This is a genomic window from Amycolatopsis sp. NPDC004368 (assembly GCF_053602515.1).
The window spans coordinates 1-50,843 of sequence record NZ_JBSGDT010000051.1; the positions used below are offsets into that span (position 1 = coordinate 1).

At 68.9% G+C, this 50,843-nt stretch carries 47 protein-coding genes and 2 pseudogenes; 34 read left to right on the forward strand and 15 right to left on the reverse strand.

Annotated elements, in window-relative coordinates; translation table 11 throughout:
• Window positions 1–229: 229 nt before the first annotated feature.
• Window positions 230–1,093: a LysR family transcriptional regulator gene (locus ACWEOE_RS39000; protein WP_452018347.1), complete on the forward strand. Its 864-nt coding sequence runs from the start codon at window positions 230–232 to the stop codon at window positions 1,091–1,093.
• Between the two features lie 113 nt (window positions 1,094–1,206).
• Here ACWEOE_RS39000 and ACWEOE_RS39005 read toward each other — a convergent pair whose 3' ends face one another.
• On the reverse strand, window positions 1,207–1,686 hold the full coding sequence (locus ACWEOE_RS39005) for a hypothetical protein (protein WP_452018349.1): 480 nt from the start codon (window positions 1,684–1,686) through the stop codon (window positions 1,207–1,209).
• 37 nt (window positions 1,687–1,723) lie between these two features.
• On the opposite strand from ACWEOE_RS39005, the pseudogene ACWEOE_RS39010 reads away from it, so the two are divergent.
• Window positions 1,724–1,837, forward strand: a pseudogene (locus ACWEOE_RS39010) (IS5/IS1182 family transposase); the annotation flags it as partial.
• Window positions 1,821–1,961, forward strand: a pseudogene (locus ACWEOE_RS39015) (IS5/IS1182 family transposase); the annotation flags it as partial. The pseudogenes ACWEOE_RS39010 and ACWEOE_RS39015, both read left to right, overlap by 17 nt.
• Before the next feature lie 140 nt (window positions 1,962–2,101).
• Here the strand turns inward: ACWEOE_RS39015 and ACWEOE_RS39020 are convergent.
• Window positions 2,102–2,917: a class I SAM-dependent methyltransferase gene (locus ACWEOE_RS39020; RefSeq protein ID WP_452018351.1), complete on the reverse strand. Its 816-nt coding sequence runs from the start codon at window positions 2,915–2,917 to the stop codon at window positions 2,102–2,104.
• A gap of 1,313 nt (window positions 2,918–4,230) precedes the next feature.
• Here ACWEOE_RS39020 and ACWEOE_RS39025 point away from each other — a divergent pair.
• The 7 genes from ACWEOE_RS39025 (at window position 4,231) to allB (ending at window position 10,520) form a co-directional block, all read left to right on the forward strand.
• Window positions 4,231–4,914, forward strand: coding sequence for a GntR family transcriptional regulator (locus tag ACWEOE_RS39025; protein ID WP_452018353.1), 684 nt, complete (start codon window positions 4,231–4,233; stop codon window positions 4,912–4,914).
• Window positions 4,915–5,097: 183 nt separating this feature from the next.
• The gene (locus tag ACWEOE_RS39030; protein ID WP_452018355.1) at window positions 5,098–5,898 is read left to right on the forward strand and encodes a substrate-binding periplasmic protein; all 801 of its coding nucleotides are present in this window, start codon (window positions 5,098–5,100) and stop codon (window positions 5,896–5,898) included.
• 22 nt (window positions 5,899–5,920) lie between these two features.
• Window positions 5,921–6,580 carry an amino acid ABC transporter permease gene (locus ACWEOE_RS39035; protein WP_360596428.1) on the forward strand — a complete coding sequence of 220 codons (660 nt, stop codon included), beginning with the start codon at window positions 5,921–5,923 and terminating at the stop codon, window positions 6,578–6,580.
• A 17-nt stretch (window positions 6,581–6,597) separates the two neighbouring features.
• Window positions 6,598–7,392 (forward strand): amino acid ABC transporter ATP-binding protein, encoded by a 795-nt coding sequence (locus tag ACWEOE_RS39040; protein ID WP_452018358.1) that lies wholly within the window; start codon window positions 6,598–6,600, stop codon window positions 7,390–7,392.
• Between the two features lie 2 nt (window positions 7,393–7,394).
• Window positions 7,395–8,294, forward strand: a complete 900-nt coding sequence (locus tag ACWEOE_RS39045; protein WP_452018360.1) for an NAD-dependent epimerase/dehydratase family protein — start codon at window positions 7,395–7,397, stop codon at window positions 8,292–8,294.
• Complete coding sequence (locus ACWEOE_RS39050) at window positions 8,284–9,060, forward strand: SDR family NAD(P)-dependent oxidoreductase (protein ID WP_452018436.1); 777 nt, start codon at window positions 8,284–8,286, stop codon at window positions 9,058–9,060. The genes ACWEOE_RS39045 and ACWEOE_RS39050 overlap by 11 nt, the downstream gene beginning before the upstream one ends.
• 50 nt (window positions 9,061–9,110) lie before the next feature.
• Window positions 9,111–10,520: an allantoinase AllB gene (allB, locus tag ACWEOE_RS39055; protein ID WP_452018362.1), complete on the forward strand. Its 1,410-nt coding sequence runs from the start codon at window positions 9,111–9,113 to the stop codon at window positions 10,518–10,520.
• 257 nt (window positions 10,521–10,777) lie between these two features.
• Here the strand turns inward: allB and ACWEOE_RS39060 are convergent, their stop codons facing one another.
• The 3 genes from ACWEOE_RS39060 to ACWEOE_RS39070 are packed head-to-tail and all read right to left on the reverse strand — an operon-like array spanning window position 10,778 to window position 14,687.
• The gene (locus ACWEOE_RS39060; RefSeq protein ID WP_452018364.1) at window positions 10,778–12,796 is read right to left on the reverse strand and encodes a dipeptide ABC transporter ATP-binding protein; all 2,019 of its coding nucleotides are present in this window, start codon (window positions 12,794–12,796) and stop codon (window positions 10,778–10,780) included.
• A 21-nt stretch (window positions 12,797–12,817) separates the two neighbouring features.
• A complete protein-coding gene (locus ACWEOE_RS39065) occupies window positions 12,818–13,714 on the reverse strand; it encodes an ABC transporter permease (RefSeq protein ID WP_452018366.1) in 897 nt (298 codons plus the stop codon).
• Between the two features lie 25 nt (window positions 13,715–13,739).
• Window positions 13,740–14,687, reverse strand: coding sequence for an ABC transporter permease (locus ACWEOE_RS39070; protein ID WP_452018368.1), 948 nt, complete (start codon window positions 14,685–14,687; stop codon window positions 13,740–13,742).
• A 344-nt stretch (window positions 14,688–15,031) separates the two neighbouring features.
• On the opposite strand from ACWEOE_RS39070, the gene ACWEOE_RS39075 reads away from it, so the two are divergent.
• Genes ACWEOE_RS39075 through ACWEOE_RS39100 form a run of 6 tightly spaced genes read left to right on the forward strand, consistent with a single transcriptional unit; the run spans window position 15,032 to window position 20,888 of the window.
• Window positions 15,032–16,669, forward strand: a complete 1,638-nt coding sequence (locus ACWEOE_RS39075) for an ABC transporter substrate-binding protein (RefSeq protein ID WP_452018370.1) — start codon at window positions 15,032–15,034, stop codon at window positions 16,667–16,669.
• Entirely contained in the window at window positions 16,666–17,646 is a 981-nt protein-coding gene (locus ACWEOE_RS39080) for a Gfo/Idh/MocA family protein (RefSeq protein WP_452018372.1), read from the forward strand. The genes ACWEOE_RS39075 and ACWEOE_RS39080 overlap by 4 nt, the downstream gene beginning before the upstream one ends.
• Window positions 17,643–18,380, forward strand: coding sequence for an SDR family NAD(P)-dependent oxidoreductase (locus tag ACWEOE_RS39085; RefSeq protein WP_452018374.1), 738 nt, complete (start codon window positions 17,643–17,645; stop codon window positions 18,378–18,380). The genes ACWEOE_RS39080 and ACWEOE_RS39085 overlap by 4 nt, the downstream gene beginning before the upstream one ends.
• 20 nt (window positions 18,381–18,400) lie before the next feature.
• Window positions 18,401–19,327, forward strand: a complete 927-nt coding sequence (locus ACWEOE_RS39090; protein WP_452018376.1) for a polysaccharide deacetylase family protein — start codon at window positions 18,401–18,403, stop codon at window positions 19,325–19,327.
• Window positions 19,324–20,130, forward strand: coding sequence for a sugar phosphate isomerase/epimerase family protein (locus ACWEOE_RS39095; protein WP_452018378.1), 807 nt, complete (start codon window positions 19,324–19,326; stop codon window positions 20,128–20,130). Before ACWEOE_RS39090 ends, ACWEOE_RS39095 begins: the two co-directional genes overlap by 4 nt.
• Window positions 20,127–20,888: an SDR family NAD(P)-dependent oxidoreductase gene (locus ACWEOE_RS39100; RefSeq protein ID WP_452018380.1), complete on the forward strand. Its 762-nt coding sequence runs from the start codon at window positions 20,127–20,129 to the stop codon at window positions 20,886–20,888. The genes ACWEOE_RS39095 and ACWEOE_RS39100 overlap by 4 nt, the downstream gene beginning before the upstream one ends.
• Window positions 20,889–20,949: 61 nt before the next feature.
• On the opposite strand, the gene ACWEOE_RS39105 is transcribed toward ACWEOE_RS39100, so the two are convergent.
• A complete protein-coding gene (locus tag ACWEOE_RS39105) occupies window positions 20,950–21,672 on the reverse strand; it encodes a GntR family transcriptional regulator (protein WP_452018382.1) in 723 nt (240 codons plus the stop codon).
• Window positions 21,669–23,027 carry a dihydroorotase gene (locus ACWEOE_RS39110; protein ID WP_452018384.1) on the reverse strand — a complete coding sequence of 453 codons (1,359 nt, stop codon included), beginning with the start codon at window positions 23,025–23,027 and terminating at the stop codon, window positions 21,669–21,671. The genes ACWEOE_RS39105 and ACWEOE_RS39110 overlap by 4 nt, the downstream gene beginning before the upstream one ends.
• 43 nt (window positions 23,028–23,070) lie before the next feature.
• On the opposite strand from ACWEOE_RS39110, the gene ACWEOE_RS39115 reads away from it, so the two are divergent.
• The 3 genes from ACWEOE_RS39115 (at window position 23,071) to ACWEOE_RS39125 (ending at window position 24,892) form a co-directional block, all read left to right on the forward strand.
• Window positions 23,071–23,865 (forward strand): SDR family oxidoreductase, encoded by a 795-nt coding sequence (locus ACWEOE_RS39115; RefSeq protein ID WP_452018386.1) that lies wholly within the window; start codon window positions 23,071–23,073, stop codon window positions 23,863–23,865.
• A 474-nt stretch (window positions 23,866–24,339) separates the two neighbouring features.
• Window positions 24,340–24,558, forward strand: coding sequence for an IS3 family transposase (locus tag ACWEOE_RS39120; protein ID WP_452018388.1), 219 nt, complete (start codon window positions 24,340–24,342; stop codon window positions 24,556–24,558).
• A 115-nt stretch (window positions 24,559–24,673) separates the two neighbouring features.
• Window positions 24,674–24,892, forward strand: coding sequence for a cupin domain-containing protein (locus ACWEOE_RS39125; protein WP_452018390.1), 219 nt, complete (start codon window positions 24,674–24,676; stop codon window positions 24,890–24,892).
• Window positions 24,893–25,183: 291 nt separating this feature from the next.
• Here ACWEOE_RS39125 and ACWEOE_RS39130 read toward each other — a convergent pair whose 3' ends face one another.
• From ACWEOE_RS39130 to ACWEOE_RS39140, 3 genes are all read right to left on the reverse strand, one after another.
• Complete coding sequence (locus ACWEOE_RS39130; RefSeq protein WP_452018392.1) at window positions 25,184–26,509, reverse strand: MFS transporter; 1,326 nt, start codon at window positions 26,507–26,509, stop codon at window positions 25,184–25,186.
• A gap of 41 nt (window positions 26,510–26,550) precedes the next feature.
• Window positions 26,551–27,921 (reverse strand): MmgE/PrpD family protein, encoded by a 1,371-nt coding sequence (locus tag ACWEOE_RS39135; protein ID WP_452018394.1) that lies wholly within the window; start codon window positions 27,919–27,921, stop codon window positions 26,551–26,553.
• A gap of 97 nt (window positions 27,922–28,018) precedes the next feature.
• A complete protein-coding gene (locus ACWEOE_RS39140; RefSeq protein WP_452018396.1) occupies window positions 28,019–28,759 on the reverse strand; it encodes a FadR/GntR family transcriptional regulator in 741 nt (246 codons plus the stop codon).
• 130 nt (window positions 28,760–28,889) lie between these two features.
• On the opposite strand from ACWEOE_RS39140, the gene ACWEOE_RS39145 reads away from it, so the two are divergent.
• The 14 genes from ACWEOE_RS39145 (at window position 28,890) to ACWEOE_RS39210 (ending at window position 45,217) form a co-directional block, all read left to right on the forward strand.
• Complete coding sequence (locus ACWEOE_RS39145; protein WP_452018398.1) at window positions 28,890–29,423, forward strand: MaoC family dehydratase; 534 nt, start codon at window positions 28,890–28,892, stop codon at window positions 29,421–29,423.
• On the forward strand, window positions 29,420–30,628 hold the full coding sequence (locus ACWEOE_RS39150; protein ID WP_452018400.1) for a CaiB/BaiF CoA transferase family protein: 1,209 nt from the start codon (window positions 29,420–29,422) through the stop codon (window positions 30,626–30,628). The genes ACWEOE_RS39145 and ACWEOE_RS39150 overlap by 4 nt, the downstream gene beginning before the upstream one ends.
• On the forward strand, window positions 30,628–31,794 hold the full coding sequence (locus ACWEOE_RS39155) for an acyl-CoA dehydrogenase family protein (protein WP_452018402.1): 1,167 nt from the start codon (window positions 30,628–30,630) through the stop codon (window positions 31,792–31,794). The genes ACWEOE_RS39150 and ACWEOE_RS39155 overlap by 1 nt, the downstream gene beginning before the upstream one ends.
• On the forward strand, window positions 31,791–32,600 hold the full coding sequence (locus ACWEOE_RS39160) for an HpcH/HpaI aldolase/citrate lyase family protein (RefSeq protein WP_452018404.1): 810 nt from the start codon (window positions 31,791–31,793) through the stop codon (window positions 32,598–32,600). The genes ACWEOE_RS39155 and ACWEOE_RS39160 overlap by 4 nt, the downstream gene beginning before the upstream one ends.
• On the forward strand, window positions 32,597–34,702 hold the full coding sequence (locus tag ACWEOE_RS39165; RefSeq protein WP_452018406.1) for a hydantoinase/oxoprolinase family protein: 2,106 nt from the start codon (window positions 32,597–32,599) through the stop codon (window positions 34,700–34,702). Before ACWEOE_RS39160 ends, ACWEOE_RS39165 begins: the two co-directional genes overlap by 4 nt.
• Window positions 34,699–36,510 carry a hydantoinase B/oxoprolinase family protein gene (locus ACWEOE_RS39170; protein WP_452018408.1) on the forward strand — a complete coding sequence of 604 codons (1,812 nt, stop codon included), beginning with the start codon at window positions 34,699–34,701 and terminating at the stop codon, window positions 36,508–36,510. The genes ACWEOE_RS39165 and ACWEOE_RS39170 overlap by 4 nt, the downstream gene beginning before the upstream one ends.
• 10 nt (window positions 36,511–36,520) lie before the next feature.
• Window positions 36,521–37,840: an amidase gene (locus ACWEOE_RS39175; RefSeq protein WP_452018410.1), complete on the forward strand. Its 1,320-nt coding sequence runs from the start codon at window positions 36,521–36,523 to the stop codon at window positions 37,838–37,840.
• A gap of 167 nt (window positions 37,841–38,007) precedes the next feature.
• The gene (locus ACWEOE_RS39180; RefSeq protein WP_452018438.1) at window positions 38,008–38,229 is read left to right on the forward strand and encodes a hypothetical protein; all 222 of its coding nucleotides are present in this window, start codon (window positions 38,008–38,010) and stop codon (window positions 38,227–38,229) included.
• Between the two features lie 725 nt (window positions 38,230–38,954).
• Window positions 38,955–39,734, forward strand: a complete 780-nt coding sequence (locus ACWEOE_RS39185; RefSeq protein ID WP_452018412.1) for an SDR family NAD(P)-dependent oxidoreductase — start codon at window positions 38,955–38,957, stop codon at window positions 39,732–39,734.
• A 92-nt stretch (window positions 39,735–39,826) separates the two neighbouring features.
• A complete protein-coding gene (locus ACWEOE_RS39190) occupies window positions 39,827–40,597 on the forward strand; it encodes a sugar phosphate isomerase/epimerase family protein (RefSeq protein WP_452018414.1) in 771 nt (256 codons plus the stop codon).
• A 58-nt stretch (window positions 40,598–40,655) separates the two neighbouring features.
• A complete protein-coding gene (locus ACWEOE_RS39195; protein ID WP_452018416.1) occupies window positions 40,656–41,834 on the forward strand; it encodes a DUF993 family protein in 1,179 nt (392 codons plus the stop codon).
• Window positions 41,835–41,891: 57 nt separating this feature from the next.
• Window positions 41,892–43,370 (forward strand): FAD-dependent oxidoreductase, encoded by a 1,479-nt coding sequence (locus tag ACWEOE_RS39200; protein WP_452018418.1) that lies wholly within the window; start codon window positions 41,892–41,894, stop codon window positions 43,368–43,370.
• Window positions 43,371–43,373: 3 nt separating this feature from the next.
• On the forward strand, window positions 43,374–44,150 hold the full coding sequence (locus tag ACWEOE_RS39205) for an SDR family NAD(P)-dependent oxidoreductase (RefSeq protein WP_452018420.1): 777 nt from the start codon (window positions 43,374–43,376) through the stop codon (window positions 44,148–44,150).
• Window positions 44,151–44,275: 125 nt separating this feature from the next.
• Complete coding sequence (locus ACWEOE_RS39210; RefSeq protein ID WP_452018422.1) at window positions 44,276–45,217, forward strand: LysR family transcriptional regulator; 942 nt, start codon at window positions 44,276–44,278, stop codon at window positions 45,215–45,217.
• Here the strand turns inward: ACWEOE_RS39210 and ACWEOE_RS39215 are convergent.
• The 5 genes from ACWEOE_RS39215 to ACWEOE_RS39235 all read right to left on the reverse strand — a co-directional run bounded on the left by ACWEOE_RS39215 (window position 45,122) and on the right by ACWEOE_RS39235 (window position 50,379).
• The gene (locus tag ACWEOE_RS39215) at window positions 45,122–46,438 is read right to left on the reverse strand and encodes an MFS transporter (protein WP_452018424.1); all 1,317 of its coding nucleotides are present in this window, start codon (window positions 46,436–46,438) and stop codon (window positions 45,122–45,124) included. The genes ACWEOE_RS39210 and ACWEOE_RS39215 overlap by 96 nt on opposite strands.
• 99 nt (window positions 46,439–46,537) lie before the next feature.
• Window positions 46,538–47,794, reverse strand: coding sequence for a CaiB/BaiF CoA transferase family protein (locus ACWEOE_RS39220; RefSeq protein ID WP_452018426.1), 1,257 nt, complete (start codon window positions 47,792–47,794; stop codon window positions 46,538–46,540).
• A 49-nt stretch (window positions 47,795–47,843) separates the two neighbouring features.
• A complete protein-coding gene (locus tag ACWEOE_RS39225) occupies window positions 47,844–48,611 on the reverse strand; it encodes an SDR family NAD(P)-dependent oxidoreductase (protein WP_452018428.1) in 768 nt (255 codons plus the stop codon).
• Window positions 48,608–49,879 (reverse strand): CaiB/BaiF CoA transferase family protein, encoded by a 1,272-nt coding sequence (locus tag ACWEOE_RS39230; RefSeq protein ID WP_452018430.1) that lies wholly within the window; start codon window positions 49,877–49,879, stop codon window positions 48,608–48,610. Before ACWEOE_RS39230 ends, ACWEOE_RS39225 begins: the two co-directional genes overlap by 4 nt.
• Window positions 49,876–50,379 carry a MaoC/PaaZ C-terminal domain-containing protein gene (locus ACWEOE_RS39235; protein ID WP_452018432.1) on the reverse strand — a complete coding sequence of 168 codons (504 nt, stop codon included), beginning with the start codon at window positions 50,377–50,379 and terminating at the stop codon, window positions 49,876–49,878. The genes ACWEOE_RS39230 and ACWEOE_RS39235 overlap by 4 nt, the downstream gene beginning before the upstream one ends.
• 207 nt (window positions 50,380–50,586) lie before the next feature.
• Between ACWEOE_RS39235 and ACWEOE_RS39240 the strand changes: the two genes are divergently transcribed.
• Window positions 50,587–50,843: dihydroxy-acid dehydratase domain-containing protein (locus ACWEOE_RS39240; protein WP_452018434.1), on the forward strand; the 257-nt coding region annotated here is incomplete at its 3' end.

Sequence of the window (50,843 nt, forward strand, 5' to 3'; positions counted from 1 at the left end):
AACGTGTTGTGGGCGATGATCCGCGACGGGAAGTGCTACCACGCTTCACCTCCCGTCACCGCAACCGCTTGACATCACGATTGGGAAGTCCTTTCGATCGTGTTCCGTTGCCCCTCCACGGTGACCCCGGCGCCCCGGGCGCGTCCAAGACCCGTTCCGCGCGCTGTGATGCCGCGGCGGCATCACAGGCCTGCGATGATGGCGGTGACGAGAGCGGGAGGTGCGCCACGTGGACTTCGACCTGCGGAAGCTGCGGTACTTCGTCGCGGTCGCCGAAGAGCTGCACTTCGGCCGGGCCGCGGCGCGCCTGCACATCGCCCAGCCGGCGTTGTCGCGCCAGATCCGCGCCCTCGAAGACGAGCTGAAGACGGCGCTGTTCGTCCGCGACCGCCGGAGTACGGTCCTCACCGCGGCGGGCGAACAGCTCCTCGCCGACGCCCGCGACCTGCTGGCCGCGGCCGAAGCCGTGCACCGCCGGGTCACGGCTGCGGCCGAAGCGCAGCCGGTCCTCACGGTCGGGTTCATGCCGGGCATCGTCGTGACCCCGGCGATCCGGGTGCTCGCCGAGCGGCGCCCGGACCTGACCGTCCGCCTGCTGCGCACCAGCTGGCACGACCAGGTCGAAGTCCTGCACGACGGCCGAGCGGACGTCAGCATCGTGCGCCTGCCGGTCGACCAGCGCGGCCTGGAGGTGCGGTCGCTGTTCACCGAACCCCGTGTCGTCATGGTTCCCGCCGGGCACCGCCTGGCCGGGAAGGAGTCCGTGCCGGTCGCCGAGCTCGCCGGCGAGCACCTGTTGCAGGACCCCGACGCCGTCCCGGAATGGCGGGACATCGCCCTCGAGCTCCGCCGGCACGACCGGCCGGAAGTCCGGCGGATCGAGAGCGTCGAGGAGAAGCTTGAACTGGTCGCGGCAGGGGCCGGGATCAGCGTGATCCCGTTGTCGACGGCGACGTTCTACACCCGCCCGGACGTCATCGGCGTCCCGGTCGAGGACATCGGGCCGAACCACGTTTGCCTGGCCTGGCTCGCCTCGCGCCGATCCCCGCCGATCGACGCGTTCGCCGACGCGGCGGTCTGTCTGGTGCCCTAGACTCGACAAGTACGCCCGTTGGCTCCCGCGAACCCACCGCCTTCCCGCGATGATGTCTGGCACCACACCACGCTGTCGAATTCGCGTCCCACGGGGCCAGCGCATTGGCCGGCTCAGCGGTAATCGCTCCGGCCGAACGCCGCAGCCAGGTCAGCTGACGAGTTCGCCGCACTCGCACCTGCCTGAGTGGCGTCTTCGGTCGCGATGTAGGGCGCCCAGTCGTAGCCGACTCGCTTGTTCCAGGCGTCCGCAGTGGTGACCTCGATCCCGGCCGAGCTGGCAAGCACGGCCGCCGGCAGCTCCGCGGCGAGCGCGAGCCGTGCAGTGTTACACGCGGACAGGACAGCGACACCGTGCTCGCGAAGCTGGCAGTAGAGCGTGCCGGGCAGGACAGGACGGTGAGCGGCTTTGCCGGGATAGAGCAGAGGCGATTCGCCAGGCAACCGGCTCAACGCCCGCGTTCCGCTTCTGGGCTTCGCGGCCAGCTGCGCCAGGAGCCTTCCCAGTTTCGGTGGAATCGCCAGGAGATGTCTGTCGACATGCAGCGATACCGCGCCGTTCTCGATGCGGACATGCTCTCGGCGAATCTGCACGACCTTAGAGCGTGTCTTACGTGGTGATCAACGACTGATGCGTCAGGATCGTTTGTCGTTGCGGCTGGTGGCGGACGAGCTGTGGGATCTGGTGGAGCCGTTGATCCCGGTGTTCGTGGCGCGTCCCCAGGGCGATCGAACGGACGATCGCCTGGCTGACCGGATGCCGGCGCCTGACCCTGCGCTACGAACGCAAAGCCCCACACATCCTCGCCTTCCTTCAACACGCAGCCGCCGTGACCTGCTGGAAGAAACTCCGAAAACTGACCACATGAGACAAGCTCTTAGTGCCGCCGATTGTCCCGGCCGGCGATGGTGGGAGTCGTCCTTCAGCCTGATCCCCCTGAGAAGGAGTGATCGCTTCCCGATCGGACTCTTCCTCCTCCTGCCGGTGGGAGACCACGTCGGTAGCGAGTCACAACCTTACCCACGCCAAATACTGTCCTGGTCCTTCGATCTGGCTGTTTGTGTGAAGCGTTTGCTCTCGCAGGCGGTCGGCCAGCGTGTCGACGTCGATGGTGGAAGTGTCGATCCCCGCGGCAGTCAGGATCGGCAGAACAGTTCGGACTACGTCGGCCATCCACTGGTACAGCGGACTGTCGGGGCCACCACCGACGAAGTTGGCACAGGACACTTGTGGCGGCGGCAGGCCGGCGTCGGCGAAGAGCGGGAAGAGCCGCGATGCGGCGTGGTGGGGCAAGCCGTTCTTCCTCATCGTCGATCTAACCCATTCGTGGAGCATGTCCCACAGTGGCACCGGCGGGTACGACCAAATTCCGCGTTCAGGGTCGATCTCGTGGAGGGCGAGAACGCCACCGCCAGGACGAACGTGGCTCGCCGCCGCGCGGAGAAAGCCGACCGGGTCGGTTTGGTGATTCAGGACATATCGACCGACGACCGCATCGAAGGGTTCACGATCGGAGAAGGTCTCGACGTCGCTGGTTTCGAAACGGATTTCAGCTCCGGTCGCGGTCGGTGTCCGCGCTCGTGCGAAGGCGATCGCTTCGGGACTCTGATCGACGCCCACGACAAATCCATCGGGGCCGATCAGTCGCGCTACCAACCTGGTCACGTCGCCCGTACCGCAACCGATGTCGAGTACGCGCATCCCCTGCCGGATCCCTGCCTCGTCCAGCAGCCGCACAGTGTGGGGTCGGAGGAACGCCGCTTGGCGTTCAAGTCGTTCCAGCTCGGGCGCGGAGCTCCCCAACGTGTAGCGTGCTTCGTTCAACTCGATCTCCTCTCGTTCGCTCGACCCGGAGTCTGCTGACGAAGGCGACCCGAGTGGAGGCAAACACCCCACACCGGCGCCGTGCGACAACGAGGTGCACTTCGACCATTGCTACCTGATCGCGTTGGTCCGTGCATGGCCAGCTTTTGCATTTCGCCAAGATTCTCTCAGCTGCCGGGTGCTGCACGGTATGGCCTTCCGGCCCGACTATTCCGCCCCGACGATCACGGCCGGTCGGGCAGCGATTCGGATGCCCGGTGATCATTCGCCGCGTCAACCGCCGTCCACAGACGGCCATCGTCAACGGCGAGGACTGGTGTCTCGTTCGGTTCCGGCGGGCGCTCAGCGTTCGGTCTCGGGGACGCTCAGCACCCGTCGCTCGCAAATGGCAGGCCAATTGTGATCGTGCGCGCACGATGCTACGACGTGTGCGCACGGCCTTCAGTGCCTTCGTCAGGAGGACTGCCACTTCGCCGGCTTCGTCATCTGTGACCCGAATACGCGGCGGGTGACCGCCTGGAACGATGGCGCGATGCGTGATCGACACATGTGCGTGCCAATGGCTCCGCTGGGGTGGTTGTCCGCTCAGCGGGGAGGTAGACGACCGGGCTCTGGTTGTGGCGTTCGATTTGTGCGGCGAGCCGCGCGAACGTGGGCCAGCAGCTGAGGTTGCCGCTCGTCAAACCACAGCCGGGCGACGGCGCCGGCTGTGGTGGGCGATCGCTGGTAGGGCGAGAAGATTAATCCATCGGTCAAAAAAATTGGACGATAATTCGCTTGACAAAACGAGTTGAAGCTCCCCATTCGGTGCTGAAGAAGCCGGGGGCCTCCGGACGGGATGAGCGTTCATCGGGCGTCGGGAGCTTCGCCGAACGTGGCGCGCTCTCGACGCCCGGCACGTGCTGGCGCTGACCGACGACGACTTCGTCGGCCTCGAGCGGAAGTTCTCAACGCCGCGGCTGAGGTCTCCACCGGTCACGGCGACGGGTGGGCCTTGCTGCCTACGGGGGCTGGCGCGAGCGGCCTCGTGTCGCCTCTCGCTGTCCGGGTCGTTGCCCACCCGTCGGGACAGCAGTGTCGTGCCGTAGTCGGCGAGTACCCCGCGGCCCAGTGGAACTCCTTCGCGATGTCGATCCCGACCGCCACACTCATCGATCCCTCGCAATATGGTCGCCGTTGATCGGGATTCATTTCGGACCCCGGGTCGCTGGATCCTGCAAACATCCAGGTCGGGCGGTATTGACCCGAGCTAGCGCTGAGCATATAGTCCCGTATCCAGATACGAGATACGGATATGAGATACGGAGCTGGTGATGCTCGATCCACTCGACGTTCAGCGGGACAACATCACCGACCGTGTCTTCGACGAGATACGGCAGGCAATCGTCGATCGTCGGCTGCAGCCGGGGCAGCGGCTGTCGGAGGCCAAGCTCGCTTCGATGCTCGGGGTCTCCAAGACTCCGGTGCGTGAGACGCTGATCCGTCTCGAGCACGTGGGGCTCGTCGAGCCTGGGCCCGGCAGTGGACTTCGGGTTGTCCAGCCTTCGGTCAAGGTCGTTCAAGACGCCTACGAGGTGCGCCGCGGTCTCGAGTCGCTTGCCGCGGGGCTTGCGGCCGAGCGGGCGAGCGACGAGGTCTGCGGCAAGATCAGAAAGGCGGCGGACGAGGGACTCGCTTGCACCATCGCCAGCGACGAATGCGGTCGCCGTGGAGCGGACCGGATCTTGCACACCTTGGTCGCGACCGGCTCGGGCAACACCAAGCTCGCAGCCGACATCGAGAACTACTACGTGCTGACATGGGCCCTGCGTCAGCGTGATGTACCGGAAATGTCCGAGAGCGCTCGGTGCGGCGAACAGCACCAGCGTGTCGCAGCCGCCATCTCCGACCGCGACGCACCGGCCGCCCAAGAAGCCATGGCCGAGCACTTGGACACCTTGCGGGAACGCGTTCTCGCCATGCTGGAGACCGCGCAACCGGCGGAGATCTTCAGCTGAACCGGCGGGAAGGACCAGGCGCCCGCCGCCGAACGGCACAGTGACAGTCAGTGTCGTGCAGTACGAACCGCGGTTCCTGCGCGTCGGTCAATGTCGTCCCCCGAGGCGCATGAGGGCTCTCTCGCACATCTTCCCCGCCCGGCTTTCCCCGTCCCACTGATCCTCACCGTCGAGGAGAACATCATGAATCCACGCCACACCCTGCGTCTGTGCCTCTCGGCCCTCGCCGCGGGGTTGACGCTCACTTCGGTCTCCGCCTGTTCGTCGGGTGGGTCGAACCTGGACGACATCAAGTCCCACGGAGCCATCACGATCGGCACGTCCGGCAACAACGCGCCGACGATCTTCCGCGATCCCTCCGGAGGTTTCGTCGGCATCGACGCCGACTGGGCCAATCTGATCGCGAAAAGCCTCGGAACGAAGGTCGAGTGGAAGACCCTCGACTTCTCCGGCATCGTGCCCGGCCTCCAGGCGAAGAAGTTCGACATCGCGATGTCGGGTTTGCGCGTGACGCCCGACCGGCAAAAGGTCGTCGACTTCTCCGAGCCGATCGGGTACGACGACGCCGTGGCGGTCTACCCGCAGAAGGAAACCGGGATCACCGGTCCGGAGAGCATCAAAGGCAAGAGCGTGTGCGTCGTCGCGGGTTCGTCCAATGGTGAGGCTCCCGTCCAGCGCATCGGGGGAGCGGCGAAGGTGACTCGCTATCCCGGCCAGGCGGAAGCGTTCTCCGATTTGAAGAACGGCCGATGCGACCTCATGGTCACCGGACGGATCCTGGCGCTGTACTGGATCAAGTCGGGTGACGGTGCCGGATACGAGGTGTCGCGGAACGGCACGGACGGGACCGCGCTGGCCGTTGGTGTCCCGAAGGGTTCGGACGCCCTGCTGCAAGCCGTCAACAAGGGGATCGAAGACGCCAAGAAGGCCGGCGCGTACCAGAGCATCGCTCAGAAGTGGCTCGGCCAACCGTTCAAGCAGTGAGCGCGACGAAGAGGAATCAGCCATGAATCTCGACTTCTCTGTCGTGGCGCAGTACTTCCCGTTGCTCCTCGACGGATTGCTCGTCACCGTTGAGGTCTCGGCCATCACCCTGGTGCTGGCGACCGTGCTCGGCACGTTCATCGCCATGGCCCGGATCTCGCACCGCCAGTGGCTGCGGGTCCTCGCGGGAATCTACGTGTGGATCATGCGCGGTACCCCGGTGCTGCTGGTGCTGTTCTTCATCTACTATGCGGCACCGAGCTTCGGGTTGCAGCTCCCGGCGTTCGCGGCGGCGGTGATCGGCATGACACTGAACTCCGCGGCGTACAAGGCGGAAATCATCCGCTCCGGAATCGAAGCGATCCCGCGAACGCAGACGGAGGCAGCACTGGCGGTCAACATGACCTACGTGCAGACGATGCACCGGATCGTGCTCCCTCAGGCTGTGCGGATCGTCATCCCGCCGTACATCAACAACGCGATTCTACTGGTGAAGAACAGTGCGCTGGTCTCCGTGATCACGGTCCCGGACCTGATGCTCAACGCGCAGCAGATCGTGTCGAGTACCTACCGGGCGGTCGAGATCCTCGGCACCGCCGGGTTGCTGTACTTGGTCGTGACCAGTCTGCTGATGCTGGCGCAGCGCTACAGCGAACGCCGCTTCGCCCTTCCTGATCGATGAGCCGACCGGAGCAAGCCATGACACAGCAGCCGGCCACCGAAGCCGCGCTCCCGCTGTTGCACCTCAGCGGATTGCACAAGTCCTTCGGTACCAACGAAATCCTCCGGGGGATCGACCTCGAGGTCCACGCAGGCGAGACCGTGGCGATCATCGGGCCCTCCGGCACCGGCAAGTCGACACTGCTGCGATGCGTCAACTGGCTCGAGAAGCCCACCGCAGGCGAAGTCACGCTCGACGGCGTGCGCCTGCACGCCGAGATGACGGGGAAGGAAGAACAGCAGGCGATGCGCGCTCTGCGCAGCCGCGTCGGAATGGTCTTCCAGCAGTACAACCTGTGGCCCCACTTCACCGTGCTCCGCAACGTGACCGAAGGTCAGGTGCGCGTGCTCGGCACCGATCCCGGCGAGGCGAGGACAAAGGCACGGGAGCTCCTCGCCCGAGTTCGGATGGAGGACTTCGAGGACAGGTATCCCAGCCAGCTCTCCGGTGGCCAGCAGCAGCGGGTCGCGATCGCCCGGACGCTGGCCATGGAGCCGCGCCTGGTCCTGTTCGACGAGGTGACGTCGGCACTCGACCCCGAGCTCGTCGGTGAAGTGCTCGAAACGATGAAGCAGCTCGCCGACGACGGACTGACCATGCTCGTGGTGACACACGAGATGGGCTTCGCGCGACGCGTCGCCGATCGTGTCGTGTTCATGGACGGCGGTCACATCGCCGAACAGGGTCCCGCGGAGGTGGTGTTCGAGAACCCCGCGCACGAGCGCACGAGAGCGTTCTTCGACCATGTACGCCGATCGTCCTGGACCGTGTGAACGTGGCCGGGACGATCGTGACGGGCAGCACCGGATTCCTCGGGGCTCACCTCGTCCGTGCTCTGGCCGCGCGGGGCGGCCGCGTCGTCGCGGCGGATCTGGTGGAACCGTCTCCGGACGTCCGGGCGCTGTGGGGCGATCACACCGTTCAATTCCGCGAGCTCGACGTGCGGACGCCGGCAGCGGTGTTCGCCGACGTCCGGCCGGACGTGGTGGTCCACGCCGCTGCCGTGACCAACGGCGATCGCCGGACCCTCGATGACGTCAACGTCGGCGGCACAGCAGCGGTGCTGGCCGCCGCGGCGACGGCACGAGTCGTCTACGTTTCGTCGGCGTCGGTCTACGCGGACACCGCAGTAATCGACGAGGACAGTCCGGTTCGGACCGATCCTGGCGACTACCCGGCCTCGAAGCTCGCGGCCGAAAAGCTGGCGGCAGAAGCCGGAGCCGTGATCGCGCGGGTGGCGGCCTGTTACGGTCCCCTCGAACGTGACACCGGGACTCGTCAGGTGATGTCGTTGCCCTGGGAGGCGATCCGCGCTGCGCTGGCGGGACGCGCGGTTCGCGTCGAACCGGAGCAGGCGGGGCGGCGGTTCGACCCGACGTGGGTTGGAGACATCGCCGAAGGCATCGCGGCACTCGCCGCAGTGGATCCGCCACACCGGCTCTACAACGTGGGTTCCGGAACGGGGATCACCCTGGCCGCCTTTGCCGACGCGGTGAACTCCGCCGCCGGGCCGGCCGGAGCGGGACAAGCCCCGTTCTACCTCAGCCTGCCGCCGGGGCACCGCAAGGGCGTTCTCGACGTGACGAGGTTGCGCGAGCTGTCCTTCCGCGCGGCGACTCCGCTTCCCGATGCACTCGCCGTCTACCTCGAATGGCTCCGTGACCATGCTTACTGACGTCCAGATCGCGGCGAGGTTCACAGCTCGCCGTGCCGTGGTGACCGGAGGTGCTGCCGGTATCGGTTTGGCCATCGCCAGGAGACTCGCGCTTGAGGGTGCGACGGTCACCGTCTTCGACCGTGATCCTGACGCTTTGCGGGCTGCGGTCCACACGCTTCCGGGAGAGGGCCACCGCGGCCGGTTGCTCGACCTCGCCGACGGATTCGCGACGCGAGAGGCTGTTGGGGAGACGGCGGCAGACGGTGGGCTGGATGTCCTGGTCCACAGCGCTGCGATGTCTGCCGGCGGCGCCGCACCCGACCTCACAGCCGAGGAGTGGAGCGCTGTGCTGTCGGTCAACCTGACCGCGGCGTTCCACCTCGCTGCCGCCGCGATTCCCCATCTCGCCCGGTCCGGCGCAGGAGCGTTGCTGCTCATCGCCAGCCAGCTGGGTCTCGTCGGTACACGTGGCTCGGTCGCGTACACGGCGAGCAAGGGGGGCGTCGTGAACCTGACCCGGTCGCTGGCGTTGGACCACGCTGGCGAGGGCGTCCGGGTCAACTGCCTCTGCCCGGGGCCGACGGAGACGCCCTTCCTCGAGCGCAGCTTCGCGCGGACCGGTGATGGCCCGGCGGCGAGGGCGGCGGCGCTCGGGCGGGTGCCGCTCGGCCGCTTCGGCCGGCCTGACGAGATCGCCTCCGCGGCGGCGTTCCTGTGTTCGCCGGAGGCGTCCTTCATCACTGGTGCAACCCTCGTGGCAGACGGTGGCTACGTCGCACAGTGACGGCAGAACCGTGTGCTGACAAGAATTTTGGTGGATCGACAAGGAGTACCGTGGAATACGACCTGGTCCTGCACGACGTGCAGCTGGTGAGCGCAGACGGCGTCCGCCGGGCGACGGTGGCCGTCTCCGGCGGGCAGGTCGCCGACGTATTGGACGTCGGTGCCCGGCCCGCGGCGGCTGAACACTTCGACGCCGGCGGGCTGCATCTGCTCCCCGGACTCGTCGATACGCACGTTCACCTGCGAGCACCTGCGCGGCCCGATCGTGAGACGTTCCGCACGGGCACGGCGGCCGCCGCGGCCGGGGGAGTGACGACCATCTGCGAGATGCCGACGTCGGAGCCACCGGTCAACTCCGGTGCCACGCTCGCTCGGCGCGCGGTCGAGCTGCAGCCCGACGCCCTCGTCGACTACGCACTCTACGGCGGTGCGGCGTGGGAGAACCGCGACGAGATCACTGCGATGGCCGAGGCCGGTGCGGTGGCGTTCAAGACGTGGCTGCACGCTCCGGCGCCGGGACGGGAGGCGGAGTTCCGCGGCCTGTCCTGCCCCGACGCCGGGCGGCTGCACGAGGTCATGCGGGAAGTGGCGCGCACCGGGCTGGTGCACGCCTTGCACTGCGAGCACGAGCAGATCCTGACCGTGGCGGGCGAAGCTGCGCGCAGGCAGCAGGGAGTGCCCGGCGCGGTCCACGCGGCGGCTCGGCCGGAGATCGCCGAAGACGCCTCGGTGGCGACGGTGCTGGCGCTCGCGGCCGCCACCGGCGCGCGGGTACAGCCAGTCCACGTGTCCAGTGCCGAGTCGGTTGTCCTTGCCTCGGAGGCACGAGCGCGCGGGGTTCAGGTGACGGTGGAGACGTGCCCCCACTATCTGCAGCTCGACGAGAAGGCCCTGTTCGCATTCGGTCCGTGGGCGAAGTGCAATCCGCCGCTGCGCAGCGCCGCGACGGTCGAGCGGCTGTGGGACGAGCTGCGCGCGGGCCGGATCGACGTGATCGGCACGGATCACTGTCCCTACCGGCCGGAGGAGATCGCCACGGGGGAGGAGGACATCTTCGTTTCACCACCCGGACTTCCGGGTCTGGAGACGATGCTGCCGATCCTGCTCACCGCGGTGCACGAGGGCCGGCTGACGATGCCCGACGTCGCGCGGCTCACGTCGGGCCGGGCCGCGGAGATCTTCGACCTTCCGGCCAAAGGGCGGATCGCGCCGGGTGCGGACGCCGACCTGGTGCTCGTCGACGCCACGAGTCAGTGGACGTTCCGCCCGGAGGGCTTCTCCAAGGCCGCGCCGAACGCCACGTTCCTCGATGGCGCCAGGTTCACGGGGCGAGTTGTGACTACGTTCGTCCGTGGGCACCGTGTTTTCGATCGAGGGCAGATCGTGGCCGAACCCGGCCACGGCCGGTTCGTCAGGCCCGATCGGGCTCGCGTGTCAGCTCGCCGTGCTGCGGCGAGCTGACACCGCGCGTCGTTTCACCCCGGTCGGCATTCCTTCGCCAGACAGCACGAAGCCACCACATCGCCGAGCCGCTCGGTCGCGGAGGCGGTGCTGAACTCGGGAATCTGCTCGATGACCTTGCGGCTCTCATCGAGGTTGTCCGCAGAATGTCGTGGGACACAGCGGCTGGAGACCGGTTCACCGCTCGAATTCGGCTCCGCAGGCGGAAAGGCGGTTCCGGCCGGGCCGGGGTTCGGCCGGAACCGCCTGAGTCGGTCCTACTCGGACTTGATCCGGCGCAGGAGATCCTCCGGCGCGATGTGGCAGCGGTATCGGTTGCCCTTCCCGGTGTCCTGCCACGGCGGCTCCTGCGTGCGGCAGACGTCGCCGAGCGCACGTGGGCATCGTGTGTGGAACCGGCACCCGCTCGGCGGGGTGGACGCGCTGGGGTAGGTGCCGTCGAGGCGGATGCGCCGGCGGGTTTCGTCCGGGTCGAGGTCGGGTGCCGCGGAGAGGAGCGCTTCGGTGTAGGGGTGGTGTGGCGGCTGGAACACGGCGTCGGCCGTGCCGATTTCGACGAGCTGGCCGAGGTAGAGCACCCCGATCCGGTCGGCGAGGTACCGGACCACGGACATGTCGTGCGAGATGAACAGGTACGCGACGTCCTTTGCCACCTGGAGTTCGACCAGCAGGTTCAGGATCGCTGCCTGCACCGAGACATCCAGGGCGGAGACCGGCTCGTCGCACAGCACGAGCGAGGGTGATCCGGCGAACGCGCGCGCGATCGCCACGCGCTGCTTGAGGCCGCCGGACAGCGCGGTGGGGCGCACGTCGAGGTGGCGCGACTCGAGACGCACCGACGACGTGAGCTCTTCGACGCGATCTTCGCGCCCTCGGCCGCGGAGACGGTCGTTCAGCAGGGTCACGGCCCGGCCCAGGATCCTTCGCACGGGGTGGCGCGGGTTGAGCGCGTTGTCCGGGTTCTGGAAAACCATCTGGATCTTCCGGCGCAACGTCCGCTCGGTGCGGCCGGGCCGCTTGGAGAGCGTGACGTCCTCGAACTGCAGCGTGCCGCCGGAGGGATGGGTCATCCCCGCGATGCACTTGGCGATGGTGCTCTTGCCGCTGCCGGATTCGCCGACCAGGCCGAAGACCTCGCCCCGGTGAAGGTCGAACGACACGTCGGAAACAGCGGTGAACTCGTGTCCGCCGGTGCGGTAGCGCTTCGTCAGGTTGCGGACTTCCAGCAGCACTTCCTGGGTCGTCCGCTCGGTTTCGGAGAATCGTTGGGCTTCCCCCACTGTCCGGATCCGGTCGTGGTGGAAGCAGTTCACGGAGTGGTCGGGGCCGAGCGATTCCGTCGGCGGTGTTTCGGTGTGGCACTGGTCCGTGGCGAGCTCGCAGCGCGCGGCGTACGGGCACCCGGTGAGTGCGGTACCCGGCGCCGGCAGCGATCCCGGGATCGTGGCGAGCAAGCCGGCTGACTTGGTGACGCCGTGGCGTGGCACGGAGCGCAGCAAGTCGCGGGTGTACGGGTGCCGAGGAGAGGCGAACAGCTCGGCTGCGGGAGCTTCCTCGACCAGCCGGCCTGCGTAGAGAACGCCGACGCGGTCACAGATCTGCGCCACGATGCCGAGGTTGTGGCTGATGAAGAGCACGGCGGTGTGGAACTCTTCGCGCAGCTGCTTGATCAGCTCGAGTACCTCGGCTTCGACGGTCGCATCCAGGCCGGTGGTGGGTTCGTCGAGCACCAGGAGATCCGGGTTCCCGGAGAGCGCCATGGCGATCATCACGCGTTGCTGCTGGCCGCCGGAGAGCTCGTGCGGGTACCGGCGAGCGCACGCGGCCGGGTCCGGGATTCGGACCTTGGCCAGCATCTCGAGTGCCTGCTCCTTGCATTCCGCGCTCGACAGTCCACTGTGCACCCTGATGCCTTCGGCGACCTGCGCTCCGATGCGCATGGACGGGTTCAGGGACGCGCCGGGGTTCTGGTACACCATGGCGATCCGTCCGCCGCGCCATTGGCGAAGCGTGCCCTTGCCCGCGGACAGCGCGTCCTCACCGGAGAACGTGATGCCACTGCGGTCGCTGAGGACCGCATTGTCCGGCAGGTACCGCATGATCGACATGGCGACGGTGGTCTTGCCGCAGCCGGACTCGCCGACGAGGCCGTACGCCTCGCCCGGTCGGATCGTGAACGACACGTCGCGCACGACAGGCGACACGCGCGAACCGCTGCGGTAGCTGATGTCGAGGTTGTGCACGGCCAGCGTCGGCTGCTCCAGCGTGGTGGTCATTACGGGTGCCTTCCGGGGAGCTCAGGCGTCCAGCACGCGCTGGAAGCCGTCGGCGACGAGGTTGACGGCGACGACGAGCGTCGCCAATGCCAGGGCGGGGAACAGGACGATCCACGGCGCGACCTGCAGGTAGACCTGACCCAGCGAGATCGTGAGACCCCAGTCCGGGGACGGCTGCTGGATGCCGAGCGTGAGGAACGAGAGAGTCGCCGACGTGAAGATGGCGTAGCCGAGCCGGACCGTGCCCTCGACGATGATCGGACCGGTCACGTTCGGCAGGATCTCGGTGAACATGATCTTCGGGCCCGGCGCGCCGGCCAGCTTGGCGGCGGCGACGTATTCGAGTTCCCGCTGGGTGAGCACGGCCGCGCGCACCGTCCGGGCGACACCGGGGACGAAGGTGACCGCGATCAGCAGGATCACCGGCAGCTCACCAGAGCCCAGCACCGTGAGCACGAGCACGGCGATGATCACGAGCGGGAAAGCGAGCACCGCGTCGACGATCCGCATCGCGACGTCGTCGAGCACGCCGCGGTAGTACCCGGTGAACAGGCCGAGGACGACGCCGCCGGCGAGTCCGAGCGCTGTGGCGGCCGGCGCGACGGTGAGCACCGGCGAGGCGCCGGCGAGCAGGCGCGAGAACACGTCGCGGCCGAGGTTGTCCGTCCCGAACAAGTGGGCACCAGAGGGGCCCTGCAGCGTCTGAGGGAAGATCTGCTGCGGGTCGTGGGGGGCGAAGGCCTGCCAGAAGATGGCGTCGACGACCCAGAACAGCAGGATCACCGCGCCGATCAGGAACGTGGGGGAGCGCAGTAGCCCGCGCACCATCTCACGTCGGCGGGCTTTCGCGGCTGCGGACGCTTGGTGGGGTGCTGCCTTCTCAGCGGCAGGTGCGGTCATCATCTCCGTTGACGTCATGGAAGCTCCTTCTCGTGCGGCCGGGTCACGCCGCGGCAAGCCGGATGCGGGGGTTGAGCACGCCGTACAGCAGGTCGGCGCACAGGTTCGCCACGGTGTAGATCACCGCGATGACGAGCACTGCCGCCTCGAGCACCGGGAGGTCGTGTCCGGTCGCCGAGGTGTAGATGAGCTGGCCGATCCCGGGGTAGTTGAAGAGCTTCTCGACCACGACCAGGCCGCCGACGGCGTACCCGACCTGGGCACTGACGACCGTGATCGCCGGCAGCAGGGAATTGCGCAGGACGTGCTTACCGATGACGCGGCCCGGCTTCAGTCCTTTGAGGACGGCTGTGCGGACGTAGGCGGAGTCGAGCACGTCCACAGTGCCGGCGCGTGCCATCCGCGAGATGTAGCCGAACAGCACGAACATCAGCGGGATCGACGGCAGGAGCAGCTGCCTGAACACGTCCGTGATCTCAGGCAGCGGCACCGACGAGGACACCGGGAACCACTTGAGCGAAACGCCGAACACCACGAGCAGTACCGTGCCCGCCACGAACTCGGGCAGGGCGATGAGAGAAAGTCCGGTAACGGAGATCGCGCGGTCGGTGAACTTGTCCCGCCGCAGCGCCGCTACCACGCCGAAGCCGAGTGAGATCGGCACGGCGATGACGAGCGCGAACCCGCCGAGCAGCAGCGAGTCGCCGAGGTGCCCGAGCACAAGACCCGCGACCGGTTCCTGCAGGAGGTAGGACTTGCCCCAGTCTCCGTGGAGGAAGCCCCACATGTAGTCGAGGTAGCGCACGGGTAGCGGTCGGTCGAGCCCGAGCGTGTGGTTCAGCTGCGCGACCTGGTCATTGGTCGCGTATGGACCGAGGATCGTGCGTCCCACGTCTCCGGGAAGCACCTGCGAGACCGCGAACACGATGATCGACACGAGCAGGAGCGTCAGCACGCTCAGCCCGAGCCGTTTGGTGATGAATCCGATCATGTCTGAGCCCAGCCTGTCGTCTGGTGGGGCGCGCCCGGGGAGAACGCCGGGGGATGGCTTGTCACGCGCGGACACCATGCCGCCCGTTGATATTCTGTATAGCGTATCTGTCACTCGGGACGGAAGCAACGACTTGCCGTTGTCTTGCCCGTGTTACGTTCGTGTGGCGTGGTATCGGGGCAGGTCAGGGCGAATTCGCGTGGTTCAGGTGGGGGCTGGTGGCGCGGGGGATTGTGCGCGGAGGCTGACTAGAGCTAACTTATATGGAATATCAAATCCCGATCTGCGGTCTGAGGATCGGAACCCGGTGACGCCGTTCGGTGCGCCCGAGTGAGGAACTGCCGATGGACGACTACGAGTACCACCTGTTCGAAGAGGTGCGAGCCCGGCGGCTGAGCAGACGCGGATTCCTGCGCAGGGCCAGTGTGCTGGGGCTCGGCTTGCCGGCGGCGTCGGCCATCCTCGCGGCCTGCGGTCAGGGTGGTGGCATCAACTCCGTGCCGGCGGTGGGCCCGCCTCGCCGAGGTGGGACGGCGAATGTCGCGATCACCCGACCGGCCTCGCTCGTGGATCCGGTGACCCTCTACAACCAGGGTGGTCAGACGACCGCTCAGATCGCGGGTGAATACCTCTGCTTCCCGCGGGCGGACTACACGCTTGACCCTCGGCTTGCGGTGTCGTGGTCGGCCAAGCGACCGGACACGTGGACCTTCGTGCTGCGCCAGGGGGTGAAGTGGCACGACGGCAAGCCATTCACCGCGGACGACGTGGTGTACACGATGAACCTGCTCACGGATCCGAAGGTCAACTCCTCGGCGCTGTCGGCGTTCAAGGGGATCTTCTCCCACGGCAACATCGAGAAGGTCGATGACCACACGGTCACGTTCCACCTGGACCAGCCGTTCGTGGACTTCCCCTATCTCGTCTCGGCATTCAACTTCAACGCGATCATCCTGCCGAAGAACTACCAGATCGGCGACTTCGCGAAGGGGCACGTCGGGACTGGTGCCTTCGTGATGACCGGCTACCAGCCCGAGACCGGTGCCACCTTCGCGCGCAACCCCGACTACTGGGACAAGCGCTATCCCCATCTGGACAATCTGCGCCTGACGTACTACGCGGACGACAGCACCATCGCCCTGAACATGCAGGGGGGCAAGGAAAACGTGTGGCCGATCGCGCCACATCAGAGTGCGCAGGCCCTGCAGGAGACCCCGAACCTCAAGATCATCAAGAGTCCGTCCAGTGAGTACCGCGGCTTCCACCTGCGGACGGATCAGGCGCCGTTCGACAACCCGCTGGTGCGACAGGCCGTCGCCGCCTGTTTCGACCGGCCGGCGCTCCTTCAGGCCCTGCTCGGAGGTGATGGAGAACTCGGCAACGACCACTCGTTCGCGCCGGTCTTCCCGGTGTCGAAGCAGGCTCTTGCCCAAGTCCCCCAACGGAAGCAGGACTACGCGCTCGCCAAGTCCCTGCTGGCCCGCGCCGGGCACCCGAACGGCTTCCCGGTCACGCTGACCACCGAGCAGTATCTCGAGATCCCGCAGTACGCGGTCCTCGCACAACAGGCGCTGAAGCCGGCGGGAATCAACCTCCAGCTCAACGTGCAGCAGCAGAGTGCCTACTACGGCACGGGAAACAGCCAGCCGTGGCTCGAAGTACCGATGGGCATCGTCGACTGGGGTGCGCGCGGTGTGCCGAGCCAGGCCATCCTGCCCGCGTACACCTCGGGCGGCATCTGGAACGCCGCGCACTGGAAGAACCCCGACTTCGACCGCGCCTTCGCGGATCTCAACGCCTCGCTGGACGAACAGACCCGGCTCAAGGCCGCCGCGCGGATGGCCGCGATCCAGCACGACCAGGTGCCGGCGATCATCGGCTACTGGATCAAGAACCTGCGCGTGACCGGGGTGTCCATCGGTGGCCTCGCCGAAGGACCCGCGAACCACTTCGACCCGCGAACCCTCTGGAGCGCAGTATGAGCACGGCGATCGGGCTGGTCGGCCTCGGCTGGATCGGCGACAGCCACCTCACGGATCTCGCCGCTCGTGCGGATGTGGAGATCCGCGCGGTGTGCGATCTCGATGCCGGGCGAACGGCGGAGTTCGCGGGACGCTACGGCGCCCGTGCTTGCCAGGACGTCGACGAGCTGCTCGCAACGGACCTCGACGCCGTCTGGATCTGCACTCCGCCGCAACACCACCTGTCGCCGGCGAGGCAGGCGTTCGCTCGCGGAATCCCTGTCTACCTCGAGAAGCCCGTCGCCCGCGATCTCGCCGAGGCGACGGAGCTGACCCGGCTCGCGGAGGAGTCGGGGGTGGTGTGTGCAGTCGGCTATCAGTGGCGTGCGCTCGAACTCCTCGACCCCGTGCGCTCGGAGCTGAAGTCATCCGACGTCGTGAGCCTCTCCGGCTACAGCGTGGGTCCGACCGCGGCCCGGCCGTGGTTCCTCGACCAGGCCCAGGGCGGTGGCAACCTGCTGGAACGCGGGAGCCACCAGATCGACCTGGCCCGGGCCGTGGCCGGCGAGGTCGAATCCGTTTTCGCCGCCGGCAGCAGCGTGCGCGTCGATCGGCCCGGCGTCGCCGCGCGCAACATCGACGATGCGCTCACCCTGGTGTTGCGCATGACCAACGGTGCCGTCGCGACCATCGTCATCGCCTGGACGCCGGCGGAGGTCTCAGGCCGCTACGGTCTGGACGTTGTCACGGACTCCGGCCTGCTGAGGATGGCGCTCGACCCGGAGTTCAGGCTGACCGGACGCAACCGCGGTCTGGAAGTTTCCGCAGGGGTGACCGAAGAGCCGTTCACCGCATCGAACTCGCGGTTCCTCGCCGCGGTGAAGGCGGGCGACCCCGCTGCGGTGGCCTGCACCCCTGCCGACGCCCTCGCCACTCTGCGGGTCGCGCTCGCGGGGGAAGAGGCCCTCGTGACCGGACGAACGGTCACGGTGTCGTGACCACACCGAACGTCGTCGTCACCGGCGCGGCCTCGGGAATCGGGCGCGCCGTGACGCAGGTGTGCCTCGCCACGGGCGCGCGCGTGGCCGGCCTGGACCTCGGCGCCGACGCTGGGCACCCCGGTTACGAGGATGCCTACATCGCACTGGCGGCCGATGTGTCGGACGAACGCTCGGTGAGCGCGGCGGCCGAGACCATTCGGACCGAGTTCGACCGCGTCGACTGGCTCGTCAACTGTGCCGGGATCGGCGGGTACACCGGCGACGTGACCGAGACGGCACCGGAATCTTGGCGCCGAACCCTGGACGTCAACCTGACGGGCGCGTACCTGGTGTCCCGCGCCGTGCTGCCCTTGATGCGCGGCAGGTCAGGCGCGGCCGTCGTCCACGTGAGCTCGCAGTACGGCATGGTCGGCGGCGCCGGGTTCCCGGCGTACTGCGCGGCCAAGGCCGGCCTGATCGGGCTCACCCGGGCGATGGCCGTCGATCACGCGCCGGACGGGATCCGCGTCAACTGCGTGTGCCCGGGGCCGACTGACACCCCGATGCTCGCGCGCAGCGGCCGCGACGAGACCGGGGGCCGCGAAGCCGAACGAGTGCGCGAACGAAACTTGTTCGGAACCCCGGCGCCGCCACACGACGTTGCCGAGGCGATCGCGTTCCTGCTGGGACCGGGATCGGCCTCGATGACCGGTGCTGTCGTCCCCGTGGACGGCGGCTGGACCGCAGGGTGAATCACGAGAGGGAGCGGATCGTGGCAGAAACCACACGCGTACGGGATTTCGTCGGGTATGGGCGACACGCCCCGCGAGTGCGGTGGCCCGGCGAGGAGAAGCTGGTCATCAACATCGTCGTCAACTACGAGGAGGGCTCGGAGTACTCCGTACTCGACGGCGACGACCACAATGACGGATGGGGAGAGTACGACTACGAGGTCGACCCGGCGATCCGGGACTTCGGCAGCGAGACGCACTACGAGTTCGGCAGCCGCGTCGGCATCTGGCGGCTGGCCCGCCTGTTCGACCGGTTCGACGTGCCGGTCACGATCGGCGCCTGCGCTACAGCCCTCGAGCGCAATCCCGAAGTGGCCCAATGGATCCGGGAGAGCCGGCACGACGTGATCGGCCACGGCTACCGGTGGATCGAGTACAACCGCGTCGACCGCGAGGTGGAACGTGAGCACTTGAGGCTGGCCGTCGAGTCGCTGGAGCGCACGACGGGGGAGCGGCCACTCGGCTGGTACCTGCGGTCGTTCCCGAGCGAGCACACGCTCGACCTCCTCGTCGAGCAAGGCGGCTTCCTCTACGACTCCGACGTGTGCAATGACGAGCTGCCCTACTTCATCGACGTGGCCGGTCAGCGGCTGCTGATGGTGCCTTACTCGAAGGTCTACAACGACACGCGTTACCTCCTGAACCCGACGTACGGCTCGCCTTCACAGTTCTTCGAGAGCATGCGGCTCGGTATCGACTACCTCTGCGACGAGATCGACCACGGACTCGGGCCCCGGATGCTCACCGTCGGGCTCCACCCGCGCTGGAGCGGGCAGGCGAACCGGGCAAGCGCCGTGCGGGATCTGCTTGAGTACGTGTCGGGCAAGGACGGCGTGTCGTTCATGCGGCGCCTCGACATCGCGCGCTGGTGGCTGGACCACCACGCCGAGTGGACGGGGGCTCGATGACCGCGGCACCGCTCGCCGTCGCGAGCGCGGCGCTGCCGGACCTGGATCCGCAACGGCTGTGTGAAGTTGCTGTGGACCACGGTCTCGACGGCGTGGAGTGGGGAGTCGGGGCGGGGCACGCCCTGGGGCTCACCGCGACGGACGCTCAGGTCGCCGCCGTCGCCGGCACCGCAGAGGAAGCCGGCCTTGCCTGCGCGGGGGTAGCGGTGCACGAACCGGACGCCATCGCCTGCGCCGCACCACTGTGGCAGCGGGTGTGCGAGCTGGCAAAGGCGCTGCGCGCCCCGCACGTGCGGGTCTACGCGAGAGGCCACGGCACCGACTTCGACACCGACTTCACCCGCCTGCGCTCTCAGTTGGCGGACAAGGCGGCGGAGTGCGCTGCGCGCGGGATGCGGCTCTTGCTCGAGCCCGCTCCCACCACGCTGGTGCCGGATCCGGCGCTTGCGCACCGTGCACTGTCCGAAATGGACATCGACCAGGTCGGTGTGGTCTACGACCCGGGCAGCCTCGCCCGCGAGGGATGGCAGGACCCCCTCCTCGCCACTGGCGTACTGGGGCCGCTGTTGCGGCACGTACACGTGAAGAATGTCGCGCCCGAACGGGCTGAGGGCGGTACTTGGGTGTGGCGGCGCGCGGCGCTGGACACCGGGATCGTCGACTGGCCGCGGGTGTCGGATGCCCTCGAAGCAGCCGGCTACTCCGGGTGGTTCGTGCTGGACCACCTGAGCTCGCAGGAGCCCGGCAGCCTGGCGGCCGATCTTGCGCAGCTGAGGAAATTGACGGAGGCGAGTCGCGCGTGAGCGACCTCAATGGGCGCGTAGCCGTGGTGACCGGCGCGTCGTCCGGCATCGGCCGCGCCATCGCAGTGTGCTTCGCGAAAGCGGGCGCGCGTGTCGTGGTGGCAGATCGGGTGCGTGAAGCGTGGCACGGTGGCGAGCCGACCGACGAGCTCGCCGAGGGAGCCGTCTTCGTGGAGTGCGATCTGGCGGATCCGGTCGCGGTGGACGGCCTGGTACCCGAAACCGTCGCGCGCTTCGGGCGGCTGGACGTGCTCGTGAACAACGCCGCGACGAGCGTCGGGCACGAACTCCTCGAGACGTCGGACGACGAGTGGAGCCGGGTGCTCGCCGTGAACGTGACGGCGCCGTTCGTCCTCAGCCGCGCCGCGGTGCGGCAGATGCTGACCCAGGAAGCGCGCGCGGACGTCCGCGGCCGCATCGTGAACGTGACGTCGCAACACGGGATCGTGGCGGCGCGCGAAGACACCGCCTACGGCGTGTCGAAGGCTGCGTTGAGCCAGCTGACCCGTCAGATCGCGGCCGAGTACGCGGGACGAGGCGTCGTTTGCAACGCCGTGGCGCCCGGCAAGATCGAAACAGGCCCAAGTCCGCGAGCCGGCGACCCCGCGTGGCAGGAGTACTGGACGAGCCGCACTCCATGGCCTCGGCTCGGCCGCCCGGAGGACGTCGCCCGTGCCGCGCTGTACTTGGCCGGCGACGAAGCCAGCTACATCACGGGCACGACGTTGATGGTCGATGGCGGCTGGACCGCCCGCTGACCGGATCGGGTGTGTGACGGTCAGCCCGTCACGCACCCGATCCCTCCCGGCGAGGACGATGTCAGGCGCGCTGCGGAGCGCCGTGGTCGGTCAGGTACGCCACCACGTTGTCTCCGACGGACCGCACGTGTTCTTCCATGAGCCTGCTCGACAGCTCGATGTCGCCGTCCAGCAGAGCCTTCGAGATGGCCATGTGCTGGCTGGCGCACACCGGCGACGCGTCGATACCGGGCAGGTCGCGCTGCCTCAGTGCGGTGATCATGGCGTTCGCGTCGTCTATGAGGCGAGCGAGCCGGGCATTTCCGGTGGCTCGCGCGATGGTCGCGTGGAAGGCCTCGTCGGCGGCGCGGTAGGCCGCGAAGTCGCGCTGATCCGCGGCGACCACGGTGCGCTCGGCCTCGTGCCGGGCCGCGAGAAGAACGTCGCGATGACCGCGCTCGGCGGCCAGCCGCGCGGACTTCATCTCGAGCGCCTCGCGTACCTCGTACGCGTCGCGCAGCCGGACGGCCGACGGTGTGACGATGCGGTCCGCCCGAGGGCCGTCGGACTCGACCAAACCGACCTCTTTGAGGCGCAACAGCGCTTCGCGCACCGGTGTCTTGCTGACGCCGAGCTGCTTGGCGAGGCCGGCTTCGGTGACTCGGCTCGCGGCGGGGAGCTTCCCGTCCACGATCGCCTGGCGAATGGTGTTGTAGACCGACATGGCGAGGCTCTCGGGACGGGGCGCGAGACCCAGCGAAGCCTCCGCCTCGCTCTCCTCGGTCCTGTGCGTGAGCTCCGTCATCGCGTCTTCCCTCCCCTTTCCGGAATCAGTTGCCGTCCCGGCTCCCCGGTACCGGTGAACTCGCCCTCGTGCACCAGTTCGCGCCCGCGTGCCCAGACCGAGCGGATCCGGCCGCGCACAGCCGTGCCCGTGTACGGGCTGATGCTCGTACCGTCCGCGAACGAGGACTCGTCGGCCACCCACCTCGCATCAGGATCCCACAACACCAGGTCGGCATCGGCGCCCGGCGCGATCCGGCCTTTGCGGTGGTGGCCGAACGCGTCGGCCGGACCGGTGCACAGGACGTGCACGAGGCGCTCCAAGGGGACGCCGTTGTCCAGGCCCCACGACAGCATCAGCGGCAGTCGCGCCCCGATCCCGGGAATGCCGTAGTGGGCGTCGCCGCACGGCGAAATCCGCCGGTCGACCTCGGTGCGCTCCTGCGAATGGTCGGAGCCGACCGTGTCCAACGTCCCGTCGCACAGCGCTTCGCGCACGGCGGTGACGTGGTCTTCTGCTCGCAACGGCGGAGCGACGAGCAGCGCGCCCGCGCGCGGCCCGTCGTACTCGTCTTCGGTGAACAGGAGGTGGTGCAAGCAGGCCTCGGCGGTCACCTCCGTCTCGCACGCGGCGCGCGAGGCCCGCACGTGGTCGATCGCTTCGCGGCTCGACAGGTGTGTCACGTAAAGACGTCCGCCGGCGAGTCCGGAAATCCCGAGCGCTCGGCGCACTGCGACCGCTTCGAGCACCGGTGGGCGGACACCGCCGAAGGTGCGCGGCCCACGGCGGCCCTCGGCCGACGCCTCTTCGACGAGCGCCTCGACCATCTCGCCGTCTTCGCAGTGCACCTGGACCGGCAGGCCGACGGCCTTGGCGCCGAGCATCGTGCGGTACAGGCCGTCTCCGGTCGCCATGATCCCCAGCTCGGGGTAGGCGAGGAACACCTTCACAGCGTCGGCGCCGAGCTCGGCCAGCTCGAAGACGTCGGCGGCCGTGAGTTCGTTGGGGCGATAGCACATCGCGTGCAGGCCGAGATCGACAGCCGTCAGGCCCTCGGCCACAAGTTCCTGGGCGCGCTTGAACGCCGACACAGTCGCCTCTCCGTCCTCGGGCAGTGAGAACGACAGCGCGGTGGTGGTTCCGCCGAGAGCGGCGGCGCGGGTCGACGGGGTCAGACCCGCCATGAGATGGCAGTGCGGATCGACTCCGCCGGGCAGAACGTGCAGGCCGTCGACGTGCACGATCCGGTCGGCACTCGCGGTCCCGGGCTCCTGGATCGCGACGATCCGCCCGTCGGATACGGCCACGTCAGCCCGCCGCGTGCCTGTGGGCGTGGTCACCAGGCCGCCGCGGAATGCGAGCTTCACATCGTGCACATCCCGAGGCTAGCATGACGGAACTTCATACAGCGAATATGTTATGCGCTGCACTCACAGTAGAGAGGAATCCATGGATCTCGGTCTTTCGGAACGCGTGTACCTGGTGACTGGCGGCACGAGCGGGCTGGGCTATGCCACGGCCGAAGCGCTCGTTCGCGACGGGGCGAAGGTGGTTGTGTCGTCGCGGGACGAGGAAAAGGTTGCGAAGGCTGCCGCTTCGCTGGGAGACGCAGCGGCCGGGGTCGCCGTCGACAATGCCGATCCGGACGCTCCGCGGCTGCTCACCGAGGCCGCGCTGGCGGCGTTCGGCCGCGTCGACGGCGCTCTGGTCAGCGTCGGCGGCCCGAAGCCCGGTGTCACCACAGCGGTGAGCGACGAGGTGTGGCGGCAGTCGTTCGAGAGCATCTTCCTCGGCACCGTCCGGCTGGTGCGGCACCTGGCTCCGCTGCTCGCGAAAAACGAGGATCGCGCCGACGGCGGGGCGATCGCCTTCGTCCTGTCGAGCTCGGCCAAGACGCCCCTGCCGCGACTTTCGGTGTCCAACGGACTGCGTGCCGGTCTGGGCATGCTGGTCAAGGACCTCGCCGACGAACTCGGGCCCCAGGACACCCGCGTACTGGGCCTCCTGCCTGGCAAGGTCCTGACGGACCGCACTCTCGCACTCGAGAAGGGCGACCCGCAAGCGCGGGCACGAGCCGAAGCGGCCATTCCGCTGCGCCGCCTCGGCGACCCGGCTGAGTTCGGCCGCATGGCCGCGGTCCTGCTGTCGCCCGCCGCGTCCTACGTGACCGGGAGCCTGGTTTCCATCGACGGTGGGGCTATCCGCGCACTGTGACTCCTCGGGTCTTGCGGCGGACCACCCTTTCGGTGGTCTCCGCGACCGGGCTCAACGCTCCGGCCAGTTGATTTCTGATCACCCGTGGCGGGCTCCCTGCTGGTGACTATGTCCTCGGTAGCAGGCGCAGGCGTGGGGTGGCGTTGAGCCCCGCGGCGTCGTTGGTTACTCGGGTTGCCGAAGTGTGGTCGGTGCGCAGGGCTCGTGAAAGTTATCGGCGCCCGGTCGGGTGGACGCGGTATGGTCGGGTGGACACGGTAAGGGTGCCGACCCGCGCAGTCGAGCCAAACCTGCTATCCGCGGCCCGCAGAAAAGGCTCGGGCGTGCTTGAAAGCCCGGGGCGGACCGAAGGTGATCCTGGAGGGACGACAACCGGGCACCGCAGTCTGGCACGATCATCCGTTCCGACCAAGGAGTCCAATATGGATCGTGGGGCTTCGCCAAGCGCGCGAAGGACTCCGGGCTCGTGCCACGATGGGCAGTATCGGGGACTGTGATGACAACGCGATGATGGAGTCGTTCTGGTCGCGCATGCAGGTCGAATTGCTCGACCGCCGCCGATGGCGCACCCGGGTCGAGCTGGCCAACGCGATCTTCGAGTACCTCGAGATCTGGCACAACCGCCACCGCCGTCACAGCCGACTGGGATGGTTGACTCCGATAGAGTTCGAGAACGCAACCGTCGTGGCATGAAAACCCATCAACCGGACTACACGAGACCCGGGGCAGACCAAGCTCTCCGCGAAAGCGGGGGGAACCTCAGTACCCGGCCTCCCCGGACACGCGTCGCACGCTGTTGCCCGGCGTGGTGAAGCTGAACGCCGGCGCGGCCATGGCGAACGACTCGACCCACGACGGCGAAGAGTGGATCCACGTCATCTCGGGCACCGTGCACATGTCGCTCGATGGCAGCGACGCCGAGATCGAACTGTCGACCGGAGACAGCGCATACCTGCGCGCCGGGCGGCGGCACCGCCTCCGAAACCGCACAAGAGAGGCCGCCGAGGTCATCAGCGTCCTCTCGTAGGGGCTCGCTGCGAAGGATCACGCCCGGTGAGAGCAGGGCCGCCATCCCGCCGGGCAAGGGTGCCACGCCGGGAACGGCCCTTCGGCAAATCTGGGTTCCCGCTATAAAGCCGAGCAGCGGGGTCATCGATCGCGGCCATGGCGGTGATGTATCTCAGCCGCGTGTCGTGTGCTCGATCACGTCGACGTCAGTCCGAAATGGACCGGCCGCACCGCGACGCCCGCATCCTGGGCGCCGAGGTGCCGACCGGCCTCGCCGCGAAACCGCTCGGTTCCCGAGGCGGACGCTGGGTCAAGCGGCGGTCTGCTCCCGGCGGGCGCGGCGCGCGAGCGCGACACCCGCCAGGGTCAGCCCCCCGCACAAGATCAGCGTCAGCGACAGCGGCGCAGAGGAACCGCCGGTCTCACCCACGACCGCGAGCCCGGCGATCGGCAGGATGCCGCCGGCCACGGCCGTGCCGAACGCGATGCACAGGCCGCAGCCCGTGTAGCGGGAGGCCACCGGGAACAGGTCCGCCATCAGCGACGGGACCGCGCCGTTGAACGCCGCGTAGCAGACGCTGCCCACCAGCATCGCCAGCAGCATCGGGCCGAACGCGCCCGTGTCGACCAGCCAGAACGCCGGGAACGCCCACACCACCAGGAGCACGCCCGACCAGCGGATGAGCCGCTCCCTGCCCCAGCGGTCGGCGCGCGTCGCGCTCAGCACCGTCAACCCGGCCAGCACCAGCGACGTGATCAGGAGCCCGAGCTGGACGTCCAGCCCACTCAGCGACGGCACGTACGTTTTCGTGTAGGCCACCAGCCCGGTCATCAGCACGTACAGGAACGAGCACGGGGCCGACCACATCAGCGAACCCGCGATCAGCTCGCGCCAGTGGTCGCGGAACACCGCGCGCACCTTCGGGCGGCGGCCGGTCGTCGCTTCGTGCTTGGCCAGCTCCGCCACGAACTCCGGGGTTTCCTCCAGCCGCTTGCGCAGCACCAGGCCCAGCACGACGAGCAGTGCGCTGGCCAGGAACGGCACGCGCCAGCCCCAGGCGCGGAACACGTCCGCGCTGACCGCCGTGCTCACCAGCAGGACGACCGCGCTCGCCAGCGCGATGCCGAGCACCGTGCCCAGTTGGACGAACGACCCGTAGAGCGACCGGCGTCGCTTCGGCGCATGCTCCACCGCCACCAGGACCGCGCCGCCCCATTCGCCGCCGACCGCCAGGCCCTGCAGCATCCGGAAGGCGACCAGCAGCACCGGCGCCCAGAGCCCGGCCGTGGCGAACGTGGGCAGCAGTCCGATCGCGACGGTCGCGGTGCCCATCAGCAGCATCGAGCCGAGCAGGGCGGTGCGGCGGCCGCGGGTGTCGCCCAGCCAGCCGAACACCAGCGCGCCGAGCGGGCGCATGCCGAACGCCACGGCGTGGGTGCCGAGCGCGGCGATCGTGCCCATCCACGGGGACGCGGCCGGGAAGAACAGCGGGCCGAACACGAGCGCGGCCATGAACGCGTAGACGATGAAGTCGAAGATCTCCACCAGCGTGCCGATCATCGACGACGTCGCGATGCGGGCGGCGGAGAGGGGCTTGCCGGTCACGACCGGGCGTGCGGGAGCCGTTTCGGACATGGGGGTACCGCCTCGGGAATTCGCAGGGAGGGAAAGAGAATTCAGGACGCGAGGGCTTCGGCGAACGCACGCGCGTCGCCGGGCTCGCCCAGGGAAAGCACCAGCGGGAGCACGGCATCCGCGCGCCGACCCGCATTGCCGGTGAACTTCTCGCGGATGTCCTCGTGAGACAGCGGCCGCTCGGCGTGGCCGCGGTGGACGGCTTCGCGGCGGGAGAGCTTGCGTCCGTCGTGGAGGTCGATTTCGACGGCCGCCGAATACGCGTGCGGGTAAAGGCTTTCGGGGTCGTCACCGATGTCGACGAGCTGGGCGAGCTCAAGGATTTCCTGGTCGCCCAGGGCTTCGTCGGTGAACTCGGCCAGCGTCAGCCGGCCGCGCGAGACACACGCGGCGGCGACGAACGGCAGGCTGAACTTGGCGTCGTAGTCGTCCTGCGGCGCGCGTTTGCGCTCGATCGGGTCGCACACCGCGGCGCCCGGGGTCGGGTCGATGAAGCAGCGGATGCGGGCGACGTCGGCCGCGCCGAAGCCGGCTTCGGCGCGCAGGGCCAGCACCGCGTCGGCGAAGCCGTGCGTGAAATGGCAGCTGGGGAACGGCTTCACGGCCGTCTCGAGGAGCTCCCAGCGGGTGCCCAGGTCCTGCACCAGCTCGGCGGCGTCCCACGCGCGTCCCTGCAGGTGGGTCGCGTACAGGCCGTGGCGTCCTTCGTAGACCCGCGGGGGACCGGGCCAGTCTTCGGCGGCGAAAGCGACCGCCGTCAACGCCGAGTTCGCCGCCCAGCCCGGGTGCAGGCGCTTGGTCCACGCGCCTTCGGCGAGGAATTCGAGGATGCCCGACGCCATCGAGCCCACGATCTCCTGCGCCGCGGTGATGCCGTCGGCGTCCAAGCCGGACAGTTTGGCGGCCGTCACCGCCGAGCCGAACGCGCCCGCGACGCCGGTGGGGTGGAAGCCGACCGTGTGGAAGCCGCCACGGGAGACCTTGCCTACGCGGGCGCTGATCTCGACGCCCAAGATGTAGGCCAGGAGCAGGTCTTCGGTGGATCGGCCGTGCTGGATCGCCGCGGCGAGCGCGGTGGGCAGCGCGCTCGCGGAGACGTGGGTGACCGAACCGCTGTGCGTGTCGTCGAAGTCGAGGCCGTGCACCAGCACCGCGTTGAGTATCGCCGCTTCCCGCGGGGCCAGCCGGTCGGGCAGCCCGAGCACCGGCTGGTCGCCGGTGCCGAAGCGGGCCAGGGCCCGCCGCGCCCGCCGGGTGAACTCCTGGTCGCCTGCGGCGAGCGCGACGCCGACCGCGTCGAGGATCAGGTGGCGGGCACGGTCGACCACGTCGGGCGGCAGGTCGCCGAGGCGGACCCGTGCGGCGAACTCGCCGACGGTCCGGGCGAGGGGCTCGGTGGAAGCGGGGAACACGGCTCCTCCAAGGGGCTCGGCATTGATGACCCGCAGGCCGCCGGAGCGTCCCGCGGGGTAAGTCTGCAAGGGCGCGAGCCGAGACGCAAGGAAAAGTTCAGACGTTTTCTTCGTGGGGCTTCATCCGCTCGTAGAACGGGCGCAGCGCGACGAGGTGCTCGCGAGTGAGGCGCTCGGCGTTCTGACCGTCGCCCGCGGCCACGGCGGCGTAGATCCCCTCGTGGTGGGCGTCGATCTCGGCCCAGCCTGCCGCCGCGACCCGGTCGCGGTGCAGCCGAGAGCGGAGCACGGCGTTGACCGGCTGGCACATCAGCCGCAGCAGCGGGTTGCCGGTGATGGACACGAGCGTGGTGTGGAAGTCCCAGTGCAGGACGAACCCCTTGTCGGGATCCAGTTGCGTGGTCTGCTCCATGGTGCGGCGCAGGCTCCGGAGGTCGACCTCGCCCGCGCGTTCGGCCGCCAGCCGCGCGGCAGATGGCTCGATCATCATCCGGGCCTCGATCAGGTTGTCCACGCTCATGTTGTTGGCGTTGACCAGCAGGCCGAGCGTGCCGCCGAGGTTTTCGGCGACCGTGCCGGCGTCGGGTGCGGCCACGAAGCTGCCGCCCGTGACCCCGCGCGTGGTGTCGATGAGCTGCTGGCTCGCCAGCAGACGCAAGGCCTCGCGGACGGTGCTGCGGCTGACGCCGAACAGGCTGCACAGCTCGGCTTCGCTCGGCAATCGCGTGCCGGTGGGCAGCGCGCCGCCGATGATCTGCTCCCGCAACTGGTTCGCGATCTGCACGTACGCGGCCTGCACGCGCCGCACGCGCAGCCCGGGGGCGGATTCGTCCTTCATTCAGCCAGCCTAGGTCGTGGGCCAACATTTCGGTAGGCGACCACGAACCAAAAACGTCTGACATATTGCGCGAGTGGCTTTCGATGCGCATACTTGGCCGCACGAGCCCGGAACGCACGAGGAGGTGGCCGTGGCTGTGCACGAGAGCCGGCTGGGACGGTTCTACGAAGAGTTCACCGTCGGGGACGTCTACCGGCACCCGCTGGGACGCACGATCAGCGAGACCGACAACACGTGGTTCACGCTGCTGACGATGAACAGCCACCCGGCGCATTTCGACGCGCACTACGCGGGGAAGACGCCATTCGGCAAGATCCTGGTGAACTCCGGGCTCACCATCGCGATGCTGCTGGGCCAGAGCGTCTCCGACATCAGCCAGAGGGCGGTCGCGAACCTCGCCATGACGAACATCCAGCTGACGCACCCGGTGTTCGTCGGCGACACGCTCTACGGCGAGTCCATCTGCACCGCCAAGCGCGAGTCGAAGTCCAAGCCGTACGCCGGGCTGGTCGAGGTGCACACCCGGGGCCTCAACGCCGACGGTGACGTCTGCCTGTCGTTCGACCGGACGGTGTTGGTGTTCAAGCAGTCCGCGGCCGGGGACATCGACTCGTTCCCGGCCGCCAAGCCCGGCCCGTTGACCCTGGGGGAGGTGCGCGGGTGAATCTCCCTTTGCAGGACCTGAAGATTCTCTCCCTGGAGCAGTACGGCGCCGGTCCGTTCGGCTCGGTCCACCTGGCCGACCTCGGCGCCGAGATCATCAAGATCGAGGACCCGCGCTTCGGCGGCGACGTCGGCAGGCACACCCCGCCGTACGCCGAGGACGGCGACTCGCTGTTCTTCGAGGCGTTCAACCGCAACAAGCGCTCGATGGTCCTCGACCTGGGCAACCCGCAGGGCCGGGCGGTGTTCGAGCGCCTGGTGAAGGTGAGTGATGCGGTGTACTCGAACCTGCGCGGTGACGTCCCGGCGAAGATGCGCATCCGCTACGAGGACCTCAAGCACCTCAACCCGAAGATCGTCTGCTGCTCGCTGTCCGGCTACGGCATGACGGGCCCGCGCAGCAAGCAGCCGGGCTACGACTACATGCTGCAGGGCCTCGCCGGCTGGATGGCGGTGACCGGCGAGCCCGACGGTCCGCCGACGAAGTCCGGTCTGTCCATGGTGGACTACTCCGGCGGCATCGTCGCGGCGCTGTCGATGGTCTCGGCCATCCACGCGGCCCGCCGAGACGGCGTCGGCATGGACTGCGACGTCAGCCTGTACGACACGGCCATCGGGATGCTCACCTATCTGGCGACCTGGCACCTGAACGAGGGGTTCGAGCCGCAGCGCACGCACCACTCCGCGCACCCGAGCCTGGTGCCGTTCCAGAACTTCCCGACGGCGGACTCGTGGGTCGTGATCGGCTGCGCCAAGCAGAAGTTCTGGGAGCGGTTCGTCGGCGTGCTGGGTTCGCCCGCGTGGGCTCTTGAGGAACGCTTCGCGACACCGGCTTCGCGCTATCGGCACTCCGCCGAGTGCGTGAAGCTCATCGAAGACGAGCTGGCGAGCAAGACCACCGCCGAATGGCTGCCGCTGCTCGAAGGAGCCGGCGTGCCGTGCGCGCCGATCAACTCCATCCCGCAGGCCCTGCGCGAGGAGCACACCCTCGAACGCGGCCTGATCGTGGAAACCGAACACCCGCGGTTCGGCGCCGTCCGGCAGGTCGCGTCCCCGGTCCGCGCGGGGACCCCGCGTGCCGAGCACGTCCGGGCGCCGCGGATGGGCGAGCACACCGAAAGCCTCCTGGCCGAGCTGCTCGGCACCGGGACCGACGAGTTCGCCGAGCTCACGCGCGCGGGCGCGTTCGGCGTCAAGGAGCAGTGATGGACTTCCGCCTCACCGACGACCAGGAGCAGTTCCGCTCGATGCTGCGGACCTTCGTCGACAAGGAAATCGTGCCCGTCGCCCGTGAGTGGGAGCAGGCGGGCCGGTACCCGACCGAGATCATCGAGCAGATGAAGCAGCTCGGCCTGTTCGGGCTGATGATCCCCGAGGAGTACGGGGGCGCGGCGGCGGACTTCACGTCCTTCACGCTGATGTTCGAGGAGATCGCGCGCGGCTGGATGGGGGTCGCCGGTATCCTCGGCAGCCACTCACTGTCCTGCTGGATGATCGCGCGGCACGGCACCGAGGAGCAGAAGCGGCGGTACCTGCCCGACCTCGCCACCGGCAAGCGGCGCACGGGAATCGCGCTCACCGAGCCCGACGCGGGCACCGACCTGCAGGGCATCCGGACGACCGCGGTCCGCGACGGTGACGAGTACGTCGTCAACGGCGCGAAGATGTGGATCACCAACGCCCGCTACGCCGACCCGCTGCCGGTCCTGGTCAAGACCGACCGCACCACGACCCCCGCGCACAAGGGCATGAGCGTGCTGCTGATCGACGCGCAGACGCCCGGGTTCCGCGTCACCAAGGACATTCCGAAGCTCGGCTACAAGGGCACAGAGTCCTGCGAGGTAGTGTTCGAGGACGTGCGCGTTCGGGCGGCGAACCTGCTCGGCGGCACCGAGGGCCGCGGGATGCAGCAGGTGCTCTCGGCGCTGGAGGTCGGTCGGCTCAACATCGCCGGCCGCAGCCTCGGCATCGCCCAGCGCGCCTACGACGAAGCGCTGGCCTACTCCCGCGAACGGCAGGCGTTCGGCAAGCCCATCGCGGACTTCCAAGCGATCCAGAGCCGCCTCGCCGAGACCGCGACGCAGCTGCAGGCCGCCCGCCTGATGACGTACTGGTCGGCCACCGCCCTCGACCGCGGCGAGCGCTCCGACCTGCAGACCGGCATGGCGAAGCTCTTCGCCTCGGAGATCGCGCTGCAGGCCGCGCAGGAGTCGATGCGCATCCACGGCGGTTACGGCTACTCGGCGGAGTTCGAGATCGAACGTCTCTACCGCGACTCGATCCTGATGACCATCGGCGAGGGAACGAGCGACATCATGCGCACGGTCATCGCGAAGTCGCTGGTGGCCGGCAAGGGAAAGGTCGGCTGGTGATCCCACGCAGCTGGCTGTTCTGCCCCGGCGACCGGCCCGACCGGCTGGCCAAGGCCGTCGCCGCCGCGGACGTCGCGATCGCCGACCTCGAGGACGCGGTCGCCTCGGACCGCAAGGATGCCGCCCGGGCCGCCGTCGTCCAAGCGTTGCGGAACGAGCCGGATGCGGCCACGCGGACCTGGGTGCGGGTCAACCACGGCCCGGCCGACCTGGAGGCGCTGGCCGGGCTCGATTTCGCCGGGATTGTGGTGCCTAAGGCGGAACCCGGGATCGTCGAGCGGGTCGCCGCCGCGACCTCGGTACCGCTGGTCGCGTTGATCGAGACCGCGGCCGGGCTGTGGGCGGCCCGCGAGCTGGCGGCCCACCCGCGGGTGCGGACACTGGCGCTCGGCGAGTACGACCTCGCCGTCGAGCTCGGCACCTGCCCACCCGACGTGGACGGCGCGCCCCTCGCGTGGGCGCGCTCCCGCGTCGTCGCGGCCGCCGCGGCGGAAGGCTGCCCGCCGCCCTCCGCCGCGGTTTCCACCGTGCTGCGCGACGAACCCCGGTTCCGCGCGGACACGGAAGCGCTGGGGCGGTTTGGCTTCTTCGGCCGGATGTGCATCCACCCGGCACAGGTTTCCGCGGTGCACGAGGTGCTGCGGCCGTCCGACGACGAGGTCGAACGGGCACTGAAGATCGTCCGGGCCGCCGAGGAAGCGTGCGACGCGGTCCTCGTGGTGGACGGGAAGATGATCGACCCGCCGGTCGTGGCACACGCCCGCCGGGTCGCCGACTTGGCGGCGGCAGAGAGGACCAGGCGATGAAACGCATCGGAGTCGACGTCGGAGGCACGTTCACCGACATCATGTACTGGGACGAGGACGGCGGCCTCGCCGTCCACAAGGTCCCGTCCACCCCGCACGACCCGTCGCAGGCCACGGTGGACGGCGTGCGGCAGCTGGCCGAGCAGGTCGGGATCTCGGTCGCCGACCTCGGGCAGTTCCTGCACGGCACGACCGTCGCGACGAACATCGTGCTGGAGCACAATGGCGCCGACGTCGGCCTGATCACCACCGAGGGTTTCCGCGACATCCTGCACATCGCGCGCAAAAAGCGACCCTACAACTACTCGTCCTACCAGGACCTGCCGTGGCAGAAGTGGCAGCTGGTGCGCCGCCGCAACCGCCGGGTCGTGCCCGAGCGGATCACCGCCGCCGGCGAGGTCCTCGTCCCGCTGGACGAGGACGCCGTGCGCGAGCAGGTCCGCGTGCTGCGAGAGAACGGTGTCGCGGCCATCGCCGTCTGCTTCCTGCACGCCTACCGCAACCCGGCGCACGAGCAGGCCGTCAAGCGGATCATCGAGCAGGAGTACCCGGGGGTGTTCATCTCGCTCTCCAGCGAGGTCGCCCCGCAGTACCGCGAATACGAGCGGTTCTCGACCACGGCGCTCAACGCGTTCGTCGGGCCGAAGGTCGCCCGCTACATCGACAACCTCGCGAACACCACCCGCGAGGCGGGCGTGCGCGGCGACATCCGGCTGATGACCTCGGCCGGCGGTCTCATCACGTCCCAGCACGCCGTCGACAACCCGGTCCTGCTGCTCACCAGCGGTGTGGTGGCCGGGCTGCTCGGGGGGTGCGCGATCGGCCAGGCGTCCGGCCACCCGAGCGTGATCACCCTCGACGTCGGCGGCACGTCGGCCGACATCGGCGTCGCGCCCGACGGCAAGCTGCGCATGAAGCACCTGCTCGACACGCGCATCGGCGACTACCACGCAATGGTGCCAATGGCCGAGGTCGACACGATCGGCGCCGGCGGCGGCTCGGTCGCGTTCGTCGACGAGGGCGGCATGTTCCGCGTCGGCCCGCGCAGTGCCGGCGCCACGCCAGGCCCGGCCTGCTACAACCGCGGCGGCACCGAGCCCACCAGCACCGACGCGATGGTGGTGCTGGGCTGGCTGCAGGCCGACAGTTTCCTGTCCGGCTCGATGCGCGTCGAGCCGCAGCTGGCTGAAAAGGCGATCGAGGAGCACATCGCGAACAAGCTCGGCACCACGACCGAGCACGCCGCGGTCGGCATCTTCCAGATCCTCGCGCACGCCATGACCGAGGCGATCAGCCTGCACTCGGTCCGCAAGGGCTACGACCCGCGCGACTTCTCACTGGTCGCCGAGGGCGGCGCCGGGCCGCTGTACGCGTGGCACATCGCGCAGCAGCTGGACATTCCGCGTGTGATCGTGCCGCACCACCCCGGCATCGCCTCGGCGATGGGCCTGCTGGCCACCGACATCCGCGTCGAGCAGCCCGCCACCGTGTGGACGTCGCTGGCCGACCCGGACCTCGACGGCGTCCGCGACGCGTTCGCGCGGCTCGAAGCGCAGGTGACCGAGCAGCTCATCGGCGACGGCCTCGAGCCGGAGGACTTCGTCATCGAGCGCGGTCTGGACTGCCGCTACATCGGCCAGGGCTACGAGCTGCGCGTTCCCGCGCCCGCGGGCGAGATCGACGACGCCTGGGTCGTGAGCGCGTCGGAGGCGTTCCACCAAGTGCACGAGCGCACCTACCTGCAGCGCTTCGACGACAAGCCGGTGCACCTGGTCAACGTCCGGGTCACCGGGATCGGCAAGGTCGGGCACGTCCCGCTCGCCGAGATCGAGGCCGGTGACGAAGACGCCTCGGCCGCGGTCAAGGGCACCCGCGAAGCCGTGTTCTGGACCGACGGCAGCAAGCCCGCCACGTTCCCCACCACCGTCTACGACCGCGCGCTGCTCAAGGCGGGCAACGTGCTCACCGGGCCCGCGATCGTCGAGCAGTTCGACTCCACCACCGTCATCGGGCCGCGCCAGCGCGCCACGATCGACCGGGTGGGCCACATCATCATCGAGACGGCCGCCAGCGCCGTCGACGCCGAAGGAGGCCAGCGGTGACCGCACTCGATCCCGCCGGTGTTTCGCTCGCCGGTCCGCGTCCGGACGACTTCACCCCGGTCGACGTCGACCCGATCACGTTGCGCGTCATCGGTGGCGCGCTGAACTCGATCGCCAAGGAAATGGCCCAGATCCTCTACCGGATGGCCTATTCGAGCCTGATCCGCGAGTCCGAGGACCTCGGCGCGGGCCTGTTCGACGTCAACGGCCGCGAGCTGTGCGAGTCGGACTCCACCCCGATGCACTGCGGTTCGATCCCGGCCTACATCCGGGGCATCAACCGCAAGCTCGCCGGTACCTACAAACCCGGCGATGTCATCCTGCACAACCACCCGTACCACGGCGCCGCGCACTCGCCGGACTACGGGATCATGATCCCGATCTTCTTCGGCGGCAGGCACATCGGCTTCGCCGGCTGCACCGGGCACGTCTCCGACATCGGCGGCAACTTCCCGGGCTTGTGCATGGACGTCGTCGACGTGTGGGCCGAGGGCAAGCTGATGGACGCGGTCAAGATCTACGACGGCGGCGTCCGCAACACTGCGCTCATCCAGCACATCCTCGACAACGTCCGCACCCCGGAGCAGAACGCGGGCGACCTCGAAGCACTGATCGCGTGCTCGCGGTTGGGGGAGAAGCGGTTCCTGGAGCTGCTCGACCGCTACGGCTACGACACGGTGATGTCGGCCGCGGACAAGTGGATGGACTACTCCGAGGACATGCTGCGCCGCCGGATCGCCGACATCCCGGACGGTGTCTACGAGGCTCCGGTGTCCTATTTGGACGACGACGGCAAGAACCGGGACGTGCCGCTGAAGGTGTCGGTGCGGGTGCGCGTAGAAGGCTCCGACATCGTGGTGGACCTCACCGGTTCGCACGGCCAGGTGCCGACGGCGTTCAACGTGCCGTTCGAGGGCTCGGTGCTGCCGACCGTCGCCTCGGCCGTGCGCACGCTGCTACTCGACGAGGCGCTGACCGAGGAGTTCGTGCCGCAGAATGACGGCTGCTTCCGCCCGGCCAAGGCGTTCGCGCCGCAGGGCACGATCTTCAACCCGGACTTCCCGGCGTCGTGCTTCGCCCGGTTCTCGCAGATCAACCGGATCTTCGACTCGATCAACCTGGCGCTGTCGGACGTCCTGCCGGAGCGGGCGGTGGCCGGGTCGTCGGCGGCGCTGTGTGCGATCGCCTACTCGGGCCTGGCCGAGGACGGTCAGTCGTACTGGGTGTACATCGAGATCAACGAGGGTTCCTACGGCGCGCGCAACGGCAAGGACGGCCTCGACTGCGTCGACTCGTTGATGGCCAACACGCGCAACAACCCGATCGAGGAGCTCGAGCTCAACCACGCGATGATCGCCGAGCGCTACGAGCTGCGCGACGAGCCGCCGGCGCCCGGCCGCTACCGCGGGGGAATCGGCAGCGTGCGCAAGTGGAAGATGCTGACCGACACGTTCATCGGCTCCGAGGCGGACAACCGGACCGACCCGCCGAAGGGCCTGGCCGGCGGCCACGATGGGCTCGCAGGTTCGTTCACGCGCAACGCGGGCACCGAGCGCGACGAACCACTGTACTCGAAGGTGACGCAGGAGAAATGCGCGGCGAGTGACACGCTGGAGATCAAGCTCCCATCGGGCGGTGGCTACGGCAACCCGCTCGAGCGGGACGCCGCCCAGGTGCTCGACGACGTCCTCGACGACTACCTGTCCATTTCGGACGCGCGGGCGCACTACGGTGTCGTGCTCACGGGGTCCGGGACGGCGCTGGCGGTCGACGAGGCCGAGACGACGCGGCTGCGTGCGGCGGTCTGACGTGGATCCGGTGCGCTCGCTCGTCGAAGCCCAGCTGGCCGTGGCCCGGGACCGCAACCCCGAGTTGCGGGCGCTGATCCGGACGCTGGATCCGCCCGTGCCCGGCGACGGCCCGCTGCACGGGCTCACGGTCAGCGTGAAGGACAACATCGACGTGGCGGGCGTGCCGACCACCGCGGGTTCGGCGCACCTCGGTGCCGAACCCGCGGTGGCCGACGCCGAGGTGGTCCGGCGGCTGCGCGCGGCGGGCGCTGTCGTCACGGCGAAGGCCAACCTGGCCGAGTTCGCGATGGGCGTGGTCGGCCGGAACGCGGCCTTCGGCGATGTCCGCAACGCCCGCGACGCGTGGTGCATCTCGGGCGGCTCGAGCAGCGGTTCGGCGGTCGCGGTGGCGAGTGGCATGTCGACGGCGGCGCTGGGCACGGACACCGGCGGATCGGGCCGGGTGCCGGCGTCGGTCAACGGTATCGTCGGCCTGCGCCCGACGATGGGGCGGGTCTCCAACCAGGGGGTGCTGCCGGTGGGCGAGTCGTTCGACACGGTGACCCCGCTGACGATGGACGTCCGCACGGCGGCGGCGATGCTCGCGGTGCTGTCCGCCGTCGGTCCGCCCGTGGATGCGCTGCTGGGCAAGGACATCGCCGGGTTGCGCATCGGCGTCGCGACCGGGTTCTTCCGCGCGCGCGTGGACCCCGGCGTGCAGCAGGTGGTCGACGACGTGGTGGCGACGCTGCGCTCGGCGGGCGCGGTGGTCCGGGAAGTCGAGGTGCCGGGCGCGGCGGAGGCCCAGGACCGGATGATCGAGATGATGTACCCGGAGGCGGCGGCCGTCCACGCCCGGCGGCTGCGCGAAGAGCCCGACACGATCGACCCGGACGTGCTGCGGCGCCTGCGGATCGGCCAGTCGATCGCGCCGGAGACGTCGGCGCGGGCAAGGGCGTGGCAGCGGGACTTCCGCGGCCGGGTTGACGTGTTGTTCGAGGGCTGCGACGTCATCCTCACCCCGACGATCCCGGTGGACGTGCCCCGGCGGGACGCGGTCGACCTGGCGGCGTCCACCCGAGAGATCGCGCGGTTCTGTTACGTGTGGTCGTGCTACGGCGGCCCGTCGATCAGCCTTCCGGGCGGCGACCACCCCGGCTCGGGCATGCCAGTGGGCGTCCAGCTGTCGGCGGCACCATGGCAGGAGGACCGCCTGCTGTGGGCCGCGGCGACCCTCGAAGAGATCGGTGTCACGGGTGCTCGTCGAGGTGTCACGACACCACCTTCGGTGAGTGACAGCCGGCGTGATAGGGGCCTTGCCGCTAACAAGGCGCCATCACAGTCCTGACCGTCCCTGCCGGGCCGGCGACGGCCATCCGTTCCCGAGCCCTCAGGAGCCGAACAACCGTGCCCAGCATGTCCCACCCGCCGACGACCGGTCACGACGACAGCTCACCCGAAGTGATTCTTGGCGTCGACACGCACAAGGACATCCATGTCGCCGCAGTGATCAGCATGCACGGCGTCCTCCTTGGCAGTCGTGATTTCCCCACCACCGCCGAGGGTTACCGCGGGCTGCAGGACTGGGCCACCGGGCTGGGCCGACTGCGGCAGGCCGGAGTGGAGGGCACCCATTCCTATGGCGCTGCGCTGACTCGTCACCTGCTCGGCGCCGGGATCGGTGTCATCGAGGTCAACCAACCGGACAAGGCCCACCACGCTGGACACCCGCGTTGAACGCATTCGAGATCGCCTTCGACGGCGGCCTGGCCGCCGGACGCAAGTAGTTCCCCTCAAGCCGAGCTACACCGCTCGTTTGACAGACCCAGTCGACCATATTCGGGAAACCTTCGGCCTCGGCCACGCGCTTCACGGGTGACCGGCGTGATGCTCCTAGGAAAAGCCCCCGGTGGTCGCGGGCGTGCCAGGCATGAGCGTGGTCTCCGTGTCCAGGCACACTGGACGGTCAGCTCCTCGCAAGACTCAGGTCGAACTCAGAGGCGGCGAGCCGGCGACGGAGCTGCTCCCGCCACGAGAATGCCCCGATCGCGGCTCGCACGGCCGGTTCTCTTGAAGCACGTGCACAGAATGATGCGTAAAACGCAACAGATTTCCCGGATCAGTGCGTTGCGTATTTCAATCCCGGGCGCCAGTGTCGATGCGTGCGGACTTTCAGCGGCTCGGCGGCCTCCTCGGCGCCCACACGACCGGCGGTCGAACCCGTCGGCGAGTCCGGTTGACTGATCGCCGGCCCCGGCAGACCCCAGCCGGTGGCGAGTGTGCTCTGCGGATCGCGGAACGCGGGTTTCTCGGATACCCGCGGGGTTCCGTCGTGCCCAGGGCCGTGGATTCCGGTGGTTCGCGAGCGCCGCCGGCGAAGGAAACCCAGGAGGATCAACGATGATCGATCATCACCCGCGCGCGGTGGCGCGCCTGGACCACCGGCTCGACGATGGCCTGTCGTGAGGCTGGCCGGACGAGCCGCGGTCGTGACCGGGGCGGCGCAGGGAATCGGGCTGGCGATCGCGACGCGGCTGGTGGCCGACGGCGCCGCGGCGCTGCTCACGGACGTGAATGGCGACGCCGCGCAGCAGGCCGCCAAGACGTTGAGCGAGCAAGGCGGCACCGCGGAAGCACTGCAGGTCGACGTGACCGACGAGGCTCAGGTGCGTGCCCTGCTTCCCCGGGCCGAGGAGCTGCTCGCGCGACCGGTGGACATCGCGGTGGTCAACGCCGGGCGGCAGACGTTCAACGAGCTGCTCGACGTTACCAAACAGGAGTGGGACGCGGTCTTCGACGTCAACGCCTGGGGCGCGTTCCTCACGGCCCGCGAAGCCGGCCGGCACCTGCGCGACGCGGGCCGGGGCGGCAGCATCGTGGTCATCGCATCGCGCACGGCGCGGCTCGGCGCCCCGCATTCGCCGCACTACGCCGCGTCGAAGGCGGCCGCGCTGAACATCATGAAGTCCTGTGCACTCGAGTTCGCGCCGGACATTCGGGTCAACGCGATCGCGCCGGGGATGATCGACACGGACTTGTGGGCGCGTGCAGATGCCTTCGAGTCCGAATTGGACGGTAGTGCGGCGGGAACGGCACGGGCCGCGAGGATCCGGCAGATTCCCGCGGGCCGGCCCGGCAGCCCCGCCGACATCGCCTCGGTCGTTTCGTTCCTCGTCTCCGACGACGCCGGTTACCTCACTGGCGAGTGCGTCCACGTCTCCGGTGGCGACTACATGCTCTGACCGCACGCCCCGACCACCGACGAAACGGAGCTGACGGAAAGTTGACGAACAGCGTGCGAAACGAACCACTGGTCCTGAGTCAAGGGTCCTTTTTGGACCTTTCTACTCCCGAGTTCCTCAAGGTCTGCGTAGACTCCGGCATGGCCGCGAGCGTGTGGGACATCCCGGTCCACCACGACGGCGTCGACGTGGTCGCGAAGGCCGCTGAAGACCTCGGGGTCGAGGTCTTCAGCCTTTGCCGGCTGGGCTACTTCACCGAAGACGATCCCGACGACGCGCGGTGGCGATCGAACCTGGCGGTGCTCGACACGGCGGCCCGGCTGGGCGTCGAGGCGGTCGTGGTCGTGGTCGGCGGACTGGTGACCACCTTCGCCGAGGCCGAAAGCCGGATCCGGGCGGGGCTCGCGCGGATCCTCCCGGAGGCCCAGGCCCGCGGCGTGCGGCTGGCGATCGAGCCGTTCCACCCCATGATGGTGGCGGAGCGCTCGTCGGTCTCCCGGCTCGCCCAGGCCACGGCGCTCGCCGAGGAGTTCGCCTCCGAGTGGCTCGGCATCGCCCTCGACGTCTACCACGTGTGGTGGGACCCCGAGCTGACCGAGTCCGTGCGCGCCGCCGCTCCCCACCTCATGGCGGTCGACCTATCCGACTGGCTGGTCCCCACGACGAACCTCCTGCGCGGGCGGGGCCGCCCCGGTGACGGGGTGATCGACCTGCCGGGTTTCGTCCGACTGGTCGACAGCGTCGGCTACACCGGCCGCTGGCAGCTCGAGGTCCTCAGCGACGAACCGCGGCAGGGCTCCGACCTCGACTACGCCCTGGACCTGCGGGAGCGCACGTCGCGCTTGCTCACGACCGCACGGTGACCCGCGGCTGCGCCTCCGACCATCCCTCATCCACCACCTCCCCCGGAAGGCAGTTCGCATGGCCGAGACGATCACCCTCAAGCTCCCCTGCCCGGATGGCACTGCGGAGCAGCACACGATGGGCCCCGCCCGCGAGTTCCCCGCACCATCGGCTCCGTTCGCGCAGCGTGACGTCTACGCCGCGCCGCACGTCGTCGCGGCCCCGTTCGGCGAGTACACGCCCGGGGTCGAACCCCCGGTCGACTGGGAGGCCACGCTCGCGTTCCGCCGCCACCTGTGGCGCTACGGCATCGGCGTGGCCGAGGCGATGGACACCTCCGAACGCGGCCCGGGTGGCTTGACCTGGTCGCAGACCAAGGATCTGATCCGCCGCTCCAGCGAGGCCGCTACCGAGGCGGGCGGTGAGATCGTCTGCGGTGCGGGCACAGATCAGCTCGACGTCACCTCGCCGACGCTGGACGACATCGCCGATGCCTACCTCGAACAGCTGGATTTCATCCAGGGCCTCGGCCGCGGCGCGGTCCTGCGGGCCAGCCACGTGCTCGCCCGGGTCGCGACGGGCCCCCAGGACTACGCCCACGTCTACGACCGGGTGCTGCAACGCGTCGAAACCCCGGCGCTGATCCACTGGATCGGCGAAGTGTTCGACCCGGCCCTGCGGAGCTATTGGGGTCACACCGACGTCGACGAGGCGCTCAAGGCAGTGGTGACGCTGGCCGAGCGCCACGCGCAGCGGCTGCGCGGGTTCAAGTTCTCCCTGCTGGACGTGGAACGCGAGGAGCGGCTGCGCCGCGAGCTGCCCGACGGCGTAGTCGTCTTCACCGGCGACGACCACGACTACCCCAAGCTGATCCGCGGCGACGGCGAGCACCACAGCCACGGTCTGCTCGGGGTCCTCGACCCACTGGCGCCCATCGCGTCTGTCGCCTTTCAGAAGATGGACGCGGGCGATCCCGAGGGCTTCACCGCCGACATGGAGGCCACGCTCACCCTCGCCCGCCGGCTGTTCGAGCACCCGGCCGGCGAGTACAAGACCGGGGTCGTGTTCCTCGCCTACCTCTCCGGGCACCAGGACCACTTCCGGATGGTCACCGGCCGCGAGGGCATGCGATCGGTGAACCACCTCACCGACGTTTTCCGGCAGGCCGACGCCCTGGGCCTGCTGCCGGATCCGGCGCTGGCCGCCGAGCGCATGCGCGCGGTGCTGACCGTCGCCGGATGGGACGCGGCGCGCTGACCGCAGCGCAACGAGACCAGTCACGAGCCCGCATCGGATAGCCGCGAAGGAGCGACTTTGTCCACAGAATCAGCGGTCATGTACGACCTCGTCGTCGTGGGTGGTGGCGGCGCGGGCCTGGCCGCCGCCACCCAGGCGGCCGAGATGGGCGCGAGAGTCGCCCTCCTGGAGAAGAACCCTGAGCTGGGCGGGACCACGAGCCGCTCGATCGGCTCGTTCTCCGCCAACGGCACCCGGTTGCAGCGCAAAGCCGGGGTGACCGACGCGCCGAGCGAGCACTTCGAGGACATGGCGAAGTTCGCCGGTCCGCTGGTCGAACGCGACAACCTCGCGTTGCGGCGGGTGTACGTCGACAACTCGGCGGACACACTGCACTGGGTGCAGGACCACGGGGTCGCGTTGTTCGGTCCCATGCCCGAACCGCCGCATCGCAGCCCGCGCATGCACAACGTCCTGCCGAACTCCTCGGCCTACATCTACTGGTTCGAACGGGCCGCCCGCAAAGCGGGCGTGCACATCCTCACGAACACGGCGGCGCGCCACCTCGTGGTGGAGGAGGGCCGGGTCGTCGGGGTCGAGACCGAGTCCACGAACCGTACCCGGCGCATCATTCGCGCCCGGCGCGGAGTCGTGCTGGCCGCGGGCGACTTCAGCTCCAGTGTCGAGATCAAGACCAGTCAGTTCACGGCGGCCCGGGCTGCGCACGTCGAGGGCATCAACCCGACCAGCACCGGTGACGGTCTGCGGCTAGGGATGGAGGTCGGCGGCCGGATCCTCAACGGCGACCTCGCGGTCGGCCCCGAGATGCGGTTCGTCACTCCGGCGCGAAAGCTCCTGCTGCAGAAGCTGCCGCCGTGGCGGATCCTGACCACGATCATGCTGCTGGCGTTGCGGTGGCTCCCGGACGCGATCCAGCGGCCGTTCATCATGTCCTTCGCGACCTCCTACCTCGCGCCGTCGCCGAACGTCTTCAAGCAGGGCGCGATCCTGGTCAACGCCGACGGTGAGCGGTTCACCGACGAAAGCGCGAGCCCGGAACTGGAGCTGCCCGACCAGCCCGGTGGTGAGGGCTACCTGGTGATGGACGAGGCCACGGCCACCCAGTTCAAGAAGTGGCCCAACTTCATCTCGACCGCCCCCGGTGTCGCCTACGCCTACATCGACGACTACCGCCGCAACCGGCGCGACATCTTCCACAGCGCACGCACCGTGGCGGACTTGGCCGCCAAGATCGGCGCCGACCCGCGCAGGCTCGCCCTTTCGCTAGGGCAGTCCGCCGGCGGGGAACAGCACTTCGTGGCGCTGGGCCCGCTGAAGAGCTGGATCGTGCTGACCGAGGGAGGGCTGGCGATCGACACGGACATGCGCGTGCTGGACAAGCAGGACGAACCGGTCCCGGGGTTGTTCGCGGCCGGGTCCAACGGACAGGGCGGCCTGCTGCTGGAAGGCCACGGGAACCACGTCGGCTGGGCGTTCATCTCCGGCCGCATCGCAGCCAAACGCGCCCTGTGGTCGGCGACGAAAGAAGAGGTGTGACCCGTGAGTACCTCCACCACGCCCCGCCGTGGCACCCCGAAACTCAACGACCAGCTCGAAGGCCACCGGATCCTCGTCACCGGCGCCGCCGGGGACATCGGGTCCGTCGTCGCGCGCACCGCCGCGGCCCGCGGAGCCGACGTCCTGCTGATGGACCTCGACACCCCGGCGCTGTCCGAGCTGGCCACCGAGCTCGGCGCGGCCGCGGCCGGGGCCGACCTGCTGGACACGCCGGCGACTGTGGCGGCGATCGAGACCCTGGCGGACGGCCAGCCCATCACCGGGCTGGTCAACGTCGCCGGTGCCCACAACCGCGAAGCCGCGCTGGAGCTCTCCGCCGACGACTGGGACCGGGTGCTGGCCGTCAACGCCCGTAGCACTTTCGTGGTCACGCAAGCCGTGGCACGATCGATGGCCGCCGACGGTGGTGGGGCGGTCGTGCACTTCGCCTCCATCGCGGCGTGGCAGCCGCGGGTCGACCTCGCCCACTACTCCGCGGCCAAGGCGGCGATCGTCGGTCTCACGTACTCGCTGGCGCTCGAGCTGGCCGAGCACGGGATCAGGGTCAACGCCGTGGCCCCGGGCGTGATCTCAACCCGGTTGACCGCCCCGACGCTGGAGGAGCCGGTGTCGCGGGCGGAACGGCTCGGCAAGATCCCGCTCGGCCGGTTCGGCCGGCCCGAGGACGTGGCCGAAGCCGTGTGCTACCTGCTCTCCGACAGCGCCTCGTTCGTGAGCGGTCACGTACTGACGGTGGACGGAGCCCAATCGGTGGTCTGACGGACTCCTGGGAAAGGCCGGCCGGAACGGAGACCACGTCCGGCCGGCCTTTCGCGCGTGCCGGCGTGCGGTTGCGCGGCACGACGATGATGACATCCTGACCGGACACGAGCGGAGGACTACAGATGGCGGTCGACGACGTCACCCTGCACCAGATCCGGGTGTTCCGTGAGGTCGCCAGGACGCGCAGCTACACCAGCGCCGCCCGCCACATGAACCTGTCGCAGTCGACGCTTAGCCGGTCGGTGTCGCAGCTCGAGCGCACGTTGGGGGTGACGTTGCTGCAGCGGGACACGCGCAATGTCGTCGTCACCGCGGAGGGGGAAGAGTTCCTCAAGGTCGCGGACCAGCTCATCGACACCCTGTCAGTGGGGCTGGAGCGCTTCGACCGCTACGCCAAAGCGCAGCTGGGCACCCTGGCGCTCGCCACTCTCGCGTCGTTCGCGGCGGCGGTCCTGCCGAGGCTGCTGAGCGCGTTCTTCAGCGGCAACGAGGCGCTCGATTTCCACCTCGTCGACGGCGGGAACGACGAGGTGCTGCGCCACCTGCAACAAGGCACTGTCGAGGTGGCGATCACCGCCGACGTCGAGGTGCCCCAGGGACTCTGGGTCACGCCCGTGCTGGAGGAGAAGTTCTACGGGGTCGCGCCGGACGACCACCCGTGGGCCGACCGGGACGAAATCACCTGGAGCGATTTCGACGCCGAGCGGTGCGTGGCCGCGCGCCAGGGCACCAGTATCCGGGCCATCACCGATCAGGCGCTCGCCGAGGCGGGCGCCGAAGTCCGCCTGCGGTTCGAGGTCGCCAACATCGCCACACTCGGCGGACTGGTGCGCGCCGGGTTCGGCGTGTCCGCCCTGCCGGCGCTGGAGTTCATGGGTTACCGGCTCGACGATCTGACACGCGTGCCGATCGTCGGGCCGGGCCCCCATCGGGTGCTGGCCGTTATCTCCCGGCCCTACTCCGAGCTGTCACCGACCGCCCGCCGTTTCCGGCAGGTCGCCGCTCAGGAACTGCGCAGGATGCGCCTGCCCACTGGCATCAGTGTTCTCGCCGCCGAGCCGTGATCCCTGCGCCGCGTTCAGCCGGCGCATCGTCAGCAGCGTGGTGATGCCGATCAGGCTGACGCCGAGCACGAAGAAGTACGGGGACCGCAGGTTGCCTGTGGAGCTGACCAGCCAGGTGCAGATGTAGGGCGCCGTTCCACCCGCGATGACCACCGACACGTTGGTCACGAGAGCGGTGCCGGTGTAGCGGACCTCGGGCCCGAACAGCTGGGGCGTGAGGGTGTAGTTGCCCGCCTGAGCCGTCGCCATGTTGACCGCGACGACGAAGTAGCCCACGCCGGCCAGGAAGATGTTGTGGAAGTCCATGATCACCAACGCCGGGTAGGTCACGATGGCGTAGGTGGCCAAGCCGATGATCGTCACGTTCACCGAGCCGATCCGGTCGACCAGCCGGCCCGCCACGGGTGTCATCAGCACGCCGAAGAGGGTGCCGCCCGCGGTGATCCAGTAAACCGGGGTTTTCGGGTAGTGCAGGCTGGTGATGAGGTAGATCGACAGGAACGTCGCGCCGACGTACGCGGTGCCCTGGACGCCGATGCCGAGCAGGATGCCCTTGATGAGCGGGCCGGGGTACGAGCGGAAAGCCGAAATCAAGGGGAATCCGTGGCGGGGGCTGTCGTCGTTGTCGATGCGCGGCAGGAAACGACGGGAGAGGAAGCAGACGACGGTCAGGGGAAGCCCGAACCAGAACGGGATGCGCCAGGCCCACTCGTTCATCGCGCTGGTCGTCACCAGGCCCGACACCAGGCCGACGGCGGCCGACGCGATGGCGAACCCGCCGTTGGTGCCCACGGGCACGAACGAGGCGTACCAGCCCTTCTTGCCCGGCGGCGCCGCTTCGGTGATCACTGTGGCCGCGCCACCGACCTCGCCGCCGGCGAAGAAGCCCTGCGCGATCCGGACGATCAGCAGGAGGATCGGCGCGAGCACGCCGACGCTGGCGTAGGTCGGGAGCACGCCGATGGCGGTGTTGGCCAGGCCGATGCCGACCACGGTGACCAGCAGGGCCGGGCGCCGGCCGAACTTGTCGCCGAAGGCGCCGAAGAAGATCCCGCCGATGGGGCGGATGACGTAGGACAGCGCGAACACGGCCAACGTGGACAGCAGCGCCGCAGTCGGGTCATCGCCCGGGAAGAACAGCGGCGCGATGATGGCTGCGACGTACCCGTAGAGGGCCCAGTCGTAGTACTCGATCAGCGTGCCGAGGCTGCCCGCCAGCACGATTTTCCGGATGCTTCTCGTGTCTCCCTGCGACGCTGCAGGACTGTGAGCGCTCATCTTCCTACTTTCTCTGGTTCGACGGTGATGGCTACGGACAACTCAGGACCACTGGGGCCCGTTTCCCCCGCGCTCTCGATCCGATTCGGATCCGATCACCCCCGCGTTCTTCAGTGCCGCGATGCGCTCCTCGGCCAGGCCGGCCGCCGTGAAGACTTCTTCGTTGTGCTCGCCGATCTTCGGTGGGACCGCGTGCAACCGGGCCGGTGTGTCGGAGAGCGCGATCGGCATGCCGATCCACTTGACCCGGCCCACCCCGTCGACGTCACCCTCGATCACGAGCTCGTTGTGCACGACCTGAGGATCGGTGAACAGGTCGTCGTAGTCGTTCACCGGAGCGACGAGCACGTCTTCGGCCTCGAAGCGCGCCATGATCTCTTCGCGCGGGAACTTGGCGATGGCCTCGGAGAGCAGGTGCCAGGTTTCGCGCGTGTGGTCGAGAAGTCCTTCGATGGTCTGGAAGCGTGGGTCGTTAACGTCCTTTTCGGACAGTCCACACGCGCGAGCGGCGCGTTGCCACGGCTGGTCGACGAAGTACTCGCCGATCAGGGTGAACCACAGCCCGTCCGCGGCCTCGTAGTAGCCGTAGAGCGCGGTGTTGCCGGGGTGCGCCACACCGGCGGTGGGCCGGGGGAACCGCTGTCCGGTGTTGAGGTAGGTCGCGGCTTCCTGGAGGTGGCTGGTGATCGCGGCGTTGAGCAGGTTGGAGTCGACGACCTGGCCGCGGCCGGTGCGTTCCCGCGCGGCGAGAGCGATCATCATCCCCTGGGCGAACTGCATGGACGCGAGGTAGTCGATCATGAAGGTGCCGGTCGGTACCGGACCGCTCTCCTGGGTGCCGGTGAGCGCCATCAGCCCGCTGACCGCCTGCGCGGCCAGGTCTTGCCCGCGGCGGTGCGCGTAAGGCCCGGACAGGCCATAGCCCGTCGCGTAGGCGACGATGATCCGCGGGTTGACCGCGGACAGCTGGTCCCAGCCCAGGCCCAGGCGATCCATGACTCCCGGCCGGAAGTTGCTGGCCACGATGTCGGCGTCACGCGCGAGGCCGAGGATCAGTTCGCGGCCGGCGTCGCTCTTCACGTCGACGGTGATGCTCTTCTTGTTGCGGTTGGTCGCGGACCAGTGCGGGCTGAACCCGGCGGCCAGCAGCGGCTGCTGGTTGCGGCCGATCTCGCCCACGTCGATGCGCTCGATCTTGATGACCTCGGCCCCGAAGTCCGCGAGGACCTGGGTGGCCGAGGGGCCTTGTTCGAGCTGGGTGAAGTCGAGGATCCGGATTCCCTCGAAGGCGTCGGTCACGGTGCCCCTTCGGTTTCGGTGTGGCTGGGCGTACGGGCGGCGGAACGGGTCACGTCATCACATCGCCACCGCACACCTTCAGGCACTCACCGGTGATGTAGGACGCTTCCGGTGAAGCCAGGAAGGTGATCGCGGCCGCGACTTCCTCGGGTCGGCCGAGCCGGCCCAGAGGGTTGTCCTTGATCCGGCGTTCGAGCGCGGCGCCGGGGTGCTGCCCGGTCAGGCGGCCGATCTCGGCGTCGGCGTGATCGGACATGCCGGTGGCGATGCGGCCGGGTGCGACGGCGTTGACGCGGATGCCGCGCGGCGCGAGCTCGGCGGCGAACGACTTGGTCAAGCTGGCGACCGCGGCCTTGGACGCCGCGTAGTGCGCCGAGAGTGCGTTGGGCAGGAACCCTTGGATCGACGCCAGGGTGACGATGGCGCCACCGTCGCCCAGGCACCGCGAGGCGAGCTGGAGCGTCAGCAATGTCCCGCGCCCGTTGACTTCCAGGACGCGGTCCCAGTCCTGCGGGTCCAGCTGCGACGCCGGGCCCAACAGCTGGATGCCGGCATTGGCGACCACGACATCGAGGCGTCCCACGCGGTCACTCGCGGTGGCCATGACCTCGGCGGACGTCACGTCCAGGGGGAACGCCTCCGCTCGGCCGCCGTCGGCGCGGATGTCCTGCGTCGCCGCCGAGGCCAGGTCCGCGTGGAGGTCGGCGATGAGCACGCTCGCGCCGAAGTCTGCGAAGCGACGGGCGGTGGCCAGCCCGATGCCGCGGCCGGCACCCGTGACGAGCACCCGCTGGCCGGCGAAAGAAGTCCCGTTCACTCCGCTGGCCCCCAATGCGCGACACCGGTTTCGCGGTGCCGCCGGTTCTCGATCCCCACGACTCCGGACTCCTGGAGCCGAATGATCTCGGCGGCGGTGAAGCCGAGACCGGCCAGGACCTGCTCGTTGTCCTGTCCGACGGTCGGCGGGGCGTCGCGCACCTGTGCGGGGGTGGCGCTGAGCTTCACGGGCGGGCCGACCAGCTTCACCGTGCCGGCGTGCGGGTGCTCGGCCGTGACGACCAGCTCGTTGTGGACGACTTGCGGGTCTTCGAACAGGTGCGGATAGTCGTTGACCGGCGCGGCGAGGATGTCCTGCTCCTCCAGCGCTTTCAAGGCTTGGTCGAGCGACAGGTCGGCGAAGGCGCCCCGCAGGAGGGCGTGGGTTTCCTCGACGTGCTCGGCCAGCCCGCGCGTCGTGGCGAAGCGGGGGTCGTCGCGGTGGTCGGCGAGGCCCAGCGCGTCGCACACCCGTTGCCACGGCCGGTCCACGAAGTACTCGCCCACGAGGACGAGCCACCGGTCATCAGCCGTGCGGTAGCGCGCGTAAAGCGCCGTCGAGTGGCTGTGCGCGATGCCCTCAGGCGGGCGCGGGTACTCCCGTCCGGTGTTCAGGTAGGTCGTCGCCTCCTGCAGGTGCAGCGCCACAGCGGAGTTGAGCAGGCACGAATCCACGACCTGTCCCTCACCCGTGCGCTCCCGTGCAGCCAGCGCGAGCATGATGCCCTGGGCGAAGTGCATCGCGGCGACGTAGTCGATGGCGTACGTGCCGGCCGCGACGGGCGAGTCGGCGGATCCGGTCAAGGCCAGGACACCGCCCAGGGCCTGTGCGGCCAGATCCTGCCCGCGCCGCCCGGCGTAGGGGCCGGAGCGCCCGTAGCCCGAGGCGTACGCGCAGATGATGCGCGGGTTCATCGTGCGGAGGTTCTCGTAACCGAGACCGAGCCGCTCCATGACCCCGGGGCGGAAGTTGCTGGCGACCACGTCCGCCGTCTTGACCAGGCGTTCGAGGACGTCGCGCGCTCCCGGGGCCTTGAGGTCGAGGCTGAGGCTGAGCTTGTTGCGGTTGTTGGCTGCCCAGTGCGGGCTCATGCCGTTGACCCGCGGGCTGTGGTCGCGGCCGATCTCGCCGATGTCGTGGCGTTCGATCTTGATGACCTCGGCGCCGAAGTCCGCGAGGACCTGGGTTCCCGACGGCCCCTGCTCGAGCTGGGTGAAGTCGAGGACGCGCACACCCTCGTAGACCCCACCCAGTCCCGCGCCGCTCATCGCGCGGATTCCACGGCCTGCTGCTCCGCCGGGCGCGGCGCGTCCTCCGGTTCGGCGTGCAGGAGGATCGCCTTGCGCCCACTTTGGACGATCTGACCGTGCTGGTTGACCAGCTCCACGGCGAAGGTGACCACACCCTGGTCGGGGCGCTTGGTTCGGCGGCGCAGCTCGTCGACCACGAAGCGGACGTGGATGGTGTCGCCGAACCTAATGGGGGCCTTGAACGACCACTCCGACAGTCCCAGGAACGCGATCGCGGTCCCGAACAGCAGGCCACCGCCCAGCATCAACCCGTGCGCCATGGACAGGCCCAGCAACCCGTGGGCGATCCGTTCGCCGAACTCGGTTTTCTCGGCGTAGGCCCGGCTGACGTGGACTTCGGAGTAGTCACCGGTCGTGCCGGCGAAGGTGACCACGTCGCCTTCGGTGATGGTCCGCGTCGCCGATTCGAACTCCTGGCCGACATAGAGCTGACTCCAGGTAAGGCCACGTGCTGCCACGGTGTTTTCCCTTCAACGCCGAATGGGTTGCCGTGACGCTAAGGCGAGGTGATAGCGGGCATCAATTCATCGGGAGCCCCCATCTGTTGAGTCTTGTGCGGCCACTGTTGCCAATGTCGCAAGAATTCCCTCGAACCAGTGCGTTGCATGCCTGGATGTCACCGGTCACAGTCGAGTCAAGCGAAGCACCTCTGGAGAAGGACGGCGATGGCGACTCTTCGTTCCCGGACCACCACCCACGGCCGCAACGCGGCGGGCGCGCGCTCGCTCTGGCGCGCGACCGGGATGACCGACAGCGACTTCGGCAAGCCGATCGTCGCCATCGCCAACTCGTACACGCAGTTCGTGCCGGGCCACGTGCACCTCAAAGACCTCGGCGAGATCGTCGCGGAGGCGGTGAAGGAAGCGGGTGGCATCGCCCGCGAGTTCCACACGATCGCCGTCGACGACGGCATCGCCATGGG

Excerpts from the sequence above, each read along its gene's own strand:
- ACWEOE_RS39040 (WP_452018358.1), top strand. The coding sequence starts at position 6,598 with ATGACACAGCAGCCGGCCACCGAAGCCGCGCTCCCGCTGTTGCACCTC.
- ACWEOE_RS39140 (WP_452018396.1), bottom strand. The coding sequence starts at position 28,759 with ATGAAGGACGAATCCGCCCCCGGGCTGCGCGTGCGGCGCGTGCAGGCC.
- ACWEOE_RS39070 (WP_452018368.1), bottom strand. The coding sequence starts at position 14,687 with ATGATCGGATTCATCACCAAACGGCTCGGGCTGAGCGTGCTGACGCTC.
- ACWEOE_RS39130 (WP_452018392.1), bottom strand. The coding sequence starts at position 26,509 with ATGTCCGAAACGGCTCCCGCACGCCCGGTCGTGACCGGCAAGCCCCTC.
- ACWEOE_RS39035 (WP_360596428.1), top strand. The coding sequence starts at position 5,921 with ATGAATCTCGACTTCTCTGTCGTGGCGCAGTACTTCCCGTTGCTCCTC.
- ACWEOE_RS39065 (WP_452018366.1), bottom strand. The coding sequence starts at position 13,714 with ATGACGTCAACGGAGATGATGACCGCACCTGCCGCTGAGAAGGCAGCA.
- ACWEOE_RS39120 (WP_452018388.1), top strand. The coding sequence starts at position 24,340 with ATGGGCAGTATCGGGGACTGTGATGACAACGCGATGATGGAGTCGTTC.
- ACWEOE_RS39075 (WP_452018370.1), top strand. The coding sequence starts at position 15,032 with ATGGACGACTACGAGTACCACCTGTTCGAAGAGGTGCGAGCCCGGCGG.
- ACWEOE_RS39050 (WP_452018436.1), top strand. The coding sequence starts at position 8,284 with ATGCTTACTGACGTCCAGATCGCGGCGAGGTTCACAGCTCGCCGTGCC.
- ACWEOE_RS39155 (WP_452018402.1), top strand. The coding sequence starts at position 30,628 with ATGGACTTCCGCCTCACCGACGACCAGGAGCAGTTCCGCTCGATGCTG.
- ACWEOE_RS39210 (WP_452018422.1), top strand. The coding sequence starts at position 44,276 with ATGGCGGTCGACGACGTCACCCTGCACCAGATCCGGGTGTTCCGTGAG.
- ACWEOE_RS39025 (WP_452018353.1), top strand. The coding sequence starts at position 4,231 with ATGCTCGATCCACTCGACGTTCAGCGGGACAACATCACCGACCGTGTC.
- ACWEOE_RS39060 (WP_452018364.1), bottom strand. The coding sequence starts at position 12,796 with ATGACCACCACGCTGGAGCAGCCGACGCTGGCCGTGCACAACCTCGAC.
- ACWEOE_RS39030 (WP_452018355.1), top strand. The coding sequence starts at position 5,098 with ATGAATCCACGCCACACCCTGCGTCTGTGCCTCTCGGCCCTCGCCGCG.
- ACWEOE_RS39165 (WP_452018406.1), top strand. The coding sequence starts at position 32,597 with ATGAAACGCATCGGAGTCGACGTCGGAGGCACGTTCACCGACATCATG.
- ACWEOE_RS39105 (WP_452018382.1), bottom strand. The coding sequence starts at position 21,672 with ATGACGGAGCTCACGCACAGGACCGAGGAGAGCGAGGCGGAGGCTTCG.
- ACWEOE_RS39180 (WP_452018438.1), top strand. The coding sequence starts at position 38,008 with ATGCACGGCGTCCTCCTTGGCAGTCGTGATTTCCCCACCACCGCCGAG.
- ACWEOE_RS39115 (WP_452018386.1), top strand. The coding sequence starts at position 23,071 with ATGCGCTGCACTCACAGTAGAGAGGAATCCATGGATCTCGGTCTTTCG.
- ACWEOE_RS39230 (WP_452018430.1), bottom strand. The coding sequence starts at position 49,879 with ATGAGCGGCGCGGGACTGGGTGGGGTCTACGAGGGTGTGCGCGTCCTC.
- ACWEOE_RS39195 (WP_452018416.1), top strand. The coding sequence starts at position 40,656 with ATGGCCGAGACGATCACCCTCAAGCTCCCCTGCCCGGATGGCACTGCG.
- ACWEOE_RS39080 (WP_452018372.1), top strand. The coding sequence starts at position 16,666 with ATGAGCACGGCGATCGGGCTGGTCGGCCTCGGCTGGATCGGCGACAGC.
- ACWEOE_RS39095 (WP_452018378.1), top strand. The coding sequence starts at position 19,324 with ATGACCGCGGCACCGCTCGCCGTCGCGAGCGCGGCGCTGCCGGACCTG.